This is a genomic window from Acetobacterium wieringae (genome assembly GCF_001766835.1).
Classification (GTDB): Bacteria; Bacillota; Clostridia; order Eubacteriales; family Eubacteriaceae; genus Acetobacterium; species Acetobacterium wieringae.
The window spans coordinates 115,343-173,013 of record NZ_LKEU01000027.1 but is presented as its reverse complement, the minus strand read 5'-3'; the positions used below and the strand labels follow the sequence as shown (position 1 = coordinate 173,013).

The following is a 57,671-nucleotide window of genomic DNA, read 5'->3' as shown; positions in this document are numbered from 1 at the left end:
CGGGAAATTTCCATGTCGGCTGGCTATCATCATCTCGCCCAATGCATTCACCCGATTCATTTTATCATAATCAATTTTAAGCACCCCATCGCAGGTAGCGATGAGTTCGATTTTGCCTTCTTTGATTTCTGATGGCCGCATGTTTTCGCCTTTACAAAGGTCATAAAGAATTTCAGCCGCTTCGTTTTCATGAAGCATCCCCTCTTCTTTTTCCCAGACATAGAGATTTTCTTTGCCGACCGATAATAATACCGGAATATCTTCTGCTCTAACCATATGGCCTTTTCGAAATACTGCATCCTTGGTGACTCCTTTAATGATCTGGGTAATATCCTGACAGAGTACATGGCCAACAGCGTTGGTTGTTTCAATTAATTGCATTGTTCTTCTCCTTTTAATAACCCATCGCTTCTTCTAATAGACTCTCTACTTTTTTTGCCTGTAGATAAGCTAAACGATGTTTAACTTTTCCTACCAAAGTAGTACATTTTTTTCTACTTTTATTAAACCGTTCATCAATACTGATCCGTTGGCACCCTGATACCTTTTTATCTGCCAAATAGACAATGGTTTTTTCTGTAATTCGCTCTTCATCATAACTTGAAAGAAGATGATGAAACTCAATCACCTCCGCAACACGGGGGTAACCTTCTCTGTTAATCCAATCTGCACCAATTTGTGCATGCTCTTTTTCAGCCCGGGCAATATCATGAAGCAGCGCTGCGGCAGCAATCAAGTTACGATTCAGATTATAATTTTTCTGTATCAAAAGATCCGTCCATTCCAATGCCAGTTTGCAGACACATCTTCCGTGATTTCTAACGTCCTCACCGACATGAAATCTTTCTAAAATAGCCTGGCACTCATCTTGATCCGGAATTGCCTCTAAATTTTTTCCTACATACTTTACTTTTTTAGAATGTTCATCCATTTCAATCAGACTAATGCTCCCATATGATTGGTGTAGCCCAAGCGCCTGCTCCAAATCCAACCCCATCCACTTGCTCAACAATCCCTGATTGACGCAGGCATGACCAACAATGGCCAAATTTCCATTGTATTTTTTCATCATTTTCTCAATACACGGCTCTGTCCGCATCAAAACTTGATGATACGATTCCCCCTTCGGAAAGGGTACTCTAGCCAAATTTTCTCCCCTCTGCTGATAATCATCTGGATACTTTTGTTTTATCAAATCAAACGGCAATCCGTCCCACAATCCCGTATCAATCTCCTCTAATTCAGCAACAGAGACAATAGGATATCTGCCATTTGAAATAATTTCGGCAGTTTGCCGGCTCCTCGCCAGCGGGCTGGTAATAATCATAGATAATGCGATCTTAGAAAAATAGTCTGCCAACTTTTTTGCCTCAAGTCGCCCTTCTTCACTCAATGACAAATCAAGTTTCCCAAGACAACATTTTACCCCGTTTGGAAACGCTGGCTGGCAATGACGAATTAGATATATGCTTCTCATGTCCTTTAATCAACATCTATGCTTTGATGAGCATGGCAGTACCATGAAAATCGCAGAGCGGAATTAAAAATAACTTCTGCTCATTTAAATACTCATCAACCGCTTTTTTCACCCCGGGAAACTGCATACTGTTATAATCATGGATTAACATTACTCCACCGGAACTGAGCCGGGGATAAAAATACGAAAGGCCTTGCCGAGTGGGTTCATACAAATCAGCATCCATACTGACAAGGGCATATTGAATTTCCTGATCTGGAATAGTTTCGGGGAATCGACCTTTTATAATCACAACTTGCCCCGGAAAGGGCATTTGATTGATGATATCTGCTGCACTGGTATTAGAAAAATCACCGACTTTAGCTTTGGACAATCCCCTTTCACCGGCAATGTCTTCCGGCTTAAAGCCTTCAAAGGTATCAAAGAGATAGAGTTTGCGATCCGGAAAATTCTGATTCAGTTCCCGGGCAAATTTCCCCTGGTAGACGCCTAATTCAGCAATGGCTCCGGCGACCCGACGCTTTTTTATTTCATCGCCAATCAGCCGCAACTCCGCCAGTCGGAGATCATATTTTGTCTTAAAATCACTGGCATGTTTAATGATTCCGCCAAACCCCAGGCCTCTAATTTGATTCTCTATATCAATTGCCGCATCAGCGTTTAAACTGCCAGTCCAAATAATCTCCGGGTTATCATCCAGAAGTTTATCCGGCGGCTTGACGCTTAATCCCGAAACAATTGACCCCCACTTGTCAGGGTTATTATCAAAACAGGCAACGATTTCATAATCACTGGATATTAAATTTATTAGGGCATTTCCACCCTGACCGGCTCCGAATATTGCAGCTTTCATATTATATACCTCCTCGTTTTGCGCTTTTTCAAAACATTGATCATCCTAAAAAAACCTTATCAAATATTTAACTTTTTCCTTACTCCTAAGATCGAGTTATTTCAAAAAACAATTCGTTTTTAAAAAAAATAACGATCAAATATTTCATTAACGCTCTTTTGAGATTCCTTTTCAAATCTCTGATACTTTTCCAAAAATTCGCTTCCCTTTTCCGTTAAGATCGTTTTTCCGCCGTTCATTCCCCCACGCTTCCGATAAACGACCGCAAAACCCAGTTGTTCTTCAACCTGATTAATCATTTTCCAACCCTTACTATAAGAAAGATTCATTTTTCCACAGGCGCTTTTAACCGATTCGCCGATCTTGATTAGAGTTAGCAATTGTTCAGTACCGGTACCGAAAAAGGATGCTTCCTTTTCCACGCTGACTCGAACTTTTGGTTTTAATTTTCGTTTATAATATAAATCCAACAAGCTTTTAAATTCATCTTTGGTATCCGCATCCAGCAAAATGCCTTCGTCTTCGACTTCAACCTCGATCTGTTCATAATTACAGCTCTCAACAGCGCCCAGTAAGCCTTTGTTTCCGGTATAAACTAATATTTCTGGCAAAACCAGGGTGTCAATCATAAAGGGATGCCCTTTTACACCACAATGCACAGGATTCACAAACACCCCTTTTGAAGCCGTCAGTTTCATCACCGTTTCTTTCGTAAACAAAGGAATATCGATGGGCGTAATGAGAATGCGTTCACACTGATGTTCCAGGTATCGCAAACCGATTTTCACCGAATCAAACATTTGAGTGGTGGCAAAATCATGATTATGAAGACAGGTAACGTTCAGTTCTTTAACCAATTCTTCCACAATTCTGGCCTTATTTCCGGTAATCACAATAATTTCTGTGATCCCGGCGTCCTGAAAGGTTAAAATGATTCGCTCTAAGATTGAAAAATTGCCTATTTTAAGGACCGGTTTAAAGTCACCCATTCGCGAGGACATGCCAGCTGCCAGAATGATAGCACCTTCCTTTATTTTTTTCACTTAATCACCTCTTTCGCATAAAACCGACTCCTCCATGAAAGGAGTCGGCTGATAAACAAACAATGCTTTGAAATTAATATTATTGTTTTATAATTGGTAGAGTTGAGCCGCCATGCGGCATCACCAAAACTTTAGCATCGGGTCCGAGTTTGTTAAAGGCGGCCTTTAAGGCCCCCTGAACGGTGATATAGGGCTGCATAAAGATGGATTCAACCACTTCCGGTTTCATTTTTGAAACAAAAAAGATCTCGCTCTTTTCCAGAACCATCGCAATGGCTGCCGCTTTATGCCCCCCCAATTGAAAATCATTTTTGATCCGTTCAATTAAAGATTGGGAATCCTCAGCTGCCAACAGCCATTTTTCAAAGACACCTTCGCCAAAGCCCTCTTCACAAGCCCCTACCAGAATGATGATGCCGCCATCTCTGACGGCATGTTTAGCATTGTCGAGGGCTTTCTGAGTTTGATAAAGATTTAAATCCTTGGGTGCGCCTCCCTGAGAAACAATCACAATATCTGCCAGGGCATCAATCGGCTTACTGTACAATTGATCCAGAAATTTACAGCCTTCCCGATGGGCTTCGATATAATGTCCGGCCACGGCATGGATAACATTTTTTTTCTCATCAAGAATGACGTTGACAATAAAGTCAATGGGACAATATTCAATTGCTTCTTCCAGATCCTGTCGCACCGGATTGTCATCAATTTTTCCAGCCACCGCCAATGGATCGACCATACAGCTGTGATTCTTCTGAATGGCGGCCCGGGTTGAAACGCCAGGCATAATTGCTTTGGCCCCGCCACTGTAGCCGGCAAAATAATGGTATTCTATATTACCCAGGCAAATGCGGCGATCTGCTTCAGCTACAATCCGGGTCACATCCACTGGCGTACCATGCTTTGTTTTTCCCATATTAACAAAATCTTTTGGATCGCCATCCACACAACGGACGGTTGAATAGATGTAATCTCCCACCAGTTTTTTCATTTCTTCGGGGCTATGTTTGCGGTGACTCCCCAGAGCGAAGACAATGGTTATGTCTTCCCACCGGATGCCCTTCTTTTTCAGTTCATGAAGAATCGGCGGTAATACGACATGTGATGGCAATGGCCGGGTAATATCGCTGGTAATAATCACAACCTTTTCACCTGGTTTAATAAGCTCTTTTAACGCGGCTGTCCCAATGGGATTTTGAAGCGCCGCACAGACGGCCTCTTCACCCTTTGTTGTCACTTCGATAGGATTTGGTGTTAAGATTGCTGCCAGATTTTTTTCTGGAATATTAACCGTTTGTTTTTCTTTTCCAATTGCTATATCTATTTTCATAACTGATCCCAACCCCTAGATGCGGCTGACACCGCTTCCCTTAGCCGCCTTTGCCACCGCTTTGGCGACTGCGTCTTTAATGCGGGGATCAAAAGCATTGGGAATAATAAAATCAGAACGGAGTTCGTTGTCGGTTACTAAACCGGCAATGGCGTAAGCGGCGGCGATTTTCATAGCGTCATTGATATCGCTGGCTCTGACATCCAGTGCTCCCCTAAAAATCCCCGGGAAGGCTAAAACGTTATTGATCTGGTTGGCAAAATCACTGCGACCGGTACCAACTACCGCTGCTCCGGCTTTCAAGGCCAGATCCGGCATGATTTCCGGGATGGGATTGGCCATCGGAAATAGTATCGGATCTTTTTTCATGGACAGCACCATTTCTGGGGTGACGGTACCCGGTGCGGATACCCCAATAAACACATCGGCATCCTTCATCGCATCGGCAAGGCGCCCTTTGGTTCCCGCTTTGTTAGTCACTTTTGCAATTTCCTGCTTGTCCGGTGTCAACCCTTCCTGTCCGTCATAAATGATACCAACCCGATCACACATGGTGATGTCAGAAACACCGACCTGCAAAAGCAGCTTGGCAATGGCTATTCCCGCTGATCCAGCACCATTCATGACCACTTTCATGGTTTTAATATCCTTGCCGGTTAGTTTTGCAGCGTTTAACACCGCTGCCAGAGTGACCACTGCAGTACCATGCTGATCGTCATGAAAAATGGGAATATCGCAGATTTCTTTGAGCCGTTTCTCAATTTCAAAGCAGCGGGGCGCGGCAATGTCTTCAAGATTCACGCCACCGAAACTGCCAGCTAAAAGACTGATCACCTGAACAATTTCATCCACATCTTTGGAACGAATGCACAGCGGAATGGCATCCACGTCGCCAAATTCTTTGAATAAAACGCATTTCCCTTCCATGACTGGCATGCTTGCTTCCGGGCCAATATCACCCAGACCCAGCACTGCGGTTCCATCACTGATGACGGCAACGGTATTCCAACGACCCGTCAACTCATAACTTTTGCTGATATCTTTTTGAATTTCAAGACAAGGTTGGGCTACCCCCGGGGTGTAAGCCAGAGACAGATCCTCCTTGTTATTTACGGAAACCTTAGAATTAACTTCCAGTTTCCCTTTCCATTGATAATGCCGTTTTAATGATTCCTGTGCATAATCCATTTTAATAACCTCTCTAAATTTCCTTCTTAGTGTCTGGTGTACGTTTTATTTTTCCTTTATCGTTGAACCATGCATCAATGCTTTAACAACCGGCAGGGTTTCGCCGGTTAAAAACCGGATCAGGGCACCACCGCCAGTGCAGATATAATCAATTTTTTCGCTTAAATCATATTTGTTGGTAGCAGTAATGCTGTCACCGCCGCCGATAACGGTGTAAGCTGCGGTTTTTCCCAGGGCGTCCCAGACACTTTTGGTGCCGTATTCGGTGATTTCTTCTTCAAAAATCCCCATTGGTCCGTTGGTGAAAACTGTTTTGGCGCCAAGGATGATCTCCTGAAATTTTTGGGTTGATTCGTGCCCAATATCCACCAGCATTTCATCAACCGGCAAATCAGACAATTTCACTTCTTTTCTGACCCCGTCATCCAGATAGGCTAAATCCGTTGGTAATTCAATCATTGCCCCATATTTTTCCAGCAGTTCTTTGGCATCTTCAATGTATTGATTAAACCCTCTTTTTTCAATAAAGGCTTTGGAACTTGCGCCGATGTCATATCCTTTTGCCAGTAACATGATGTTTCCCACTAAACCACCGGCCAGAACCGTGTCGGCGATTCCTTTTCCCAGCACCGAGTTCATCATGATAAAGGCATCCGATATTTTAGCTCCGCCTAAAACAAAGACCGATGGTCTGCCCGGATTTTCGGTAATTTCAGACAGGACACTGTACTCCTCTTCAAACAATCTTCCCATTGCTGATGGCAGAACCTGTTCAAAACCGCAGAGGGAGGGTTGATCCCGGTGGGCAGCTGCAAAAGCATCACAGACATATAGATCAGCCAGAGGTGCCAGTTTTCTCACCAAGAGGGTTTTAGCCTGGTCTTCGTGGCTTAGCTTTAAATTCGTTTCAAATAGGGTCTGTTCTTCCGAGACAAAACGGACGTTATCCAATAGCAGAATTTCGCCATCATTCAAAGCTGCAATCGCAGTTCTGGCAGTGGGTCCGCAGACATCCTCAACAAATTTCACTTCTTTATTAAGCAGTTCGGTTAAAACTTTTTCATGAGGTTCGGTGGTATAAAAGTTTTCATATTCGATATCACTGCCCTGATGGGCCAGAATCACCACCTTTGCGACCTTATCCGACAATTCCCGGATGGTCGGTACACAGGCTTTGATCCTCGTAATATCTTTTAAGATATTTTTTTGTTTGTCTACCGGCTGATTAATATCCACCCGCAGAAGCACTGTTTTTCCCGAAAACTGATAATCATCCAGAGTTTTAATTCCAAATTTCATTGGTCCATTCCCCTTAACGGCATTGGCAATTTAAATATTTGTTGGTAGCTGCTGTACCGTCTTCTCGGGTTTGCTGCATCCCGGTAGCAGCTCTAATGGCATCCATTGTTTCGGGAATGGTGACGCTTTCCTGAGGAATATTAATGGCAAACATAATATCGTTTCCGCTTTCGACGATACAATCTTCCCATAATCCGATTTCATACATGTCACCTCTGGTATTACCCAGATCTCTGGCATATCGGAAGAAGGAGGCATTTCCCTGGAAACCATCATCAATTTTTACCACCCGAATACGGGGATGTTTTTTGAATGCTTCCAAGGCCATTTTTTTTGTGATTTTTTTCTTGCCGGTGGCCAGAACGGTGATAATATGACCATGGGTTACTGGTGTATGAACCAGCACGCCAGTGGCTTCAACATGAGGCATAATGGTCATTAAATCAACAGCCTGATGTGAAGGTGCCTTGTCTACCTGTAGCGCATTGGTCAAACCACGGTGATAATCACCGGGATCGGCAACCCGACGGATAATGGTTATGGCTACTTTTTCGACCCCGCCACAGTTTCGGTCCAGACAATCAACGGCACGAATCAGGCCGGTGGTATTACAGCTGGTGAGTTTCAAGTAATCCTGGTCAACGCCCTGTTCGTAATTGGCGTAACCGTGGAAAAAGACATCGGCGACTGAATTCTTTTCGCCACCCTGAAAAATAGCTTTCACGCCTTTTGATGCGTAGAGTTCTTTGTTTTTAACGCCGACACCGCCTGGTGAAGAATCCAGCATAATATCAACTTGATCAACCAGGTCTTCAAACGATCCGGCAATAGGAATTTCCAGGCCTTCAAACTCTGGTTTCCGGTTCATATCCACTAAAAACAAGTTGTAAGGCATCCCTTTTTCTTTTAATGCCCGGATTGACAGCGTTGGTGCTAAATCAGCAACCCCTACCAATTCCATATCGCCTTGCAATGCCACTGCGTCTGCCAGTCTCTGACCAATGACGCCATATCCTGCTACGCCTACTTTAATTTTTTTCATTATATTTTCCTCCTGAATTTTATTTCTTTGGTGGTGCATTACAGCACAGCCCTTCCACATCGTGAGCCGCCTCTAGAATAATTTCGCAAACGGTGGGGTGAGGATGAATGGTGTCTGATAATTCTTCAATGGTGCCTTCGCATTCCATAATTATTGCAATTTCTCCGATCATATCAGTGGCTCTGGGGGCCATGATCTGAGCACCGTAAACTTCGCCAGTGGCATGGTCGCAGACCAATTTGATCAGTCCCTTGCTATGTCCCATGACACTGGACTTGCCATTGCCGCCGACACCATAACGTCCGATTTTTATGTTCTTTCCAGCCTTGATTGCTTCCTCTTCACTGAGGCCAATCCAGGCTATTTCCGGATTGGTGTAAAGACAGGAAGGTACCACCTCATAGTTCATTCGCTGCTGTTTGCCGATAATGTTTTCGGCAGCAACCATTCCCTGTTTTGTGGCAACATGAGCCAGCTGGATTTTTCCGGTGATGTCACCAATGGCATAAATATTCGGAATGTTGGTTCTCAGATAGGTATCAACTTCAATGAATGAGCCACTAAGCTTAATGCCGACGGCATCCAAACCGATCTGATCGATTTGCGCTTTTCGGCCGACACTGACAATGCAGTGAGATCCGGTAGCATGGTTCAGCTGTCCATCTTTTTCATAGTTCACAGTGATTTCGCCCGCTTCTTCGATCCCCGTCACTTTGGCACCAGCGATAATCTGAACCCCTTTTCGCTTAAGAATCTGGGACAGTTCCTTAACAATTTCCTTGTCAATTCCCTTTAGAATATCCGGCTGCATTTCGATAACCGTCACTTTTTTTCCCAGCGATGCGTATAAGGTAGCAAATTCGATGCCGATAATGCCGCCTCCGATAATCACCAGACTTTCCGGACACTGTTTCATTTCCAGAACTTCGTCGCTGGTCATAACCGATTTATTATCAACGCCTGGAATGGGTGGCAAAAAGGGGGCAGAACCGGTGGCCAGAATGATGTGATCGGCCACAACCATTTCTCCATTTACTGCTATTTCATTCGCATTTTTTAGTACCCCAAAACCTTTAATGACGGTGACGCCATGGGCTTTTTCAAGTCCTTCAATGCCCTTTCTTAATCTGCTGACGATCTTATCTTTATAGGCTGCCAATTTTTCATAGTCAAATGCGAGATTGTTAAAAAGCACGCCAAACTCCTGGGCACCCTTTGCTTCATCGTAAAATTCGGCGCCATGAAGCAAGGCTTTTGTCGGAATACAACCACGATTCAAACAGGTACCGCCAAGTTCTCTTGCTTCGATGAGCACTGTTTTGAGACCGTACTGGGAACAGCGAATCGCTGCTTCGTATCCCCCGGGGCCACCTCCTAAAACTGCAACATCATATTTCATAACGTCATTCTCCTTAAATCAGCAACATTGGATTTTCAAGTAATTCTTTGATCCGTTTGAGAAATTGTGCTGCCGGCGCACCGTCCACGGTACGATGATCATAGGTCAGACTGAGCTGCATCATCATTCGGATAACAATTTCATCACCTATTACTACCGGTTGTTTGGCCAGCTTTCCAACTGCCAGGATTCCGGCTTCTGGGGGGTTAATAATGGCAGTAAAGCCATCAATATCAAACATCCCCAGATTGGAAACGGTAAAGGTTCCGCCGCTATAGTCTTCCGGCTGAAGTCTGTTTTCTTTTGCTTTTGAGGCCAGTTCACTGGATTCTTTGGAAATTTGATCCAACGATTTGAGGTGAATATTTTTAATGACCGGGACAATTAAACCCTGATCAATCGCTACCGCCATACCCATATTCACATATTTCTTAAGCACAATACCCTCACTGGTCCAGGAGGAATTCATCATTGGGAATTCAGTTAAGGCTTTGGCCACGCAGCGCAGCACGATGTCGTTGTAGCTGACCTTTCTGCCTACTGCTTTGTACTGTTCTCTTAAGGCTACCGAATTGGTCATATCGACGGTGATGCGATGGTTGGCCTGGGCCATTTCACCAAGACTTTGTTTCATCCGTTCCGCGACAATTTTTCGCATCCCTTTGATGGGAATCAATTCTTCATCAAGTGGCGCTACCATCTGAATCGGTCCCTGACTGACTGATGCCGATAAACGCACATCGTCTGCTAACACTTTATTGCGGACGCCAGATCCCTGAACCCCATTGATATCAATATTTTCCAACTCGGCAATTTTTCTTGCCAATGGCGTTGCAGCTGTTTTTTGTGCCGGATTAAGCACATAATCCAGAACATCTTTTTCAATGACCAGTCCCTCCGGACCAGAACCATCAAGATCGGCAACATCAATCCCTTTTTCTTCCGCCAGCATTTTAGCCCGGGGAGAAGCAAAAACTCGTCCAGTTCGTGGTGCCTTAACGGTTGCTGTTTCGATCGCTGCTTCCTCAATCTGCACTGGCTCCGCACTTTCAGCAACCGCTGCAGCGGCTGCCGGTGCCCCGATGGAATCCAATAAGGCGGAAAAATCTTCGCCTTTGTCACCAACAATGGCAATCGGCTCGGTGATTGGAACCACGGCGCCAGCTTCATGAATTATTTTTAACAAGGTGCCACTGATACTGGCGTCAATGGAGATGGTCAGTTTATCCGTCTCCATTTCAAATAACGGCGCATCGGCAATGACTTCTTCTCCTTCTCCAACCAACCATTCCATAATGGTTCCTTCGGTCATCTGGAGACCTTGTTTGGGCATAATTATAAATTCTGCCATGCTATCCTCCTAACTATCGAATCTATCGATAACATACTTTTTTTGCTGCTTCAACGATCTGCTGCACACTGGGTACCACGGCATTTTCCAATTCAATATTAAAAGGAAGCGGACAGGCTTTGGCACCCAGATGAATCGGTGCGGCATCTAAATATTTAAATGCGCCATCAACCACCTGTGAAGCAACTTCTGCTCCCCAACCGGCAACCTTATGGGCTTCATGAACAACCACCAGTTTGCCGGTTTTTTTAACCGATTCGATAATGGTGTCCATATCAAAAGGTACCATTGTTCGGGGGTCAATCACTTCGGCATCAATCCCCATTTTTTCCAGTTCAGCTGCCGCTTCCAGTGCTCTGCTGACATAAAGCAGTGAACCTACAATGGTGACATCTTTACCGGTTCGCTTAATTTCAGCCTGACCAAAAGGGATACAGAAATCCGGATCATCCGGTACTTCGAATTTCGAAGCATACAGCGCCTTATGTTCAAAGAACATTACCGGGTTATCATCGCGAATGGCAGTTCTTAAAAGTCCTGCAGCATCGGCGGCATTGGACGGACAAGCTACCTTGATCCCGGGGAAGTGCATAAAAATAGTTTCCAGACTCTGACTGTGGGTGGCGGCATTGCCCCGTCCAATTCCCTGTTGTCCCCGGATGACCAGGGGAATCTTTGCTTTACCGCCAAAAATATAGCGGGTTTTGGCAGCCTGGTTAATAATCTGATCGGCAGCAACTAAGGTAAAGTCCATGTACATCAGTTCCACAATGGGGCGCATGCCAGCACAGGCGGCCCCAACACCGGCTCCAATCATCGCTGCTTCGGAGATCGGCGTATTTCTGATCCGATCGGTGCCAAATTCCTTGTATAAATCCCGGGTGCATCCAAAAATACCACCCAGCAGCTCAATATCTTCTCCCATTACAAAAACATTTTCATCCCGACGCATTTCTTCTGCAATAACGTCCCGAATGGCTGTTGCGTAAGTTTTTTTACTCATTTTTGCTCCTTTCTCAAGCATCGTAGAAAACATCGTCCATCACATCGGCAGGATCCGGATTCGGACTGTTAATGGCAAACTCGGCAGCAGCATCTGCTTCCACTTTTGCGGCTTCTTCAATCGCATCCAGTTCTGCGGCCGTGAAATCGCCAGCATCAACGAGAACTTTTTTAAACAATTGAATCGGGTCTTTGGTATCCCGCCACATCTCAACGTCTTTTTTATCCCGGTAGGTTTGAGGATCTCCGGTCCAATGGCCAAGGGTCCGATAGGTTTTACATTCAATCAAAGTCGGACCGTCTCCTGCTTTAGCCCGTTTAACAGCGGTTTCAAAGGCTTCATAAACAGCAAAAACATCATTGCCATCAACCGTTACCCCAGGAATCCCGTAACCAACAGCACGATCGCTGATGTTTTCAACCGATGTTGACTGTGCAACCGGTACCGAGATGCCAAAGCCGTTATTTTCACAAATAAAGATGATGGGCAGTTTCCAAACCGCTGCCAGATTCAGACTTTCATGAAAGGTGCCTTCGTTAGATGCTCCATCCCCAAAGAATGAAACTGCAACCTTATCATTTTTCTGAAGCTTGGCCGCCAATGCTGCGCCAGTGGCAATCGGAATGCCCCCGCCGACAATGGCATTAGCGCCAAGGTTTCCTTTGGTGAAATCGGCAATGTGCATCGAACCGCTGCGGCCTTTACAATAACCGGTTTCTTTACCCATGAGTTCAGCCATGGCTTTATCCAGCTGAGCCCCTTTCGCAATGCAATGACCATGGCCCCGATGGGTACTGGTGATATAATCGTCATCGGTCAATTGCGCACAAACAGCGGCAGCAACGGCTTCTTCGCCAGCATATAAATGAACCGATCCACGCAGTTTATTTTCTTCAAACAGGCGCAAAGCCTTTAATTCAAAATATCTGATTTTATTCATGATCTCGTAGATCCAAAGTTTTTGTTCTTTTGATATCACGTTGATACTCCTTTCAATCCTTACTGTTTTTATTCTTCCTCAGGCAAACTCCAGTTAAAAAATTCAAAATAAGGTTTTGCAGCTTTCATCCGGAATGCGTCCATATCCACCTGGGACCAGTCGTAGACACCTAAACCAGTTTTCTGCCCAAGGTCACCTTTTTCAAAGCGTGACCGGATGTAATCCGGGGTTTTGTCGGCATTAGAAAGATCCGGGAAAAGATAGTCATCAATGCTGACGATCATATCCAAACCGGCATAGTCAAAATGTTCAAAAATACCGATGGAGGTATAACGAGGTACAAAACTGTATTTTAAGGTTTTGTCAATGTCTTCCGGTGACGCGATGCCCTGTTCTACCATGTGGACGGCTTCCCGGTATAGGGCGTGTTGCAGACGGTTGCCAATAAATCCGGGAGCAGCTTTTTTCATGACCACCACTTTTCGTCCGACTGATTCCAGAAATTCATAAATGGCCTCAATAACCCCTGCTTCTGACCATTGACTCGGTACCAGCTCTACACAGGGAACCAGGTGGGGTGGATTCCATGGATGAGCCACTACCAGCTTTTCTTTTTGCTTCAAGCCTTCAGCCAGATCATCCGCTGAAATCGCTGATGTCGACGAGGCAATGGCTTTAAAGTTTGGACAGTTCGCTTCAATGGCCTGATAAACACTGTGTTTAACCGCCAGATTTTCAACCACACATTCAAAAATCAGCTCCGTATCAACAAGATCCTGATAATTGGTTGTTATCGTCAACAGTTTTTCGCAAGCCTTGTATTGTTTTTCGGTAACTAGCTTTTTTTGCACTAAATCTTCAAAACAGGCCTGATAACGTTGTTTACCGGCTTCTATTTCGGCATCATTATGTGCCAGGATGGTTGTTTTATAGCCATTCCCGGTAAACAACACGGCCATACTGGCACCGATCATGCCAGTTCCGATAATCGAAACGTTATTAATTGAATTCAATTTCATCTGTAAAATAGCCTCCTTTTTTCTTTTAGAAAAACGCTCGGTCGCTTATCCCTGGGTTAAGTAGTTGTAACACTTGATGATATTTGTTCGTTGAATGTATTCCATCATTTCATCCTGACCAATATCCACCGGGCATCGGTTGGCAAAGCTGATCCGTGCGATACACTCTTCCTGAGTCCAGCCATTTTTTATACCATCGGCAACCGCTGTGATCCATTCATAAATAAACGAGAGCTGGTTCATAATATATGACTTTTTAACAACCGGACCATGTCCCGGGACAACGTGATCCACATCCAGAGAGTAGATAAACTTAAGTGATGCAATCAGTTCATCGATATTAGCCGAGTGGATCCAGATTTGACAATCGGAAAAGACAGTATCTCCGACAAATACGGTTCGTTCCTCTGGTACATGTACGGCAATCTGCGAATCCGAGTGTCCTGGTGTGTGATACAGCTTAAAAGTGTGATCTCCAACTTTCAGGGACAGATCTTTTGAAAAGGTAATCTGCGGTTTGTTAATAATGTAATCTTCTCGGGAGGGCATTAATTCCAGCCCCTTGGGATCCTGGCGGGTTAGTACATCAACACTGTAGTCATAGCCGTCCATTTCCCCCGGCACCAGAAAGAAATCTTTGTTCATCGCTTCGTGTCCGATAATTGGGCATTTACCGGCAAACCAATGATTCCCAAAAATATGGTCAATATGTGGTTCGGTATTAATCATGTATTTAATGGGCCCTTTTTGCTCAGCAAAGGCGATCATCTCAAGCAAACTGCTTAACCACTGAGCGTTATCGATAAACACTGATCCTTCTTTGGTAAAAACAATACTTGGGTTACACCCCCGAATCTTTGTTTCGGTATAAACATTTGGTGTTAGTTTTTCCATTTTAATTTCCTTTCTCAACAGGTGAGGTTGATTTATTTGTAAAAAAAGGAGCAGCGATGCCTTGCGGCATCATTTCTGCTCCTTAACTGGCTTAGTTTTTTTGAGCTTCCTGTGCCGCATCCTTTAGTACATGTCGTACCCATACCTTGACCATTTCTTTTCGATACTCTTTTGTCGCACGAGCATCGGTTATCGGTGTACACGACTCTGAAGCGATCACTGCTGCTTCTTCAATTAATTGATCGGTTAGCTTCTTTCCTGATAATAGGGCTTCCGCTTTTGGCACCCGGATGACAGTTGGGGCGACACCACCCAGAGCGATTTTTACATCCACCACTTCATCTTGCGCATTCAAGGTGACTTTTCCGGCGACACCGATAATGGCGATGTCCGTATCGCCCCGAATTGAATATTTTTTGTAAACAGCGCCGGTTTTGTCGGCATATTTAGGGATCTTAAAACTGACCAGCATTTCGTCATCGGCTAACACAGTTTTGCCCGGGCCGGTAAAGAATTCTTCCAGAAGAACACTTCTGTTGCCATTTTTGCCAACGATGTTGGCAATTGCTCCGGAAACGACCAAACCCGGAACGGTATCAGCACTGGGCGATGCATTACAGCTGTTTCCACCAAGGGTGGCAATATTTCGGACCTGCATGCTGGATACATTTCCGGCACCGGTTTTAACAATTTTCCAGGCACCCGTTAACAGTTCTGATTTGGAAACATCCATCAGACGAGCCATGGCACCGATATAAAGGCCATCTTCTTTTAAAGAAACTTCGCTTAATTCAGGAATGGCATTTAAACTCACCACTGTTTTTGGTTTTAGCGCACGGCTTCTTAAGCGAATAACCAGGTCGGTTCCACCGGCCAGCATTTTAACATCTGATCCCTGCTCGCTTAAAATTTGGACACATTCTTCAACAGTTTTCGGTTCGTAATATGCATTAAATTTCATTAGTTCACACCCCCGGCATTAATCTTATCGCGTGCATCTTCAATGGCTTCAACCACTTTTACATAACCGGTGCAGCGACATAAATTCCCATGTAGTCCTTCCCGAATATCTTCTTCGGTGGCGTTGGGATTCTCATTTAAAATAGCAATCGCCGTCATAATCATACCAGGTGTGCAGAAGCCACACTGAATCGCAAAGTGATCAATAAATGCCTGCTGCATCGGATGGAGCACATCACCATTGCTCACTCCTTCAATGGTCGTTATTTTTTTATTTCTCGCCTGTCCAATCAGCATCGAACAACTTTTTGCCGCTTTCCCATCAACCAGAATGGTGCAGGCACCACAATTGCCATCATCGCACCCTTGCTTTGTTCCTGTCAAACCCAGCTCGTTTCTTAGAACGTCAACCACAGTCCGATCTGGTGAGACTAGTAAATCGACTGCCTTTCCATTTATTTCACACTCAACTTGAATATAATTTGCTCTATTTTGCATCACTGGCCTCCTTATCTTTAATCAATTTCAATACTCTTTCTGCTGTCATTGGCATTTCTGTCGGTCTTACCCCAATGGCCTGATAGATGGCTGCGGCAATAGCCGGTCCAACCGGAATCATAATCGATTCTGCCATCCCTTTCGCGTTAAATGGGCCATCTGGCAATGGATCTGGAAGAATTGCCCGCATAAAGTTTTTCTGAAGTGGTGTTTCCAGAGTTGTTGGCAAACGGTAGTCTGACATATTAGGATTCATCATTTTACCGTCCTGGAACATGTGATGATCCATGATGGAGAATCCCAAGGCCATAATCACACCACCATCAATCTGACCTTCAACCAGTTTTGGATTAATCGGATTACCGGTATCAGCGGTGCTCATCAGCTTCAAAATTTTAATTTGCCCGGTTTCTTCATTCACAGCAACTTCAGCACCAAAAGCACTGTACTGATACCAGTTCCACATTCTCGGTGTCCGTCCATCTTCATGACCAGGCCCAAACCACTCAACTGCAGGCGCTGGACAAAACACCCCGCGTCCTCTGACTGGTGTTCCTTTTAAAAGACCCCAGGTCTGTTGAGTGAAGAAACTAAACGGTTCATACAGATCAGCAATATCAATAGACTCAATATTTGATCCGACAAAATAAGCTTTACCATTTTTAATGGTCACCTGTTTCTTGGCCAGACCAACTTTCCGACCAGCTGCTTCCTTTAACTGGTCGATGGCATCCTGACAGGCAATGATCACAGCATTCCCGGTTGTGTAGGTGGTTCGACTGGAGGCTCCAAAATTATCATACGGTGTTATCGCTGTGTCTGCTCTGGTAACTTTTACTTTTTCAATATCAATCTGGAATTCCGTTGCTGCCATTTGTCTGAGGGTTGTCTGAACTCCCATCCCCTGTTCATCACAGCTGACCAGTAATTCGATGCTACCATCACTATGAACCAGACAATCCGCTTCGGCTCGCCCAAGTGGTGTATTTTGTTTTCCAGCAGCCGCAATTCCTTTTCCATATTTCCATGGACCACCATCCTGTTGGCAAGGTTCATCAATATTAATGGCATCGGCAACTGCTTCCAGGCATCTTCCCAAACCAATACTGGTCACTTTTTCGCCATAAGGATTGGTTTCGCCTTTCTTTAAAATATTTTTTAAGCGAATCTCCAACGGATCCATATCCAGTTTTTCAGCTAATACATCGATCAAATTTTCCATTGCCCATTCTGATTCAGCACAACCCAGTCCACGATATGGTGCGCATGGCATAGTGTTAGTTCGTACTGCATACGAATCGCATTGAACATTGGGAATGTTGTAGACACACATTAAACCGGAAGAAGATAGGCGGCCATCAAAATAACCCCGGATTTGAGCCCCGGCATCCTCTACTAGCTCAAGTTTTTCAGCAATGATAGTACCATCTTTTTTTGCTCCCAATTTTAATTTGGTGTAGACCGGCCAATTCGATGGTGATGACGTATACATTTCTTTTCGGGTTAAAACATATGAAACGGTTCTTTTTGTTCTTAAGGCCATCAACACTGCCAAGGGTTCTACCAGAGGAAACAAACGATTGCCGAAGCTACCACCAGTAACCGGTTGAATAACCCGAACCTTATTTGATGAAAGCTGTGGATACATGGTTAGAATATGATTCTTGACAACCCCGTGAACTCCACAACCATTGGTAATAATAGTCACCCCACCACCTTCGTGGTATTCAACAATGCTACCGTTACACTCGATTTGGGAGGTTGATTTTTTACCAGCCTGATACTCTTCTTCAACGATTACATCCGCTTCAGCAAAAGCTTTTTCGACATCACCATGGGTTAATTTGTAACTCCCCATTACATTCGGACCTTCTGGTTGAACCCCACCATAGCCAGCAGCAATTCCCAATTCTGGACTGGTAACCGATACGGCATCCGCTTTGAAGGCTTCGCGCTGATCAACTACATAAGGCAATTCTTCATATACCACCTTCACCAGTTCCAATGCCTGCTCAGCAATTTCGATACTTTCTGCAGCCACCGCCACAACAGCCTGCCCCGCCCAGATAACTTCATCTTTTGCCGGATTTCCATAATAACTTGACGCATAAGGGATATCCGCCCATGCAATATCAGGATCACTTCCTTTTACAACAGTTGCAACACCTGGTAGCGCCTCAGCTGCACTCGCATCAATACTCACAATTTTTGCATGGGCATGCGGACTCCGTAAAACCTTTACATGCAACAAATCCCGATACTGAACCTGATAGTCCTCAAAGTACTTTGCTTTACCAGTCGCCTTTTCGTATACGTCGACTCTTTGAACACTTTTTCCAATGTAATTGGTCTTTTCACAATCAGACATAATTGAACCTCCAAATTTAAAGTAAAAATTTAAAAATACTTGAAAAACTAACAATAGAATTTTTAGCATTCATCAGCAGCGCTTTAAGTACTACAAAAATTAGCGTTTTCATACCATTGCTATTCATACAATATTTTAATTTTCCTTTGTACGGCATAATTTTTTAAATATTATATATAATCGATTATATTTTATAGATGAATAGTAACACCTCCCTTTGCTAATGTCAAATGATATTTCGCAAATTTTGTATAATTAATTTTACGTAAAAAAAATCTGTTTAACAGAACTCGCACAATGACTACTCTTTAATCATTATGCGAATTTCTGTTAAACAGATTCGAATTTTTTTTATTGTTCTTCTCAACTTCCTCTTGTCAGGAAATATTATTCATTTCTTCAATCAATACTTCAAAATGCTCGGTGACCGCTTCCATGGCCATTTCTTTACTTCTTGTTTTTAATGCCTGATAAAGACTATTATGCCGTTCAGCTAATGTTTCCAAAGTAAGATCTGAAATCCAGGCACTAATACTGGTATATTCCCGTATTTTACATTGATTCCAAAGCTTGATTAGCAGCTCATTATTAGAGATTTCCATAATTTTTTCGTGGAACAAGCTGTCTTTTTCAACAAAAAGTTCAAAGTTTCCATCTTTAACCGCTTGTTTCATTTCATCCATTACATTGAGGATATCCTCCAGCTGATCATCGGTAATGACTTCAACGGCATAGCGCATGGCGGCCATCTCCAGAGCTTCCCGGACATAATAAGCATCAATCACATCTTTCTTATCCATTTTGCGCACAAAGGCTCCCTGATAAGGGCGATTTTCAATAAAGCCCATCATTTCAAGGTCGCGGATAGCTTCTCTTACCGGTGACTGAGATACCCCCAATTTTTTCGCCCAGCGGGTTTCTACCACCCGTTCTCCGGGTTTTAACTCCTCGCTGATGATCGCCTGTTTGATTACTTCTCGTATTTCATCACTATATAAAGTTCTTTTTTTTAATTTTCCGTCTGATTCCACCACAATAGATAACTCCTTGCTATAACTTTGAATAATGATTCATTATAGCATATATTCCCTACTTGTCAAAATTATCTATCATCGTTAATGCATTTTTTGCGTTATTTTTAAATATGGTTAATATAACATATCGTCTATATCACCAATAGATATGGTCAGGATCTTATTATCTGATGTTTTTTTAAATGCAACTAATTTTTCATTTTATCTGATCATTAGTGTTTTGATTCAATCGCCCCTTCAACCGCTTTCACAATATTTCCATAACCGGTGCATCTGCAAAGATTTCCAGAAAGCCCGATTTTTATTTCTGCTTCTGTGGGATTGGGGTTTTTAAGCAACAATGCTTTTGCACTCATTAACATACCCGGAGTGCAAAAACCGCATTGTACGGCATGATTTTCGATAAAAGATTGCTGGAGACGGTCCAGTTGCCCATCCTGTTCCAATGCTTCAATTGTAATAATCTCAGATTGATTGACCTGGGCTACCAATACCAGACAGGCATTCACGGCAATCCCATCCATTAAAACCGTACAGGCCCCGCATTCACCGGTACTGCAACCTTCTTTTGTACCAGTGAGCAAAAGTTTATTCCTGAGCAGTTCAAGCAGTGTCATGGTCGGGTCAACATTCATACAAATTTCTTTGTCGTTTACTTTAAGCCGTATTTCTATTTTATTCATTTACCTTCACCTCTGCTTTTAGTGTCTTTTTTATCAATTCTTCGGTAAAACTTGTAATCACCGGCAACTTATAGTTGCTGGAGGACCTTCGACCAGTTTTCTCCAATACATAGTCCGATGCCAATCGGCCAGCTTCTTTTAGAATCAGCACGGTCAATTCTTTTCCTATTAAATAATCTTCTACTCCAGAAAAACGCTCCGGTTTGGATGTTGCTGCCCCCAGAACAAAACGAATCTGCTGAACGATCTGCTGTTCCATTTTAATCATACAGGCGCCATTGAGTCTTGAAATGGCCAATGCATTGCGTCTGCCAATTTTATCAAATCCCATTGTTGCCGTTTCTGAAGGCACATTAAATAAAATATGGGTTAAGATTTCATAATTTTTTATGGCGGTCTTGCCCTTATTTAAAATAAATGCCTCAATGGGTAAAGTGCGATTATGGATCTCATTATTTTCATCCACGGATTGCAGATTTACCTGTGCTCCCAAACAGACAAGTGGCGGTATGCCATCCGCTGCGGGGCTGGCATTACAAATATTTCCACCGATCGTTCCCCGGTTTCTTATCTGAGGCGCACCCACAGACTGAGCCGCCTTGCTGAGAAATGGTACTTTATCAAATAGCATTTCTGAATCGATTAGCTCCGTAAAAGTAACCATGGAACCAATACAAATGGCATCACCATCTAACTCAATTGTTTTCAGCTCTGTGATTTTGGATAAATCAATTATTTCATGCTTTTGGTCTGCTCTGCTGCGCATCGAAATGACAAGATCCGTGCCACCGGCTAGTAAGTTTGCCACTTCGTAATCTCGTTTATATTCCAGGGCTTGTTTTAAATATTTAGGTTGGAAAAAATAATTACTCATGAATCCCGCCTCCTTTAAGATAACCCAATCTTTCACTTGTTTCTATGGCTGCCAAAACACTCTCCAAATCAGCCGGAAGATTTCTAAGCCTTATCCCTAAAGCATTTTCAATCGCATTGAATACTGCTGGAGAAACAGTTGCTGTGGACGATTCACTCACCCCTTTAACCCCTAAAGGATTGTTTGCGGGTTGTGCCTCTAATGGAATAGCAGTAATATTCGGAGAATCCATAATTGTCTGGAGCAGATATTTATCGAAATTTGTCGTCACTAAACGTCCGTTTTTTGTAGCAATCGTCTCGCTCAGAGCTAGACCCAAAGCCATGGATACGCCTCCGGCAATTTGCGCCTTGGCTTCCTCCTCATTAATAATCCGGCCCACATCGTGAATCGCCACCACTTCAGTTACCTCAACTTTTCCAGATACCAGATCAATCTCAACCTCGGCCCCGCAGGCCCCATAATTAAAGGACGCATAGGTTTCTCCGGAATTGCTGTCAAAATCCCACCACACCGGTGGCAGAGACCACCAGCCATGTCCGTAAACCCCAGGTATCACAGTGTAACACAGGTTAACCGCATCTTTAAAACTTAAACAATGGGTTTGATCCTCAATGAATACACGGTTATCCAGAAAAATAATCATTTCCGGATTCACTTTCCACATCTCAGCAAGGACTGTGGCAATTCGCATTTTGGCATCATTCGCTGCAACCAGTGCTGCGTTGCCGGAGGTGATAGTGCCCCGTGAGCCTACCGTGGCGCCGCTATCAATGACATAGGCAGTATCCAGGGGACTCATTTTTATATTCTCAATATTGACACCCATAGTCTCACTGATAATCTGCAAAACGACGTTGCTGCCTCCCTGTCCCTGCTCGGTTATCCCACTGTACACAACAATGGTTCCGTCTTTTTCGACGTTGAAATTCACTGCTGCCGCATCTTTTTCCTTAAATCCGGCACCCATGGCTTCACCTCGAAAAATACAGGATATTCCTCGACCTCTGACCTTACCCACCGGAACATCAGATGGTTTTTTATTCACTGGGAATGTTTCTTCCAACTTATCCAGACAGGCCATCAGATTCACGCACTCCAGCTTCTGGCCGGTGGCGGTAATGGAACCTTCGGTAAATCCATTGATCCGCCGGATTTTCAGGGGATCCAACCCCAATTCTTTTGCCAGTTCATTCATTAATGATTCAGAAGCAAAATCGACCTGGGGGGAACCGAAACCACGAACTGCATCAGACACGGTATTATTGGTAAATGCACCCTCAATCCGGGTGAAAATATTTTCAATGTTGTAAGGCCCGGTGGCTTCCACCGTTGCCCGCCAGACCGTGGCAGCACTTTTGGTGAGGTAAGCACCCACGTCAGCTAGGCCGTTGATCTCCATGGCAGTGATCTTTCCGTCGCGTTTTGCGCCAACCTTATAATGCAATTTGAAGGGATGACGCTTTGTTCCCTCTTCAAGCACCTCTTCCCGGCTCCATATCATTTTACAGGGTCGGTTTGTCAGCATGGCGGCCATGGTAACCCGGGCGCCAATCACATTGATATCAGAATCCTTGCCGCCGAACACCCCACCTAATGCCGGCTGAATAACCCGAACCTGGTTTTCATGAAGCCCGCAATGGGATGCTACTGCCCGCTTGATATTAAAGGGACCTTTTCCCGGACAATAGAGCAAGATCCCGTTTGCTTCGGGGATGGCAATGGCGCCATCCGGTTCAATTGCCGAATGCATCGCCCGTTGCGTGGTATATTCCCGTTCAATAATCAGATCTGCTTCTACAAATCCGGCTTCCACATTACCCTTGATAGCCTGATGACTGGCCGCAAAATTTGTTTCCCCATGGAGAATGGGTGCACCTTCTTTCAAGGCATCCTCCGGGTTCATCACATAAGGCAGTTCTTCAAAATCAATCCTGACCAGTTTAGCCCCTAAAATTGCCTGCTCTTTTGTCTCAGCCACAACAATAGCCACGCCATCTCCTGCATACTTGGTTTCGTGCGCTGCAAGAACTGGCCGGTCTTTTGGCCTTTGATTGATTCCGGGTACATCCTGTGCTGTGAATACTCCCACAACCCCATTTAGCTGTAATGCTTCGGTGCCGTCAATCTTCTTTATTCTGGCATGGGCAACCGGAATTCTAACGGTTTGCACATAGAGCATCCCGGGAAAAAATAAATCATTCACATATTTGGCTTTTCCGGTGATTTTGGCATAGGCATCCTGCCGGTCGACACTTTTTCTTTTTGCCATTTTCTTCTCTCCTCTTCTTCGCTGCGCTTTTTATTTCATTTCGTTGTGAAATCCATAATCAATGACTGATGAATAATCATAATAGGTGTTTAAGCCCCCGGTGTGCAAAAAAAGCACTCTGGTACCTTTTTTTATTTCACCGCTTCTGATTAAGTCAATAAGCCCGGCCATCGTCTTCCCCGAATAGATAGGATCCAGCATGATTCCCTCCGTTCGTGATAATAATTCAATGGCTTCTTTTAGTGCTTCAGTGGGTTGAGCGTAGGCGTCGCCATAATAGCCGTCATGGCATATGACCCTTTTCTTATCAGGACCTTCCACACCTAAAAAACTGGTGGTTTGATCCAAGGCCCCAAAGAGAGTTGTTAATTGAGCCTCTTTATTTTGAAACACATTGATACCATGTATCTCGATGGGATAGTCTGCCGCATCGAAGCCAATGAAAAGACCCATTTGTGTTCCCCCTGTACCGCTGGGACAGACCAGGGTGTCAAACATCACATCCTTTGCTTTTCCCTGGTTCATGATTTCTTCTGCGCAAAGTACATACCCGCAGTTGCCTAGCGGACTGGTTCCGCCTCTGGCCAGAATGTATGGCTTTTTCCCGGTTGCTATTAAACCTGCCTTCATTTCTTGTGTTAGTATCATGTCTCCGATGGGTCCTTTGATTGGTTCCATGGACACTTCAATTTTTTCAACCCCGCTTAATTCATACAAATGTTTATTGCGATCTTGTTCATACTGGTAGGTGTGATCCGACCAGTATTCCATAATCAAAGCTGTTTTCATCCTTTCAATATTGGCAAGATGCAAGGCCATCAGATTATGATTGCACTGAAAAGTACTACCGGTGATAATGGTATCCGCACCGGAGACCACTGCTTCGTGAAACAAAAATTCCAGCTTTCTTAACTTGTTCCCTCCAAACGGGAGTATATCATCCCGCTTGATATAGATCTCAACATCGCCACCCAGGACCTTAGTTAAATTTTCACATTTCTGAATCGGTGTTGGGCACGTCATATAGTGTCGCTTGGGTATCCCATGAATTTTTTCAAATATATTTTTTGTGCTCATTTGCTTCCCCTTTTATTCATACTGCTGATTTAATAGACTAACCTTAACAATTTTTATTAAAAAAATCACTGGCTATACTTATTCGGTAACATTGCAAAACTTATCCTTTTTGTTTACTTCCATCGATCAATTTAATCAGTTTGATAACTGAGCTATAAATAATTAGACATCAAGCGCTTTTGCGCTTACAATAAAAAAAGAACCATCGATTGGAGGGTAAACAATGTTTGATATGACACCGATTGAAGAAATTTACAAATATCTTTTTGAGCAAGGTATCAATCCTGATGTCATCAGTCAGGAAGATTTATCTGTTATTTTAAAACAATTTGGTGGCGAAGCCTTTCAAGAAGATCCGGTCGAAAACATTTCCCGAAACAATACCGTCTATCCGGAGGATCTGTTTATTTACTCTCATTCCGATATTGCAGTGGTGAGGCGCCCTCGTTACCGCCCCCATCATAAAATGCACCAGCACGATTTTATTGAAGTTACCTACGTCTATGAAGGGCTTTGCATCTTTGTTGGTCCCAACCGTGATGAAGTTCTTCTAAAAAAAGGTGATCTGCTTTTACTGGCAACCAACACGGATCATCAATTCCATACCGATGCAGATGACAGTATCGTTTTTCATATGGCCATCCGACGCAGTACCTTTGATAAATCGTTTATTAAATTATTGGATAACGAGGATATCCTCTCGCAATTTTTCAGTCGGGTGATTTATGGATCAACCCCGACTTCCTACCTCCTCTTTGAAGTCGGTGATGATAAAAAGATCAGCAAGTTGTTTCTGGAGATGATCCTGGAAATGGAACTTTCCCATAAAACTTCTCCTCGCATGTTAAATATCTATTTTGAATGGCTTTGTGTCTATATACTTCGAAACTACGATTGCAAGGTCTGGATTGGATCACAACAATCGCCCACCATGGACATGGTGAAAATTCTTATTTATATGCGGGATAACATTCAGTCCACCTCTTTAGCAGAAACGGCTCATGCCTTTAATTACAGCATCTCCTATTTCTGCAAGCTTATTAAACGCTACACCGGAAAAACCTATGGCAATTTGATCACCGAAATTCGTATGCAAAAAGCCTGTGAATTGCTTAACAACAATACCATCAGTATTGACGAAATCGCCGCTATTGTTGGGTATGAAAATGTGAGTAGTTTTTATCGAAGCTTTAAGCGCATCTATAATATGACGCCATCACAATATCAACAACAAAATTTAATTGCGGTGGAACCAAATTATTTCAAATGATGGAGTTAAAATGAACCATTCAACCGTCAATGAGATTCAACCCCTAAAATATTTTTTTGTATATTTTCATGTATGCTTTTTTGCGAGAAAAAAGACGTATTGCCGTTTAACTTTAAGCTGTCAGCAATACGTCTTTTTTATTCAACCATACACTTTATTTCTACTTATGCGTTTTTTAAGTTTAACATTGTTCTAATGAAGCTGTTACGCTTGTTGTTCAGCAGCTTCTTTTTCTGGAAATTTCTTTGCAATTAAACCTGCGATTGGGCCCGCTGCTTTTTCAGCAACCCATCCCATTGCGGCTCCACATGTGAGTGCGATCAACACACCGACAATGTCGCCAGTTGGAAATGCTTCAGTTTCTGATCCGAAAAGACATGCTGCTCCAATAAATGCTCCAGGGATAAAAGAAAGGAAATCTATTTTTGCTTCAACACACATCATAACTACAGCAATAAATACCGCTATTCCCAAAGCAAATGGTGATGACCATGCCCCAAAGACGAAAAATATAAATACCGCCCATAAAACGCCGGCAAAGTTTGATGCAAGACCCTTTACAAGACCCATATTTTTTCCGCCAGCAGCAAAGAATGTTGCTTCACCTGCAAAAGCCACCCATACAATTACAGGCAATACCCCTGCAATAAAAACCAAATGTGAGAATACCCCTGCAATAATCCCTGCAGTTAGACCAATCGCTACTAAATAACCCATTATAATTCCACCTTTCAATTTTACCATCTCGGTAATGTAATAATACTAATCTGATTGCTCCTGGTGTCCTTTTCGAATCGCATAAGTCTCGACACATGATTCATTTAGCATTAATTCTAGCCTGGATCAATTGTGCTATATTACATATAATCGATTATATGTAATATACAGTATGTTGATGTAAACGTCAATCATTTTTTTTGCATTTTTATTTGATCCGTCTTCATTGCGATTATCACTTATACTAACCGAGCTTATCTGGATCATATTTTTCAATCGTGATCAGCTCTTTTCCCAACGCACTACACTAAATTTTTAATTCAAACGTGTCTACCATTTTTTTAAGGAGTTCTGCCTGTCCCGAGAGTTCTTCACTGGCTGCCGCACTTTCTTCAGCCGTTGCAGAATTGGTTTGTACTACCATTGAAACCTGTTCAATCCCCTGAGTGATTTGAGCAATTTCAAGTGCCTGGTCATTGGATGCCAAAGCGATCTTGCTAACGATATTCGCAACTTTTTCGATTCTACTTAGAATATTATTCAAGCTTTCAGCTGTATCATCGACAATGCTGCTGCCAACTTTTACTTTTTCAATGGATCCTTCAATTAGACCGGTTGTTTCCTTAGCCGCCTCAGCACTTCTTGCCGCCAGGGTTCTGACTTCTTCCGCAACAACTGCAAAACCTTTGCCATGCTGTCCGGCCCGTGCCGCCTCTACTGCAGCATTTAGAGCCAAAATATTTGTTTGGAAGGCAATATCGTCAATGACTTTAATAATTCTTGAAATACTATTTGAAGATTCATTAATCTCAACCATGGCAGTAACCATTCTACGCATTTGTTCATTCCCTGTTTCTGCACTTTGGCGAACCGCCAACGCCAGTTCATTCGCCTCATTGGCATTTACCGCATTCTGTCTGGTTTCACCTGCAACTTCTTCTATCGACGCAGTAAGTTCCTCAATAGCACTGGCCTGTTCAGTGGCTCCCTGAGCCAATGCCTGACCACCGTCTGAAATCTGTTGGGCTCCCACATCAACCTGACTGGCCGCTAAAGTTATCTCCAAGATTGTTTCACTCAAACTTTCCGTGATTTGGTTTAATGAATTTTTGATCGGCAAAAAATCTCCCAAATACTCAGCTGTGATTTTTTGATTTAAGTTTCCTATTCCTATTTCTTCCAGTGTCATGGTAATTTCTGACACATATTGTTTCAAAAAAGTAATGGTCTGGTTTAATGCATTTTTAATTTGAGCATGATCACCCCTATAATCACCATCCATCTCTGCATTTAAATCTCCTTGTGACAACTTTTTTAAGCTATCTGATGCTTCCAGAATTGGGGCAATAACTGCATCCAATATTTGGTTAAAGCCGTTGATGACCTTTGCGTATTCGCCATTAAATTTCTCGACATCGCCCCGATTGCTAAGATCCCCTTCAACTGCAATATCAGTCATAATTTTTGTTTCATCCACCAACTGGATAATGTTTTCAATCATCCGAATCAAACAGGGTATGATCTGATCATTTTCACTTTGTCGAGGGACTTTTTTCAGCGCTTCCAAATCACACATATTTCCATTTCCAATGTTAGTTGATATTTCTACAACACGAATAAGTTTAATATTTACCAAATTAATTGATCTTGCCAGATCGGAGTAGATCCCTACGAAATCACCTTCAATATTCTGGGTAAAATCATTTTTACTCATCAGTGAAAGAATTCGATTACATTCTTCTAAGGCTGTCATCCCTTTTATACAGGAATTAATATTATTTTTCAGAACTTCAAACTCCCCATCATACGCTTCAGTTATAAAGTCTGGCTTATCGCCCTTTCCAATCTGATAGATATATTCAGAGAAAGTACTTACTGGAACGGTAAGCGAATCAAGCATTCTATTGACACCTATGATTATTTCTTTGTATTTTCCATTAAAATGCGCCACATCTCCTCTTGTATTGAGTTCACCTTCTTGGCAGGCCTTAACAATCCTATTGATTTCAGAATACAGGCCTTCTATCGAATCTGCTATAGACAGTAATTCGTCAGTAATTAGCGATTGGGTATTTAGATTTTTAGAATCGATAGTTAAGTCACCTTCGCCAATTCTCTTAATCCGCTCCACCAGATCCATCTCAAGATACTCAGCCAACTGGTTCATATTCACTATCATCTGTTCATTTTCATTCGCAGCAGTTCGTTCAATTTCTTTTTTTGAATAAATTCTATTTATTCTATTAATAGTTTTATTCAGCTCACTTAATGCCATCAACCTACTCTTTAAAAATGAATAGGTTATACACAAACCCACTAATACAAACCCGACTGACGTAATCAGAAGCACACTGATTTGGTTTAAAACTAAATTAAAACTAAATGACACCATCATTATTAACACCGATGTTGCAATAAGCAGTATCGATATAAAAACTAGTAATTGCTTAAACAAACTCATCAAACAATTCCTCCTGCTGCTTTGCTACTAACCACTTTGTTATACCTCTGTTGCTTTTCTCCATCTTCTTACTCCTTTTCAATTAATCGATTATCGTTTATGTTTTATGCACTATATTATAACTCTATGTCACGATAATATGCAAATAGATACTTAAAATTACAGCAGAAATATTTGTAAATAATTATTGCTTCCTTGATCTTTCCTACATACCTTGTTATTTCGACAAAAAACAGACTTCTGCGTCATCGCTTATTTGCGATGATGCAGAAGTCTGTGTTCTTAGACCAGCTGACGCTTGGCATACTTATAAAAATAGGCTTCTTTTTTCATCAGTTCGTCATAGGTGCCGGATTCAACAATGCTGCCCTTTTCCAGTACCAGAATGCGGTCGCAATCCATAATCGTGCTAAGCCGATGGGCAATCACAATCCGGGTGGCGTCGAGGTTTTTCAAACTTTCAGAAACAATCTTCTGGGATCGGTTATCCAGGGCGCTGGTCGCTTCATCGAAAAAGAGTATGGCCGGATTGGCGGCAATGGCTCTGGCAATCAGCAACTTCTGGCGCTGGCCTCCAGACAGGGTACCGGCTCCCTCCGCCACCATGGTTTTCAGACCCATGGGCATTTCCCGGATTTCCTCATCCATACCGACTTTTTTAAGCAGTTCCCAGACTTCATCTTCCGACAGTTCTTTTTTTGAACCGGCAATGTTTGATAAGATATCCCCGGGGATCAATTGGCTGTCCTGGAGTACCACCCCCATTTGCTTTCTGATTTCCCGGATATCCACACTTTCCAGATCAAAGCCGCCACAGTAAATGCTGCCACTGGTGGGTTTTTCAAAGCCCAAAAGCAGCCGCAACAGGGTTGACTTGCCACTGCCGGAAGCCCCAACAATAGCCACATACTCGCCATGTTTGATATGGAGAAAAATATTATCCAGAATCGTGGCCCCGCCCTGATAGTAGGAAAAATAGAGATGCTTAATTTCAATGTCTCCCTGAATTTTTCCGGGGGTGGTTTTAAAGCTATCCACTTCGGGCACACCGTCGATGATCGGTTTGGTATTTTCATACTGGGGCACCACACTATTGATCGAAATCAATGTTTGCACCAGTCCCAGCAGCGACGAGATAAAAATGACAAAGGCCGAATTGATAGCCACAAAACCCCCAGAGGAAATGCTATTGACACTGACATAATAGTAGATTACACACATTGACAGGGTTGGCAGAGCAATGGTCATCAACCGCAGCAAGGCCATCAGCTGACCACGCTTATATTCCACCTTCCGCTGTTTGGCATATTCCCGAACCCATTTCAGATAAGAGCGACTTTCAGCGCCAGCCACCCGTAGCCGGGAAACCGAGGTGATCAGCTCAAACACCATCCCCGAAATATCATTAGACATTTCCAGTGAGATCCGCTGACATTTCATTTGCGCTTTTCCGATGACCAGGGTGATGGCCACACTGACCGCCGTTAAAGCCATGGCGATCCAACCAATGGTGGGATTGATGGTGAAGATATACAATCCGTTAACCAATGAAAATGAGCTGGTGATGATCATCGTGATGACATTCACCGATAAAATTTTCTGGATCATTGCAAAGCCAGTGGCTCGCATCGCCAGCGCGCCCGAAGAGTACTGTTTAAAAAAAGAGGCCGGTAGCGATAACAGTTTATCCAGCAGGGAATTCTGCAAAATTGACAATTTCCCCTGAATGCGGAGCACACAGATGTTTTGCACCATTGCAAACAACCCCCGACTGACGGCTACCGCCACCAGAATAAAGCCTACTACCAGAATCGTCACCGACTGATTCTGAGGAATCCAGACGTTGAAAGTCTCCTGCATCGCCATCGCCGGCAACAGCGAAAGCAGCGCTGCCGCCAGCGCCAGCACCAGCGTTAAGACCAGGTCGCGACGACGGAACAGTTTTAAACCCAGCTTTACCATTTCCCAAAAGGTCACTGGTTCCTTGGGCAGGGGCGGGTAAAAAACATAGGCCCGGTCGAATTCCGACTGGGCATCCACTTCCTGAAAGCCCCCATCACCCCGCCAGCACCGATAGCGGCTGGGGGATTTGGGAATCAGAGCCACCGGCTCCCCGTCTTTGGTAAAAGCCAGCATCGGGCCGTTATCGCGCTGATACCAATCCGCTTTTAATTCCACCTGCCGAAAGCGAAAACCCGATTCATCGGCAATCAGTTTAAAGGGATCGCCGCCACTAAGCTTTCTAAGCGGGGGAATTTTCACAACAATACCCATCGCTTCAGCGACTCTGGCCACAGCGGCAATCAGGGGATTGTCGTCCAGCGTGGCGGCCGATTTTTGGGGCGATAACACGCTGTCGAAGGCTTTTTTGGCACTGTTATCATATTTTTTATTGAGCTGTCGGATTTCTTCTAATTTTTTGGCCATCTTATCCCTCAGTTCTGATCAGACTTGCATATTCGCCGCCTAAAGCCATTAAATCTTTGTGGGTACCCCGTTCAACCACGGCACCACCGCTTAACACGATAATCTCGTCACAATCCCGAATTGTCGACAACCGATGGGCAACCAGAATGGTGCTGATGCCCCGACGCCGAATGTTTTCACTAACCGCAGCTTCGGTGGCGGTATCCAAGGCACTGGTGGCCTCATCCATGATCAGAATTTTCGGGTTTTTGCACAGTGCCCGGGCGATTTCCAGGCGTTGCCGCTGGCCGCCGCTCAGGTTTTTTCCACCCTCACTTAAGATGTGGTCAAAGGCATTGGGCAGGGCCAGAATATCTTCATAAATACAAGCATCTTTGGTGGCCTGGATGACATCCTCGACGGCAATGGTCTCATCCCACATGGTAATGTTATCCAGCACCGAAGCTGAATACATGACAATTTCCTGGTCAACCGAGCTCATTGTATTGACCCGCAGCTCAGCTGGAATCGCTTTAATATCCATGCCATCGATGCGAATTTCGCCGCTCCAGGGCTGATAAAGGGTGGTTATCATTTTGGCAATGGTCGATTTACCGCTGCCCGACGAACCCACCAAGGCAATCGAGCCGCCCGCCCGGAGTGTCAGGTTCAGGCCCTGAATAATCGGAGCCGATAAGCGGTTATAACCAAAGGTCAGATCCCGGATCTCAATCTCACCTTCCAATTGATCGCAGTCAAACCCCTCCAATGAAAGCTTTTCGGCTTCCAGGGCGACATCTTCCGGATATTTTTCAACATCATCGAGGCGTGAAATATCGGCGATCATCCCCTGCAGGGCAGCGCTGGTGCTGACCAGCTCGCTCATTGGCTGGGTAAAACCGGTCATCAGGGTGTTAAAGGCCACAAAGGTACCGATGGTCATGGCCCCCATTAAGACATATTCACTGCCGATGGTAAAAATCAAGGCCGTTAAAACACTGGTCATCAGGGTCGGCAGCACCGAAATAATTGCTTCCATCCGGCCCATTTTCTGTTCCACCGCCAGGGTTTCGGCACTGAGTCCGGCGATTCGGGTAAAAAAATTGTCTTCTTCGCCAATCGATTTAATGGTTTCGATGGATTTTAGATTGACCATGATCCAGCCAATTGATTTTCCCTGATACTGCAGCAGCACCCGGTTGTTATCAGCATTTTTCTTGGCGGTGTACTGTAGCAGAAAAATATTGATTGCAGTGATGACAATCCCGATCAGAGTCAAGATGACATTATATTGAAACAGCAGAATCAGGTATAAAAAGGCCGTGACCAGATTGACCAGAATCCGGGCCAGATTGGAAGATAAGGCGGTGGCAACCGTATTGATGCTTTGCATCCGGCTGTTGATGTCCCCGGATTGGCGCTGATTAAAAAACTCCACCGGCAACCGCAGCACGTGCCGCAGATAAGCCCCGGCACTGTCGATGGCAATATAGTTCTCCATCCGCACCAGCGCATTTTCCTTCAGCCAGTTGAGGATCGCCTGGAGCACCACCGTGTTTAAGAGGATAAAAATAAAGATCAGAATATCAAATTTTTCGGTGTTGTTCAGGAAATAATCGACAAAAATTTTAGCATAATTGGCGATGATCAGACCGGGAATCACCAGCAGCACCCCCAGCACCAGGGCATAGAAAAGCGGCGACACGCCGGTTTGGGAAAGCCGTTTATAGAGGGCCTTCCAAACATTGGGTTTTTCTCCAGCTGGCGTGAACTCCGGTCCCGGGCGGGATTCAATGACGACTCCGGTAAACATCTGCCCCAGTTCCTCGTTGGTGATCACCCGTTGTCCCGAAGCCGGGTCGCACAGATAAACCTTGTCGTTCTTAAACCCTTCCAGCACTACAAAGTGACTAAAATCCCAGTGAATGATCACAGGCATTTCCATTTCTTTTAACTTATCAACGGTGCAGACAAAGCCCTGGGACTCCAGACCATAAAGCCGGGCCGTTCTGGCAATGTTCCCGGCCTTGACACCATCCCGGGATACGCCACAATCGATCCGCAGCGTTTCCAGGGTTTCGTAGCGTCCATAATAAGCCAAAATCATCGATAGTGAAGCGACCCCACATTCCACCGCTTCCATTTGCAATACCACCGGAACCTTGGCTATTTTAGGTAGTTTTCCATGCTCATCCCGACTTTTTTCAGTTTCTGATTTCGTCATCCGTAAGCCGCCTTTCTAGGAAATAATCAGATCAATGAGATAAAGCTGATCGGTGAAAATCGTCGCTGTACCGGAGGTTCCGGCGGTAATTTCACCGTTAAAGCCATTGTTTTCTTTGGTCCAGATATAATTCCCCTGATCATCAACCTTGGGATCAATAATAATCAGCATTTCGATGGGGCTCTCTTCATCCTGGGACAAACCACTGAGCGTAACGCTGCGGACAATCCCTCTTAAATACCCATACTGATCACTGTTGACCGATTCCAGATCAACAAAAACCTTATCCCCCTGCTTGACGTTAACCGCTCCTTCATAACTGGAATAGGCCTGAACCACCACTGTGGTGTCTTCATTTTCCCGCTTGACAATTTTGCCCAGGGTCGAATTTTTGGGAATATATGCCCCATCCTGAAAATTCAGGTTGGAGATCACACCGCTTTCCATGGCTACAATCATTGTTTGCCGTTTCACCAGACTTTTTTGCTGATCGGTCAAGACAGCGCCATTATTGACCCAAGTTGCCGTTGCTTCGGTGGTCAATACCCCCAGCAAATCCCCCCGGGTGACATAATCGCCATTGGAGACGGCCAGTTGCGAGAGGATTCCTTCGTTTTCAACTACCACATCCACGGTTCCCTCACCATAGGCCACCACCGCATCGGTGGTGGTGGTAATATTAATGGGAACGGTCACAGCATAGATCATCACACCCACCAGAAAAATAATAATACCCAATAAAATCAGCAGATTTCCCGGACCGATGACCGTCATCAGAGCTGCATGTTCACTTTTGGGAGTGCCTTTATCCGCTTTATTCCGAAAGATTGATTTATTCACCACCGTTACCTCCCCCTGTGTTATTATTACGGGGCACCAATTGATCGTTTAAATAGATCTTCTGAAATACCGGTATCCCACTGATTAACCGTTTATCAAAGCTTAAGCTACCATAGACGGTCTCAAAACTGTTTTCGGCCAACACTTTTTTTATCGCCTCCGTTTCCAGACTTTGGGCCTGGTTGGCCGCATCTGCTGCCAGATGCATGGTCATGTAGGCCTGGGCAGCCGGCAAATCCGGTGTCAAACCATAAGCCTGCTGATAGTCCTGAATAAATGCGGCCTCAGCACCAGCGGTGGCGGTATTGTTAAAGTAACTGGTTACCTGGATCAGGTTTTTCATACTTTGGGGAATGGTATACGCTTGAACCTCAATGTCATAACTGGCAAAGACTGGCCGGGTATTGCCGGTTTTCTCCAGGTACTCATAAAGCGCTGTGATGTCATTGCCGACACAGGCACTAACAATCGCCTGAGCCCCCATACTGTCCCATTTTTTAACATAATAGCGGAAATAATCGAGATTTGGCAGATACGAAACCGCATCGACAATTTCGATTCCCATCGCATTGGCATGTTCTTCTACCTTTTGAATAAAGTCTTTGCCATAGGTATTGCCAGCGCTATGAACGACCGCAATCCGGCTGATTCCCTGGGCAGCCATACTGCCAACCAGCTCACTGGCCATGGCATCGTCGGACGGCGCACAAAGATAAGCCCCCGGATTTTGAGCCAGATTCAGTTTCGAGCTGGCAATAATCGGGGCAAAAAGCAGCTTGTTGTTCTGGTGATAAATGCTGCCCACCTTTAGCACATCGTCGGTACTGCGATGGCCGATGACAATTGGAAAACCCGGATTTTCGGCGATTCGGGTGGCTACCTCTACTGCTGTATTGGTGTTGTTCCCATCATCATTGTAGTTTACTTCGATGGCCTGATTAAGAATTCCGCCCTGATCGTTGATCTCCCGGGCGGCCAGTTCAATGCCATTTTTGAAGGATTGGCTATAATCTTCCGAGAATGGATAAACCACATCCACTGACAGTGTACTGGTTTTGGTGGTTTCTGTTGCACAGCCAAAGCAAAGCAATCCACCGCTGACTATTATAGCTAGTATCGATAATACCATCAGGTGTTTTTTCATAACCTTCTCCTTACGTTGGGATAATTCTTAGTCTAAATAAACGCTGAAAATAAAATCAGATAGCGGTCACTAAGGCTTTTTAGCGGTATGTTCAGATCCGCCGGGGTACAGTTTAGCCTGGCTGCCGTTTCTGCGATGGTAAAGCGGCCAGCGCCAGCCAGAATGTCAAGTTCGACCGGACTGAAACCATTGATATCCAGCAGCGAAAAATCCGGAATCATCTGGATCACTGCGTTATTTTTCTCCCACTCACTCAGTTCATGCCATTCTTTTAACAACCCCTGATACTCGATCAGTTTTTGATAATAGGCCACCATAATCGGGTCTTTGGCATAGATAAATTTAAGGTAGCCCGCGGCAATGCCATAGTTAAAGGCCAGCTTAAAGTCCGTGTAAATCCGTGTTTTAGGAATCAAACCCTCTTTAAACTGCTGTTTCATTTTATTAGAAACCGCCGTAATCAATCGGGAACGCGCCATGCAGATTTCCGGTAATGACAGGGCCTCGGTATGGTTGACCGGAAAATCCTCGAGGTTGGTCAGACATTCGCGATCTTCCAGCGTGATTCCAAATTTTTCGGGGTGCTGATAAATCTCGGTACCGGGCAGGGGCATAATAAAGGTAGTTGAGATGTCGAGCATCCCCGGTGCCAGCTCCAGCAGCGCCAGCACTGTCTTTGTGGTCTCAGCCAGAGTAGCAGGGCTTTCAAAGGCCCCACCAATAATATAGTTGCCGGTTAGCTGGGGTAAGCCCTCGGCGTAGCAAAGCTCGACCACTTTTTTGATATCAGCGGGGCTGGCCTGTTTACCATAGGCTCTCAGCACATCAGCCACTCCAGATTCCATCCCGATCTGCATCCGCACCATGCCGCTGTCAATCATTTCCCGGATCAGCTCGGGGTGTTTGACCAGGAATCCGGGATGGCCTTCACAAAACCAGACAAAATCATATTTTTCCCTAAGCGCTTTCAAGCCAGCTAAGATCTGCTTCAGTCTGACCGGATGGGTAGTAAAGGTATCGTCACAAAAAAACAGGTAGCGGGGGCGGGTGCTTCTTTTTAGTCGTTCTTCAATTTCAGCCAGGACATCTTCGGCCCGACGCAGCCGCAGGTTTTTGGAATTTCCGCCCTCAAAACAGAAGGCACAGCGATAGGGACAACCTCTTGCCGTAATTACTGACAACAGCGGCCGCTCCTGAAACTCAAGGACATCTTCGTTGCGGGGCCATTCATATTTGGCGAAATCCTCCAGATAGACGTAATCGGCATTCTCATCTGACCGAAGTTCGCCCGAGATAAGCACATCTTCACCCCGAACCCTGGCACTTAGCCAGGCTAAGAGGGTTTCTTCACCATCGCCCTTAATAATCGCATCGGCCTGATATGTTTTTAGATCTTTTTTCGTCATATGCAGGGTTTGGGGACCACCCACCACCACATAAAAGTGCTCATGCTTTTTTAAATCACTACAAATCGCCGCCACTGCCGAACGATTATCAAAATCACAGTAGAAACAGACCGCAAAGAGGCGGTCTTTCAGATTTTTGATGGTTTTTACCACATCGGTTGTAATGCCGGTGTAGGCTTTGGCCTTAAAACCATTGGCATTGAGCTGGGCCGCCAGGGTTAAAATCCCCAGATTTTCAATCATTTCAAAGGTTCGTCCCCGGATCATCCGTTGGGTATAAATGAGTAAAACTTCGGGTTTACTGCTTATGGTTTCCGGTATAAAATCCACTTATAACCCTCCATTTTATTCAGGGCTTGCTGGGCCTGATTGTAAAAATCAGGATTTTTGCCCAGGGGATCGAGCTTCATTCTGCCCTGCCGCAGCACTTCCTTTTTTGACAGTTTGCCATTGCAAAGTTTTAGCAGGGTATAGTCGATTTCATCCAGCACCTGATTAAATATCTGCGGCTTTTCGCCGCTGACATCGGTATAAAGCCATAATTCAAAGGTACGGTGAACGATGGCCTCTTCATCGTTTTTTCCCAATTGAGCATGAAGAAGGTACTCCTCCGAGGCCCGCATTTTCCAGTAGGCATCGTCAATCGGAATATTTTTATAGACATAATCATTCCAGCGGGTAAAAACGCCATATTGTCGACCGAGACGATACGAATCGAGAATTACCGCTTCGGGAATTTTTCCGTCAAAGTAAATTTTACGCATTTCATTCTGTAACCGCTTATTCGCCTGCAGGCGAATCGTTGTCAGATCGGTAAAATCCAGTGTTTCGGTGCGGGACAGGGGAATATCCTCATTACAGCAGTCAATCAAATTCTCATAAATGGCCATCCCGAATTTCTCCGGATGAAGGGTAATTGGGGTTTTGGGGTAGGGCAGAAACGAAAAATAAGCGGTTTCAAACTGACCCGGGGCATTATAGAGCAGTTCCATAATCAATGACTCCGATTCGGCGATGGTTTCCCGGGTTTCATGGGGGCCGCCCAGAATAATATTGCCGGAGATCCCGTGAATCCCCGATTCAACACAGTGATTGATAACATCCACCGCCATCTTCCGGGTGATTTTTTTATTATAGCTTTTTAACACCTGGTCACTGCCGGATTCCAGCCCAAAAAAGATTTTGACAAGACCGGCATCAGCCAGATGCTTAGCCATCTCGCGATGCTTATCAATGGTCGAAATGTGAGCGCTGGCAAACCAGACAAAATCGTAGTCTGTGCGGATTTCACTTATTTCGTCACAAATCTGATCGACCCGCTTATGATCAAGAGTAAAGGTATCATCGAGAAAGTTAATATAATTAATGGCCGGGTTGCGTTTGAAGTTGGCTCTGATTTCATCCATCAAGGATGGCACAGAGTGACGGCGAACCCGTTTGGCATTGGCCCCTTCATAGCAGAAGGTACAACCAAACGGACAGCCCCGACCGGTTAAAATCGGCAGTAGGCCGAAATGCTTGTAATCATTGGTCAGGGTGATGTCGGGCCAGGGAATTGCATCAAGTTCTTCCGGCGGCTTTCGCGGCTCATTTTCCACCAGGGCGCCCGTTTCATCAAGGAACACAATTCCCTGAATCGCTTCGAGCGAACCCTTCCTGCCTATAAAATAATCCATCAGCTCCAGGATCGTCTCTTCCCCTTCACCGATACAGGCTGCTGCGATGGCGGTATCCCTTAAAAATTCAGCGTCCATCCCGGCTGTCTGCGGACCCCCAGCCAACAGAATCACCTCGGGATAGCGCTTTTTAACTTCCTGGGCAAAGGTTTTGATCCAGTGAATATTGTTAAAATCACAGTAGAAGCCGATAATTTTGGGTTTTTCCGCTGTTTCCATCAATGCGACCACATAATCCAGGGCTTCTTTGGCATACCCCTGAAACATCTCGGCCTGATAGCCCTTTTGTCTTAATAATTGGGTCAATATATTCATTCCCAAATTACTACCAGGAATATAACCGCTGACATAGCGGTGTGATTTAATTAATAATAGTTCCATCTGCACCGTTCCCCCTTTAAACTACTGACTGTTATTCCAATCAGTACTTTGAAGGGGAAATATCCCCTTCAGTTTTTCTAACTCATAGCCGTTTCCGTTGCGACAAATGCATAATCCACACCAACAATACTTAGGCCACCGGCAGCCTGATCCAATTGATCATCACTGATTGGCTGTTTGTCTTTTGCTTCTTTAAAAGCCGCTTTAAATTCAGCAGCCGAGCATGTATAACCCAATTTTGCAACAATCACATCAAACTCTGCGCCTGTTTTGGCTTCATTGATTTGTTTTGCCAGGGCCTCATCCGTCAATACTTTTGCAGCCAATGCTCTTGCACCATCGATACTCATGTTCTTCCTCCTTTCTTCACGATTTCAACTGAATCATGAAATGAGTCAGTTAATTTTCAAAAATAGGTGAACAGTCACAATGAATAAAAAATTTTACTCGTAATCGGCGTGAGATTGAGTCACTTCTTATTTATCGGTTCTTGTCTTTCTCCCCTTTAAATTACTGACTTTATCCGAATGATCGTTTTGAGTCAGTAATTTGAAGGGGAAAATCCCCTTCGTTGTTTAATAACTAAGCTCGAGCGGTTTGTGTTGCTGTGAATGCGTAGTCTACACCAACAATACTTAAGCCACCAGCAGCCTGATCCAGTTGATCATCGCTGATTGGTTGTTTTGTCTGTGCTTCTTTAAAAGCAGCATCAAATTCAGCTGCGGTACAGCTGTAACCCAATTTTGCAACCACTGCATCAAATTCTGCTTCAGTTTTAGCACCATCAAGTTGTTTTGCCAAAGCCTCATCGGTTAATACTTTTGCGGCCAATGCTTTTGCACCATCAATACTCATTTTCTTCCTCCTTTTAAAAGATTTTGGCTAAATCACAAAATGTGTCAGCCAATATTTAAAATTAAATTGATCCAGTAGATCAACTAATTTTCCATGGAATTCAGCCGGATCGTGATACGGTCCACCGAAATGTTCATATAATTCGACTTCGATCTCGGCCAGACTTCTTTTCCCGGCACAACGCAGCAGCAGCTCATACTCCAGCGGTGATAGCGCCATCCCATCCAGTTTGGGGAAGCCTTCGGTAAAGGTCATCGTGCGCCATAATTCAAAGGTGCGTTGGGGATAATCGCTGGAAAAATCCATCGATCTTTCAAAGGCCTGCCCTTCCTTTAAATACAGCACATAATAGTATTCATAGGCTCTGGGATTAGCGGCAATTTCCTCAAACCAGCGGCTGCGGATGCCATATTTCAGGGCGGCGTTAAATTGCTTTTGCACCACCTCATTTTTTAACTCATGATTTTTGATTTTATTCTGCATACTTTGGCGGATCACCTTGTTGAGTTCCTGACGATTTTTCATCACCTGATCCTGACTGCATCCCACTGGAGTGACAAAGGGATAATCATCGCCGGACAAGCGGCCCGACTGATCATGCAGTACTAAATTAAACTTCTCCGGATTATCCATGATTTCGGTACCAGGATACGCTCTTAAAAAGCCGGTGATGATATCAATAATACCCGGAGCCCGATCGATCAGCGTTTTTATCAGGGTTGCGGTTGCTCCCGGGCTTTCCGCTGGTCCGCCAACAATAAAGTTGGTGGCAATCTGGGTCAGCCCACAATCTGCAGCGTAGGTTACAAATTCAACGATGTCATCGATCTTGACGTGCTTGTTATAGGCATCAATCACCTGCTGATCACCCGACTCAATGCCAATCTGCAGCCGGATCAGTCCAGCATCGATCATCGTTGGCAGAACGTCCATCCAGTTTTTGATTCGGCCAACATGGCATTCGCAATACCAGACCAGGTCGCGGTCTTTGCGGATTTCCTTCATCCCCCGGCAGAATTCTTCAATCCGTTCCCGACTGAGAGTAAAGGCGTCATCCATAATAATAATGTATTTAAGTTCCGGATTGTTTTCTAAGTTGAGTTTGATTTCTTCCAGAACTAGGGGGATGCTGCGCAACCGCACCTGCTGTTTGCCGGGGCTGGGAGCACAGTAGGCGCAGTGGTAGGGACAGCCCCGACCGGTAAAAATCAGTTTGCCATAGGCGTGATCAATATGCAGGGAAGCGTGGTAGGCTGGCAATGGGAGGGCATCCAGATCTTTGATAATTTCCGGCGGGGTGACCGTAAAAACCCCGTCCCTGATCATCCCCAGTCCGTTAATCGCATTTAAATTGCCCTCATCGTTTAACGCCGTCTTTAAGAGCAGCGGCAGTGACACTTCACACTCACCGCTTAGAATATAATCGGCCTGGCTTTCTTTAAGAAATTGCCCATCCAGTGCGATACTCTGAGGGCCGCCGACGATAACGGGGATCTCCCAGCCGTTTTTAATCTTTCGCGACAAATCAGCAATCAGCGAAACATTATCAAAATCACAGGAAAAGCCCACGGCGTCCGGCTGGTTCTGTTTGACTTGCTCGAGCAGCTCTTCCGGTTTTCCATGAAAAACCAGGGGTTCAAAACCCGCCGCTTCCAGGGCTCCGGCCAGATAAAAGAGCCCCAGATAATCATGAACCCGGGTTTCATATTTCTTTGACACATTACAAAGGAGTATCTTCATTTTATTACCCTTTTTCTAGAACGGAACAACAAGAAGCCAATATTTTTTATCAAAAACTTTCAGGGTTTCAATGATCCGTTCCATTAATTCATCCTGCCCTTCACCAAATGGTTTACCAAAACGCTCATAAAGCAGCTCGGTCATGGTGGCAATGGTGCTTTTGCCGGTTGCGTATTTCATGATTTCATATTCAAAGGGTGATAGTGCCTCCCCCCACAACAGCGGATAGCCCTGGGAAAAATCAACATCCCGCCACATCTCAATTAACCGCTGGGGCCGCCAGTGCGGCAGTTCCTGGCGATCCACATCGACGATCCGACTGGCAGCCTCCCGGGCCAGCATGGTGTAGTAGGCCGTTAAGGTCGGTTTATGATGCGATATAATATTAATCCAATATTTAGGGCCATTTACCGCCAGCGCTGTTTGGTAGCATCTTAAAATATCTTCATGTGTGAGCTCCCCATCATTCAGCATGATTTTGACTTCATCGACAAAACTCTGCAGATATTCCTGATAGGCCCCCATGATCTCCCGGCGATCCATGGTTTCACTGTCCATCATCGGGTAATCAGAAATGCTGCTCAGCCCCTGCCGGTCATAAATTGTCAGGCCGTATTTTTCAGGGTGTAGGCCGATATCCGTCATCGGATAAGGCATTACGATACTGGGGGCAATTTCCATCATCCCCGGGCCCAATCGCAACAGCTTGGCTCCAAAAGCCTTATTTTTTTCAATATGTTCCCGGTTTTCAAAAGGCCCCCCCACCAGCAGCGCCCCAAAGACCTGTTGCACCCCGGCATCATAGGCGGCTTTTACGACCGTTTCGACCATTTCCGGGGAAATATTTTTGCGGTAAACTTTGAGCATCTCTTTATCCACGGTTTCAATGCCAATTTGAAGGCGGTTCAGGCCCGCATCCACCATCGCTTTTAAAACTTCCGGTCTTCGACTTAAGGACACGACATCAGCCTCACAATAGAACTGGAAGGGCCGGATTGCCTGCAAGGCTTTGGCTTCCCGGCAAAACGCATCCAGCCATTGGGGATTAGTGACCAGGGTATCATCACAGAATTTAAAATAACTCAGCTCCGGGTATTTTTGCAGAAAATATTTCATTTCGGCTATGACATTGGCCACACTGCGCTGTCGCATCGGCCGTTTTAAGGCCCCTTCATGGCAGAAAACACAGTGGTAGGGGCAGCCCCGGCTACTCATCAGATAGAGACTGGAAAAGTCAATCGGGGTAATGCTTTTGTCGTAGGCCGGGAAAGGCAGTTCATCAAGATTTTCCACCACCGGGCCTTCACCCATATCAATTGCCTGGCCACTCTCGTTTAGATAAAAGATACCGGGAATCTTATCAAGACTTTGCTGGGCTTTTATCGCCTCCAACACCGCCACCATCGCCAACTCACCTTCACCCCTGACAATGGCGGTGGCTTGTGACTGGCGCAGATAGTCTTCATCCAGAGAAATTGCTTCCGGTCCGCCTATCAGCACCGGAATCCGATAGGTTTCGGTAATGGCCGCACTGACTTTTCTAACCACGTGCTTGTTTTCAAAATCCACCGAAAAGCCGATCCCACAAATTTCATGAAACGGATACCGCTTCAGGTAATCGATGGTCTGATCGGGTCGGCATTCACAGACAATGGCATCATAGCCATTGGCATCAAGATAGCTGGCCAGGCCATAAATGCCCAGAAAGGCACCATTTCGGCTGAAGCCAGCGATTTCCATCCCAATTGTTGATAATTTAAAAAGTATGAACTTATTTTTCACAATGTTCTCCCCGGTTGTTTCCCGAACCTGCCACTGCTGATCGGTTGTCTGGGCGGTCAGTGCCCCCGATAAAACGCACATACCGACCTGCTCCAGTTTTTTAATCGTCTGCAACAAATGCTCTTTAAAAGCTTCAAAGTTTTCAAAACTGTGCTGATAGGCTGGGAAAAGTATTTCGGCCATCTCCAGCATGGACACTTTGCCAGAACTGTATTTTAATACTTCAAATTCAAAGGGGGAATAGACAAAGCCATTTAATACCGGAATCTCGGCCGCCAGCTCGGGGGTTAGCGACAGTAGCGCAATCCGCTGGGGATGAGTCGCAAACACCGTCTCCTCGTCATAGTCTTTGGTCAGCTTGTCACCCCGGATCCGGGCCTTGTACTGGGCATCAAAATAGGGGTAGCGGGAGTAAGCCAGTCCCTGCCACATGCCGCTGAGGCCATATTTTTCACTGAGGGCATAGCTTTTTAGAATCACTTCATCGGGAATTTCACCGTCACTGAGCATCTTGCGCATCAGCCGGGTGTTCATTTCGAAAAATTCATTCCGGGCGGCACAGATTTCTTCAATGCTCAGGGTGGCGGTTTCAATCACCGGAAAATCCCCCACTGAGGTCAGAGCCCCTTCATCCTTGACATAAATACCAAAAGCTTGGGGATTTTTGGACATCGCCGTTTCCGGGAATGGCATATAGAAAGTGCTGACCACCTCCACCATCCCGCGACCGGCTTTAATCATTTGATTGACGGTATCAAAGGTATAGTCCAGACTTTCCCGGGTTTCCAGAGCGCCGCCAATGATAATGTTGCCGACCAGCTGGGGCAGTCCGGCAGCTTGACAGATTTCAATGACCTCAAAGAGGCCTTCCCGTTTGATCTTTTTATTATAGATATCAATAATATGCTGATTACAGCTTTCAATGCCGATCTGCATCCGTACCAGCCCGGCATCGACCATCATTTTGACAATTTCCGGGTATTTAATGACGATGTTGACATGGGCATCAGCAAACCAGACAAAATCATGTTCCTTCCGCAGTTCTTTTAATTGTTCGCAAAAACTTCGCACCCGTTCCTTATCCAGAGTGAAGGTATCATCGCCGAAAAAGATGTACTTCACGTTGGGGTTTTGTTTCAGCCGACAGCGGATTTCCTGCATCACATTTGCGACACTGCGGCGTCTTACATTTTTGCTGTTTCCGCCCTCATAACAAAAAGAGCAGTGGAAAGGACACCCTCGTCCTGACATGACTGCCATATGATTAATGCCCTGATGCTGGGCGGATTTAATTGTCCCGGTAATAATCGGCAGCGCATCGAGATTTTCAATGGCCGGATAAATGCCATTATCATAATAACTGCCGTCACTTCTAAGTGAACAGAGTCCCGGAATGCTCTCCCACTTTTCGATCGCTTCATTTTGCAGGGCGTGGATGGCCTCAAAAAGCGAATATTCCCCTTCTCCCCGCATGATTGCGTCAGCCTGACTGGCCCGCAAAAAATCCTCCCCTAAACCAACGGTCTGGGGGCCGCCCACCAGTACAGTAGCGCCATAACGCCTTTTAATTTCCCGGGAAAAACTTTCAACCGCCGACTGATTCTCATAGTCACAGTATAAACCGACCACAGTATTGCCATCTGAGCCGGTCGCTGCCAGAAACTCCAGCCCTTTTAACAGCTCCCCTGAAAAAACCGCTACCTCAATCCCTTTACTGGCCATCATTTCCGCCAGCGACATATGGCCAATCGGCTCAATTTGGGTGATCGAATGCGTTCGGGTTCCGCGATGAATCAGCATCAGTTTCAAGTTGATCGTTTTCACTATGTGCCTCCAGTTCAATTTATTCACTTTATTTGTATTATATCAGTATTTTAAAATTTTTTATTCACAGTGTATTCTTTTTTTACGGTTTTGTCTATTGCTTTTTTGTTAAAACCACTGCACTTTTTAGCTTTTGCTGTTTTTTATAATTTCTGGCTTCCACTTCTCATTTTTTGTTAAATCACCGATCCTGATAAACGGTTCTGGCTTAATGCCATGGGCCGCAATCATTTTTTCCATCCAGATCATGTCATACCAGGTTTCCAGCTTGTAGCCACATTTAGAAAAATGACCAATGGTTTGATAGCCCAGGTGTTCATGAAAACCGATACTGCCGGGATTGGGATAGGCAATGCAAGCATAGAGATTCGTGATGTTCTGCTTTTTTAAAACTGCCTCAAGCGCCTGATAGAGCTTTTTACCCACCCCACTTTGACGGCTGTGCTGTTTAACATAGATGGTGGTTTCCACCGCCCAGTCGTAGGCCGCCCGGTTTTTAAACTCGGAAGCATAGGCATAGCCGAGGATTTCAGCTCCCCGAACGGCCACCAGATAGGGATATTTCATCATGGTTTTTTGCATGCGCTGCTTAAATTCTAAAAGCGTCGGCACGGTATATTCAAAAGTGATGGCCGTTTCCCGGACATAGGGCGCATAAATATTTAATAATGCTTGCGCATCGTCTAGCTCTGCCCAACGGATAGTGATGTCTGTGTTCATATTTATAACCTTCTTTTCTCAATATTAACTGATTTATTATATCATTATTAAAACTAACGTAAAAGAAGCCCTTCAAATTTTGTGTATGAAGGGCTTCTCTACTTTTAAAATCTACATTTTTATTCAACCGAATTTTGTTTTCAACTTTATTTTATAAAACTCTTAACCACTTCCTCCGGCATCATGGTTCGCTCGACAATTTCCGCCTCGGTCATCCCCTGGTCATAAAAACGCCGACACACCATGGCCATGCTTTCACCCACTTCAATAATATGATAATCCGGATCATAGAAGCGAATGGACCGCTGACCCCAAGCCGCTTCCTCCACATCGTGCAAATATTCAATCTCCGGAAAATTTTTTAGATGTGCTAAAAACTCATCCAGATTCTCTTCCTCAAAATAAAGTTCCATATCGTTACCCCGATAGACAATCTCTTTTTCGTCCCGATGGATAAATTTTGCCCAAAGGGCCTTATCCTGAAGCGAAAACCCGGCATTAAAAGTAATATTCTCACCAAAATCCATCACCACTTCCAAACCAAAAACATCACAATAAAAAGCCCGGGAATGATTAATATCATTCACTACCAGCATCGGTGCTTCAAGTTTCATAACTACTTCCTCCTCGTTTTTTAATCATTATAGCTCCACAATCACGACACCTGTCTGTCATGTTTAACTCAATCATTGGTATTTTTTACTGATTTTTTTTGTGATCATCAAAAATTCATTTCTCAGCGCTTCCGGTTCAATTAACTCGACCCCATCACCAAAACTCAGCAGCCAACTAAAAAGATTCTCCCGGCTGGAAAAACAGAATTCGAAACGAAGTTTGCCCGTTGTGGTTATCTGATAGCAATTTATCCCATATTCGTCTATGAGCCGCCATTTCATTGCGGGGTCAAAGTCTGCCACCAATTGAATCTGACTGGGCATGGCCAATTGCTCCTGGCTGTTATATTCCGGCAGATCCCGGGGTTCATAGGTTTCGTCCAGCACCTGCAAATCCCAGAGCCGGTTAAGCTTAAAGTGACGATAATCGAACCGCTCCCGACAATAGCCCCAGATGTACCAGGACGACCATTGATAAACAATCAAGTATGGTTCTATCTGTCGGCCACTTTCGCCTTTGGGTGAGTAGTAATAAAAAGCAATCATCCGCCGCTGGTCAATGGCTTGTTTGATCATTTCAAATTTTGGTGCCAACGAATTTTTGTAGTGCGAGGACAGATCAATGACAATGTGGTTAGACGGCCGGGCCGCTCCCCGATCCACTGCCAGTTTATCAATTAATTGCCGATACTGATTGGTTCCGGCCACACTGTCCAGACTTTTCAGTCCGGTCAGAATCGACTGTAGTTCTGCTGATGACAGCAGCGTTTTATCGATCTTATAACCTTCCATAATGGCAATACCGCCATTCGCTCCCTGAGTCGTTGTCAGCGGAATTCCGGCCTTGCAGATGTCTTCAATATCCCGGTTAATGGTTCGACGGGAGACCTCAAATATTTCAGCCAGGTAGGGGGCAGTTACCTGTTGCTGTTGTAGCAGGATGGATAATATTCCAATGAGTCGGTCTATTTTCATTTGCAAATCCTCTGCGATTCTTTTAAAATCTCCTCTTTCTTCTGCATTAACCTGAAAAAAGGCCCCGCAGCTCTTCTTGAGATGCACAGACCTTTACTAAAACTCATGGCTCAAAATATTCAAAAATGATTGCATCAAATTTTTTCTTGCAATACTCAATGTCATCGGTATCCTGGACTGTCCATCCAACCAATCTGCCAGTCAGCAGATGAAATAGACTAAGCCCCAGTTTACGCCGGGCATCGCCATGGTGGAAGGCCATAAAATGTGGTCGGGTGATAAAATTGGTTGCAAATGAAATGATTAGCAACCATTGCCACAATTTGACATCCAATCCCTTGAGACTTTTGCGCCCCACCGATAGCTGACCTCTGACCACATCGGGCCGGTTTTTATAAAACCACCGGACAATCAATGGCTGAAAGGACTCAACACAATATAAGCCCTCATAACGATCCAGATAGGCGGCTGTTTTTGAGCACAGCTCGTTGAGATTCTTGGTATTTTTCAATTCGACAATTAATGGAACCTGACCATCAACCATGCTTAGCACCTCTTCAAACAAGGGAATTTTTTCCTCCGTGTTTTCGAGATTATAAACAAGCAGTTCCTCATAAGTACAGTCCGTTATTAGTTTATCGACCCCACACAAACGCAACAGGTTATCGTCGTGGAAGACGATAATTTTGCCATCGGCGGTAAGATTTAAATCCATCTCGATGCCATAGCCAGCCGTCACAGCTTTTTTAAAGGCCGCCATGGAATTTTCCGGAATTGATTTATCCTTTTCGTGCAATCCCCGATGAGCATAATAACTGGTCCAAAGGCGATCATCAACCTCCTTCGGCATTCTGCCCGGAAGCAACAGTAAAATATAAATAATAAAGATGGCTATAATTGCCATGATATACAGTGTCATGTTTCCTCACCCACTTCTGTAAAGCTAATTCCAATCAGTTCCTTTCTCTCAAATTTAAATCGCAACGCCAAACCATTAACTCACTAATTTGGTAATCGCCAAAGTAGTTTTATGTTATATTAGTGTTTCTATATCTACCCCTTTATTCTCTCAATCAATCATTAAAACTAGATTAGTATTAAGACTATTTTCTGTTAAATCGAATGATGCGCCGCTAAGGCCTAAAAAACTCAAAGATGATTACATCAAAAAAATCCATACACCTCACCCGATCATCACCATCCCGCACCGTCCAGCCAGCCAGTTTGCCCCCTAATTGCCGGAACAGCCTCAAACTGAGCCGATGGTGAGCATCTTCGTGCTTATAGGCGATAAAATGGGGCCGGGCGACCACATTTGTCACCACTGAGGCAATCAGTAGACGCTGCCATAACGGTGTACCGCCAAGATTGCGATAGCCAGCGGATAGCTGGCCTCTAATTACCTCGGGCCTGTTTTTATAAAACCAGCCAACGATCCCGGGATGAAAGGACTCAATGCAATACACACCGGCATAGTCATCCAGTAGCGCTGCGGTTTTAACACAGAGTTGCTGCCATTCTTTGGTATTCTTCAGTTCAATAATAAGCGGAACCTGTCCCGCTACAAGCTTCAGCACATCGTTTAATAGTGGAATGCTTTGTTCCGTGTTTTCAATCCGACAATCCGAAAGCTCCGTTGATAAACATTCCGTGATCGGTTTATCGACACCGCAAACCCGAAGCAAGTTGTCATCGTGAAAAACCACCACTTTTCCATCGGCGGTGAGATTAACATCCAATTCCATGCCATATCCCGCTTCAACGGCTTTAGTAAAAGCCAGCATCGAATTTTCCGGAACCTCCTTGTTTTTTTCATGCAGACCGCGATGGGCATAATGACTCTCCCAAAGAAGCGAATCGGAATGGTTCGGTATTGCCCCTGGAGCGATAAAAAAAAGATAGAGCAAAAAAAATCCAATCAGCACCACGATTAAATAAAACATCTCTGGCCTTCTTTTATAAGCTCTTTTCGCATATCAATCCGCCACATCAAAAACCTCCAGTTTAGACCGGGGAGCAATGGGTTTGGAATCCCCATGTTTAACCTGCATCATTGTTAAAAAGGCCAGCCCCACAAACAAAGCGCCATAGGGCATCAGGGTTTGATAACCAAGATGTTCTAAGAGGGCCCCGGAGGCGATCGGGGTCACAACCTGGGCAGCCATCGATGCCGTATAATAATAACCCGTGTAACGGCCAACATTAGCTCCCTTGGACATTTCCAGCACCATCGGCAGAGAATTGACATTGATGGCCGCCCAGGCGATTCCGGCTAAGGCAAAGGAAACAAATAGCATCGGGTTAAAGGCGGTATAAAAAGCTGCCGTGGCAAAAACGGTTACCAGCACCGCCACCCCCATCAGGATGATTTTTTTACGCCCCACCTTTGAGGAAATAATCCCCACGGGAATAAAGGAAATAATCGCCGCAATGCTGGCTACCATCAAAATTAAAGCGGTTTGGGATTCCTTCATTCCCAAAGAAACCATGGCATACTTTGAAAAAGCCGAAGTGACCGCATTGTAACCCATAAACCATAAAGCCACCGATAAGAGGATAAAAATCAGACTCTTTTTATAGGCTTTAGGCAGCTTTTCATGGGTTACCAGGGTTTCATCATGTTCGGCCTCTTCAACATCAATCCCCATGGCCGCACTGTCATGCCGCATTTTTATCACTGCGGCCGGCTCGTTAACGGTCAGTTTGAGAATAATAACACCCACCACCATCACCGCAGCCGTACCGAGAAAAAGGGGCCAGTAGTTGATGTTGTCCTTGTCCGGGGCCAGTAGCGCCACCATTCCCAACACCAGAATCCCCCCAACTGCCCCCATCAGATTAATCACTGCATTCCCCTTGGATCGCAGTGGTTTCGGGGTCACATCCGGCATCAGGGCCACCGCTGGTGAGCGGTAAAAGGACATCGAGAGCAATGCCAAGGCCAGCGCCACAATAAACAAGATCAGCTTATTGGCCATTACGGCATAGGGGATCAGGAGCATGGATACCACCGCCATGGCCGTACCGCCTAAAATATAGGGCATCCGTCGCCCCATGCTGGTGTTGGTATTATCTGACAGCATCCCAAACAACGGCAGCATGAATAAGGCCAGTACATTGTCAAAGGACATAATCACCCCTGCCATTGTGTCCTTAAATTCGAAGGCTTTTAACATAATCATCGGAATCACAAAATCATACAGGCTCCAAAAAGCACTGATGGTCATAAACCCCAGACCAACTAATACAGTGAGGCGGTAATCCAGCTTCATCAACACGCTCCTTTTTCTATCATGAAAAAAGTATAGCATCAGCCGCATCTTTTATCAACGCACTTAACCAATCTTTAATAAATCTTCATAATTTGCCAGCATCATTTTTCGCCAATCTTACCATCTCCCCAAATCGATGCTTGCCATTTTTTTGCATGCTCCATACCAGAAACAGCTGCACCCATTTTCTTAAGTAAAGCCCTAAATTACACCGATCTGCTTGTCAAAAGAATCCATGATTGATATAATGAAGGTTCTTAATATGACTTATGCTTTTGGATGCATCACTTCTGATGCATCCATTAAATTTTTTATAAGATCCTGGGAGGAAACAGCAATGAAAAGAATATGTGTCTATTCCGGTTCCAATCTGGGGGTTCGTCCCGAATACCAAGAAATGACAAAAGCCCTGGGCCTGGTGCTCGTCAAAAATAATATTGAATTAGTCTACGGCGGCTCAAAATTTGGTCTGATGGGCGAAATCGCCAACCATATGCTGGACAACAATGGTCGGGTTACTGGCGTTATGCCCGGGGGACTTTTTCCCAATGAAGTGATTAATGAGCGGCTGACTCAATTTATCGAAGTTAAAAACATGCATGAACGAAAGCAAACCATGGCTGACTTGTCCGATGGTTTTATTGCCATTCCCGGCGGCATCGGTACCTTCGAAGAGTTGTTCGAAACCTATAGTTGGGCCCAACTGGGAATTCATAAAAAACCGATTGGTATCCTTAATATTTCCAACTTTTTCGACCCCTTCATCAATATGATGACAACCATCGTCAACGAAGGCTTTATGAACCCCTCCAACACCAAACTGGTCCTGGTTTCTTCTGATCCCGGGGACCTGGTCAATCAGATGATTCACTATACCCCACCGGTTTTGGGAAATAAATGGCAGCAACTGGATGCCGCAGCCGTGAAGTAACTTATCAGAATCAAGCAAAAAAAATCTGACGAAAATGTCAGATTTTTTTTGCTTGATTTCAATTATTCAAAGTGAACCCGATCTGCCTCAAAACGATCCTGCTGCTTTGCTTCGGCTGCCGGGTAACCAATTGGAACGATAGCGTAAGGCTCAAGATGATCCGGAATCGTTAAAACTTTACGGACATTTTCCATCCGGTCAGCCAACGGCGCAATCCCAATCCAAACCGCCCCCAAACCAAGTTCAGTGACTTCCAGCAGAATATTTTCAGTACAGGCAGCCATATCGATGTCGGCAAATTCTGGCATCATCATCTCTTTTCGATATACCGGCACAATCGCCACAGCAGCATCCTTAATGCATCCGCCGTAGGGGCTACAGTCTGCCAGAGCGGCCAGGGTTTCTTTATTCTTAACGACAAAGAATTCCCAGGGGCGTTGGTTGGCGGCCGATGGAGCGGCCATCGCAGCCCTTAGAATCTGGTCAATTTTTTCTGCTTCCACTGCCTTGTCTTCATACTTTCTCACACTGGTTCTGTTAAAGATTACGTTCATTTTCTTCCTCCAATTATTTCTTAGCCGGGTGTTTACCCATGCTATTTTGGCTATTTCTTGCTTCTATTCTTGATTCATGCTATCATTTTACCAATCATTTTCATAAAAACAAGAATGCACTTTTTTGTCACTTACTACCCAAAAAGATAGTAAGTATTCAAGAAACTACAAAAGGAGAACCCATGACCGAAAAAAAACATTTCTGCTGCCCCATAGATGCCACCATTAGTCTGATCGGTGGAAAATATAAAACAAAAATTCTCTGGAATCTGGTTGATCAGACCTTGCGCTTTAATGAACTGCAAAAAATCGTTCGCCAGGCCACCCCAAAAATGCTCACCCAACAGCTGCGTGAGCTGGAGCGGGACGGTCTGATCACCCGAACCGTCTATCCGGTGGTGCCGCCCAAAACTGAATATGCCCTGACCAGTTTCGGCCAGAGCCTTTATCCGATTCTCGATGCCATGTGCGAATGGGGCAAGGATTATATGGCCGAAGAGGCCCCTGATGAAACAGCTGTCAGTCAATAGTCAAACGAATCCATTTTAGTGGACTGCATTGCCAATACTTTGTGTTTTATATCGACGTCTACGCAAAAAAGGCCATGACTCTTGTCATAGCCCAATCCACTGTTCGGGGTGATTCATCGCATCCTGAAATTTTTCCAAAAATAAACCCACATGATAACCATCAGCAACTGCGTGGTGAACAGTGATCGAAAAGGGCATCATTTTCCGGCCCTCTTTTTGAAAAAAACGGCCCGCCTGCAAGATCGGAAAATAATAATCGGCCTTCGCATAGGGGACTGGTGAATAACTAGTAAATTGAGTCCACGGCACCATCCCCACCATAAAGCTATTCGGCGGCGGCAGCTCTGGTTTGGCCAAAATCCCGTGATTCCCAGAATATCGTTTTTGATCTTCCATATAGTTGTGATAAAAGACTTCAAAATCCGGATCATATTCTGTCCACATATTTGACATGGTTTTGTCATCCTCATGAAAACAGGCATAGGAAGGATGTAAGACCTCATAATACCCCAGCTGATCGGCCGTTTTAGCAACCCGAAATTCCGGCTGCTCGGTAATCAGTTTTGCTGTCAGATAGAGATAGGCCGGAAAAAACTTCTTTCCAGCTTTTTTAATTAGATGATACGCCTCTGTCATATCGATCTCCACACTCATACTAAATCCAGTCGGCAGCATTTCAGTAAAATAATAAAAGTATGGTCGTCGATCCCAGCTTTCAAAATCAATGAGATGTAATTGCGTGTTCATTCATTCGTTCTTCCTTTTGTTTATCAACCCAGATTTCAAGCAGCGTTGCAACGTCATCACTAAACTCTCCCTCGCTCTGCGTTTCACCTTTTTTTATTTCTTCCAGTACGACAAATGAAAAGGACTTGGCACCATAGACTTTCCAATCTTCCAGCATTGCGGGCTCCGGGCACGAATTCGTGGCAACAGCAAAGCCAAAGCGGTTTTTTTGACCAGTCATATCCTTAGTTGATTTTATCCAAATCCGGTCATTGCCGTGACATTTAATACCAAAGATGCCCCCGACAACCCTTCTGTTTTTATAGTTCTCTTTTAATTCTTTTTTTGATTGTGTTTCCATAAACTTAATTCTCCTTAACCTGTATCTATTTTGCTTACAACACCCAAAGACCATCTTTGCTGCAATAATAGTACAGTTTGCTGCCAAACTTTTTGCCCAGCCTGCCGCCACTCATTTTCGGCAGTCGTAGAGCCGCCGTCTGCTCGGGATAAAGCCTGACAAACAAGCTGCGATCACTTGATACATAGGCCACAAAAGAAATAAAATGGGCCTTGGTCATTTCGTGATCAAAGGTAATATAATATTCTCCATCGTCATCCTGGATGGTTACTCTGTGTTTTTCATCGGCTGGTTTTGCCACCAGTGGTGCCAGTTTGCGACCGCAGCAGGAAAGCTCGGCATCGCCAGTGGTGCTGATTACGTTGCCACAGTTGGGACAAACATAAAATTTTATTCGTTTCAAGTTTCCAGTTTCCATATCATTCAGTTCCAGATCTCCCAATAGTATTTTTTCAATATTTACCTCAAACAGTTGTGAAAGTTCTCCCAGCAGGGATACATCCGGACAACCCAGGCCCCGCTCCCATTTGGAGATGGTCTTATCACTGAGGTGCATCCGCTCAGCAACCTGTTTCTGGGTCATCGCCTTTTCGCTTCGTAAGGCCTTTAGTAGGTAGCCTACCTTATTACAATCCAATTGTCGTACCTCCATATGAACTATAGTAATTGATCGATGGAATTTATTCAATCGACGCTCCGTAGAGTTTCGGCTGTTTCTGCTGTCACGATCAAACACGCTTCCCTAAAAAGAACTCGCAATTATTTCTACTGATCGTTTTCGATATAACGAAAACCATCTCACTTATTCGTATTCGTTTTCGTTATATCGTAATCTATTATCAAGTTAACTCCCATCCTTAAATCTCACCGATCTCATAATTCCCCTTGTAAATATTCCCCAGCCCACCGTCGATGGAGATAGGATCTCCCGATTTAAAGCGATGCCCATTGATGGTACATTCTTTGGTTGAATCATTGACTTCCAACCCCTTACATTTAACAATACAAACCTTACCAACGCTGGCAGCCGCCACGGCAGCATGGGAGGTGACCCCGCCCTTGGCGGTGATCAGCCCGTCGCAGACAAAAATTAAGGGAATATCATCCGGAACCGTATCCGGTCGCACCAGAATAATTTTGGCCTCGGGACAGTGTCGTTTTAAACCCTCCATATCCGCCATATCAAAGGCCAAAAGCCCGGACAACACCGCACTGCTCATGCCGATGCCGTGACCAACCAGTTCCATTTGATTGGGTGCTGGCAGAAAGCTGGAAAAAGCTGTCTGTTTTTTGAGGTTCTGATTCCTCGTCTGGAGAATATATAGATCTTCCGGGTTATCAGACTCAAAGGTAAACTCTATTTCCTGGTGGACAAAACCATATTCTTCGATCAGTCGAACCGCATAACGCGTCAGTGCCTGGTAGATATTGGGAAAGCCCGATTCCAAGGACAGACTGCTGTCCCGATAATCCCGTTTTCTTTGTGCCTCGCTAATCGGCAGGGTATTGACCAGGCCGGAAACCACATCTTCACCCTGACTGCAGAGGGCAAAATCACCGTAAAGATTGATCCCGGCGCAGCCGTTAAAAGGACTACTGGTAAATACCACCCCAGTACCAGAGCGGGCCGAACGGTTGCCCAGCACCATTTTCTGAACCACCACAGCGGTGCCCCAGTCCTTTGCAATCTGCAGATGATCCCGATAGTAGACGGCACTTTCCGAAAACCATGAATCCAAAACCGAGCCAATGGCCTGTTTCAGCTGCTTGAAGGGGTCGTTTTCAATTTCGATTTGATAGTCCGTTAAAACCATTTTATAGCTAAAAGCAATGGTTCTCATCTGCTCGGGACTGAAGTTGATTTTTAGCGTCACGCCCCACTGCTGTTTATATTCCAGCATCACCCGGTCAAACACATCCCGGTCAATGCCATAGGCCATCCCCCAGCTCTGCAAAAAGCGCCGATAACAATCCCAAGCCGTCCAACCATAGCCCTGCTGTTGGCTGAAGGCGGCCGCGATTTCATCATTCATGCCGACGTTTAAAAATGTTTTCATGGCCCCGGGCAAAGAAATGGATGAACCCGAGCGGATCGAAAAGAACAGCGGATTTTCGGCACTGCCAAAGGTTTGGCCGGTGATCGTCTCAATCATTGCAATATGTTTTTGGATCTGCCAATCCATATCCCGCCGCATATCCGGATGGCCCTCAATGGTTTCCTTGTGCCGGAATACTTCGGTGGTGATCACAAATCCCGGCGGAACATGAAAGCCATAGTTGATCAGCTTCTTCAAAAAATAAGCCTTGGCTCCCAGAAAAACCGGGTTATCAATAGCAAGCGTGGCTTCGGTCAGGAGGCTGAACGAAATATCCGGGTCGTATGTCAGCATGCTTTCAATAAAGGAACTGGAATAGTTTTTCATCAGGCTTCTCAGCCCGCTGATGGTGTCGGTGATAAAGTTATCCAGATCCTGAACCAGAAAAGCGGTGGACAGGTTGTCCCGGAGGAATTTCTCAGATTCAATATGATAGAGTCGGCGCTCATCGCCAACCACTTTTTCCTGTTTTGCCACCAGAATCTGAGGAATAATAACCCGCATCGGAATCTCAAAAAGATCGAAAAAGTATTCGCTGATAATCTGTTTGATATCATTGGCCATAAACTGAAAAATATTGATATATTGATGGATCGAAAAGCTGGGCGAGGCCAGCCCGAATTTCAGCATATCGAGATGAGAATTAAGCCCCTGATTAACAATTCCGTCCAGCTCCAGGCCATCCTTAAACAGCAGCAGAATATGATAAATCTGACGAAAGGTTTTGGCCGTAATGTACTCAGCGTTAAAGGGCTGGGTAATCTGGGTCATCAGTTTGGCTACGGTTCGTTCGAGCCGATACATCAGCCCCAGGGCATCAAATTTGGGCTCCACATATTCGCCATACATCGAGGGAATATCGGCGGCGATATGGCGCTTGTAATATATGTTTTCAGAGGCTTCGCTAGGACGGGGATCCAGAATAATCGTTTTAAGGCGGTTCATATGCTGATAAATCTGGCGGATCGCCGCTTCCTGATCATTTTGTTTCAGGCAGTTTTTTAATTCACTCAGATCACCAGTCAGATTGGGGCTGTAACCGCTGAGCATGGCCAGCACATCATCAAATTCAAAGGAGTACTTTTCCAGCAGCAGGAAATAAACCCGAAAAAGATCGAGTACCCGCTTGTTGTCCAGCCCCTGTTCCGAACCAAACCGGTGCAATCCCGCCCGGATCGCCTCAATATCCAGACGTAACAGCCCAACCGGGGTGGTTTCCAGCTCCTGACACAGCCCGATCATCGTGTCATGGGGTCGGCTAAACCACTTGCTTTGAGGATCAAGACTTTCATAAATTTCCTGGGGAATCAGCTCCTTTAGCGGTTCCTTATTGCCGTCATACCAATAGGTAATGATTTTCCGGGCCAGATCAATATGCGTATTGTTACTTTCGATATGGATCTGTTTGCGCATAAAATGAATCAGTCGATCCTTGCGCCGGGAGGCCTCATCAATGGCAGTGGTCACATCCCGGAGCTCGCCCTCGGCGCCGATTTCTTTGAAATAGACCGGAAATATCCGGGCCAGCTGCTTGATTTCGCGGTAAACCGGGGTGATCTGAC

The 57,671-nt window shown here is 44.8% G+C and carries 48 protein-coding genes (2 of these 48 running past the window's edge); 3 read left to right on the top strand and 45 right to left on the bottom strand.

From position 1 onward, the window contains the following. The 22 genes from ACWI_RS07655 to ACWI_RS07550 form a co-directional block, all read right to left on the bottom strand. Positions 1-381: the beginning of a molybdopterin-binding protein gene (locus ACWI_RS07655; RefSeq protein ID WP_070370842.1), read on the bottom strand. The gene continues 645 nt to the left of window position 1, outside the view; the window shows 381 of its 1,026 coding nt (coding positions 1-381); the start codon lies at positions 379-381; the stop codon falls past the left edge of the window. 13 nt (positions 382-394) lie between these two features. Then, positions 395-1,477, bottom strand: a complete 1,083-nt coding sequence (locus ACWI_RS07650; RefSeq protein ID WP_084633565.1) for a histidine phosphatase family protein — start codon at positions 1,475-1,477, stop codon at positions 395-397. 16 nt (positions 1,478-1,493) lie between these two features. Continuing rightward, positions 1,494-2,330: a TylF/MycF/NovP-related O-methyltransferase gene (locus ACWI_RS07645; RefSeq protein ID WP_070370840.1), complete on the bottom strand. Its 837-nt coding sequence runs from the start codon at positions 2,328-2,330 to the stop codon at positions 1,494-1,496. A 119-nt stretch (positions 2,331-2,449) separates the two neighbouring features. Next, positions 2,450-3,373, bottom strand: a complete 924-nt coding sequence (locus ACWI_RS07640) for an NTP transferase domain-containing protein (RefSeq protein ID WP_084633564.1) — start codon at positions 3,371-3,373, stop codon at positions 2,450-2,452. Between the two features lie 79 nt (positions 3,374-3,452). Beyond that, on the bottom strand, positions 3,453-4,703 hold the full coding sequence (gene larAH6 / locus ACWI_RS07635) for a nickel-dependent malate racemase, LarAH6 family (protein ID WP_070370839.1): 1,251 nt from the start codon (positions 4,701-4,703) through the stop codon (positions 3,453-3,455). Positions 4,704-4,718: 15 nt separating this feature from the next. Next, a complete protein-coding gene (locus ACWI_RS07630; RefSeq protein ID WP_070370838.1) occupies positions 4,719-5,891 on the bottom strand; it encodes an NAD(P)-dependent malic enzyme in 1,173 nt (390 codons plus the stop codon). Between the two features lie 45 nt (positions 5,892-5,936). After that, the gene (locus tag ACWI_RS07625) at positions 5,937-7,190 is read right to left on the bottom strand and encodes a phosphoglycerate kinase (protein ID WP_070370837.1); all 1,254 of its coding nucleotides are present in this window, start codon (positions 7,188-7,190) and stop codon (positions 5,937-5,939) included. Positions 7,191-7,203: 13 nt separating this feature from the next. Next, on the bottom strand, positions 7,204-8,232 hold the full coding sequence (locus ACWI_RS07620) for a type II glyceraldehyde-3-phosphate dehydrogenase (protein WP_070370836.1): 1,029 nt from the start codon (positions 8,230-8,232) through the stop codon (positions 7,204-7,206). A gap of 19 nt (positions 8,233-8,251) precedes the next feature. Further along, complete coding sequence (gene lpdA / locus ACWI_RS07615) at positions 8,252-9,631, bottom strand: dihydrolipoyl dehydrogenase (protein ID WP_070370835.1); 1,380 nt, start codon at positions 9,629-9,631, stop codon at positions 8,252-8,254. 13 nt (positions 9,632-9,644) lie between these two features. Continuing rightward, the gene (locus ACWI_RS07610; RefSeq protein ID WP_070370834.1) at positions 9,645-10,982 is read right to left on the bottom strand and encodes a 2-oxo acid dehydrogenase subunit E2; all 1,338 of its coding nucleotides are present in this window, start codon (positions 10,980-10,982) and stop codon (positions 9,645-9,647) included. A 22-nt stretch (positions 10,983-11,004) separates the two neighbouring features. Beyond that, positions 11,005-11,985 carry an alpha-ketoacid dehydrogenase subunit beta gene (locus ACWI_RS07605; protein WP_070370833.1) on the bottom strand — a complete coding sequence of 327 codons (981 nt, stop codon included), beginning with the start codon at positions 11,983-11,985 and terminating at the stop codon, positions 11,005-11,007. 13 nt (positions 11,986-11,998) lie between these two features. Then, positions 11,999-12,970, bottom strand: a complete 972-nt coding sequence (locus ACWI_RS07600) for a thiamine pyrophosphate-dependent dehydrogenase E1 component subunit alpha (protein WP_278278286.1) — start codon at positions 12,968-12,970, stop codon at positions 11,999-12,001. 23 nt (positions 12,971-12,993) lie between these two features. After that, a complete protein-coding gene (locus ACWI_RS07595) occupies positions 12,994-13,944 on the bottom strand; it encodes a 3-hydroxyacyl-CoA dehydrogenase family protein (protein ID WP_070370832.1) in 951 nt (316 codons plus the stop codon). 45 nt (positions 13,945-13,989) lie between these two features. Beyond that, the gene (locus ACWI_RS07590; RefSeq protein WP_070370831.1) at positions 13,990-14,838 is read right to left on the bottom strand and encodes an MBL fold metallo-hydrolase; all 849 of its coding nucleotides are present in this window, start codon (positions 14,836-14,838) and stop codon (positions 13,990-13,992) included. A 91-nt stretch (positions 14,839-14,929) separates the two neighbouring features. Continuing rightward, positions 14,930-15,799 (bottom strand): FAD binding domain-containing protein, encoded by an 870-nt coding sequence (locus tag ACWI_RS07585; protein WP_070370830.1) that lies wholly within the window; start codon positions 15,797-15,799, stop codon positions 14,930-14,932. Next, positions 15,799-16,296 (bottom strand): (2Fe-2S)-binding protein, encoded by a 498-nt coding sequence (locus ACWI_RS07580; protein WP_070370829.1) that lies wholly within the window; start codon positions 16,294-16,296, stop codon positions 15,799-15,801. The genes ACWI_RS07585 and ACWI_RS07580 overlap by 1 nt, the downstream gene beginning before the upstream one ends. After that, positions 16,286-18,664 (bottom strand): xanthine dehydrogenase family protein molybdopterin-binding subunit, encoded by a 2,379-nt coding sequence (locus tag ACWI_RS07575; protein ID WP_070370828.1) that lies wholly within the window; start codon positions 18,662-18,664, stop codon positions 16,286-16,288. The genes ACWI_RS07580 and ACWI_RS07575 overlap by 11 nt, the downstream gene beginning before the upstream one ends. Before the next feature lie 377 nt (positions 18,665-19,041). After that, complete coding sequence (locus ACWI_RS07570) at positions 19,042-19,698, bottom strand: GntR family transcriptional regulator (RefSeq protein ID WP_070370827.1); 657 nt, start codon at positions 19,696-19,698, stop codon at positions 19,042-19,044. A 212-nt stretch (positions 19,699-19,910) separates the two neighbouring features. Next, positions 19,911-20,381 (bottom strand): (2Fe-2S)-binding protein, encoded by a 471-nt coding sequence (locus tag ACWI_RS07565; protein WP_070370826.1) that lies wholly within the window; start codon positions 20,379-20,381, stop codon positions 19,911-19,913. Then, entirely contained in the window at positions 20,374-21,255 is an 882-nt protein-coding gene (locus ACWI_RS07560) for an FAD binding domain-containing protein (protein WP_070370825.1), read from the bottom strand. Before ACWI_RS07560 ends, ACWI_RS07565 begins: the two co-directional genes overlap by 8 nt. Further along, positions 21,248-23,527 carry a xanthine dehydrogenase family protein molybdopterin-binding subunit gene (locus ACWI_RS07555; protein ID WP_070370824.1) on the bottom strand — a complete coding sequence of 760 codons (2,280 nt, stop codon included), beginning with the start codon at positions 23,525-23,527 and terminating at the stop codon, positions 21,248-21,250. Before ACWI_RS07555 ends, ACWI_RS07560 begins: the two co-directional genes overlap by 8 nt. Positions 23,528-23,557: 30 nt before the next feature. Further along, positions 23,558-24,604 (bottom strand): pyridoxal-phosphate dependent enzyme, encoded by a 1,047-nt coding sequence (locus ACWI_RS07550; RefSeq protein WP_070370823.1) that lies wholly within the window; start codon positions 24,602-24,604, stop codon positions 23,558-23,560. Between the two features lie 223 nt (positions 24,605-24,827). On the opposite strand from ACWI_RS07550, the gene ACWI_RS07545 reads away from it, so the two are divergent. Then, positions 24,828-25,874 (top strand): helix-turn-helix domain-containing protein, encoded by a 1,047-nt coding sequence (locus tag ACWI_RS07545; protein WP_070370822.1) that lies wholly within the window; start codon positions 24,828-24,830, stop codon positions 25,872-25,874. A gap of 204 nt (positions 25,875-26,078) precedes the next feature. Here ACWI_RS07545 and ACWI_RS07540 read toward each other — a convergent pair whose 3' ends face one another. From ACWI_RS07540 to ACWI_RS07455, 18 genes are all read right to left on the bottom strand, one after another. Further along, on the bottom strand, positions 26,079-26,591 hold the full coding sequence (locus ACWI_RS07540; protein ID WP_070370821.1) for a DUF1097 domain-containing protein: 513 nt from the start codon (positions 26,589-26,591) through the stop codon (positions 26,079-26,081). Between the two features lie 307 nt (positions 26,592-26,898). Further along, positions 26,899-29,052, bottom strand: coding sequence for a methyl-accepting chemotaxis protein (locus ACWI_RS07535; RefSeq protein ID WP_084633561.1), 2,154 nt, complete (start codon positions 29,050-29,052; stop codon positions 26,899-26,901). A gap of 282 nt (positions 29,053-29,334) precedes the next feature. After that, on the bottom strand, positions 29,335-31,479 hold the full coding sequence (locus tag ACWI_RS07530) for an NHLP bacteriocin export ABC transporter permease/ATPase subunit (RefSeq protein ID WP_070370819.1): 2,145 nt from the start codon (positions 31,477-31,479) through the stop codon (positions 29,335-29,337). Position 31,480: 1 nt separating this feature from the next. Next, positions 31,481-33,682, bottom strand: coding sequence for an NHLP family bacteriocin export ABC transporter peptidase/permease/ATPase subunit (locus ACWI_RS07525; RefSeq protein ID WP_070370818.1), 2,202 nt, complete (start codon positions 33,680-33,682; stop codon positions 31,481-31,483). Positions 33,683-33,697: 15 nt separating this feature from the next. Then, a complete protein-coding gene (locus ACWI_RS07520) occupies positions 33,698-34,522 on the bottom strand; it encodes an HlyD family secretion protein (RefSeq protein ID WP_070370817.1) in 825 nt (274 codons plus the stop codon). Next, on the bottom strand, positions 34,515-35,666 hold the full coding sequence (locus ACWI_RS07515) for an ABC transporter substrate-binding protein (protein WP_070370816.1): 1,152 nt from the start codon (positions 35,664-35,666) through the stop codon (positions 34,515-34,517). Before ACWI_RS07515 ends, ACWI_RS07520 begins: the two co-directional genes overlap by 8 nt. A gap of 32 nt (positions 35,667-35,698) precedes the next feature. Next, positions 35,699-37,402 carry a B12-binding domain-containing radical SAM protein gene (locus ACWI_RS07510; protein ID WP_070370815.1) on the bottom strand — a complete coding sequence of 568 codons (1,704 nt, stop codon included), beginning with the start codon at positions 37,400-37,402 and terminating at the stop codon, positions 35,699-35,701. Further along, on the bottom strand, positions 37,378-39,129 hold the full coding sequence (locus tag ACWI_RS07505) for a B12-binding domain-containing radical SAM protein (protein WP_070370814.1): 1,752 nt from the start codon (positions 39,127-39,129) through the stop codon (positions 37,378-37,380). Before ACWI_RS07505 ends, ACWI_RS07510 begins: the two co-directional genes overlap by 25 nt. Positions 39,130-39,206: 77 nt before the next feature. Next, positions 39,207-39,479, bottom strand: coding sequence for a Nif11-like leader peptide family RiPP precursor (locus tag ACWI_RS07500; protein WP_070370813.1), 273 nt, complete (start codon positions 39,477-39,479; stop codon positions 39,207-39,209). Positions 39,480-39,711: 232 nt separating this feature from the next. After that, the gene (locus ACWI_RS07495) at positions 39,712-39,984 is read right to left on the bottom strand and encodes a Nif11-like leader peptide family natural product precursor (RefSeq protein ID WP_070370812.1); all 273 of its coding nucleotides are present in this window, start codon (positions 39,982-39,984) and stop codon (positions 39,712-39,714) included. Positions 39,985-40,011: 27 nt separating this feature from the next. Continuing rightward, the gene (locus ACWI_RS07490) at positions 40,012-41,724 is read right to left on the bottom strand and encodes a B12-binding domain-containing radical SAM protein (protein ID WP_070370811.1); all 1,713 of its coding nucleotides are present in this window, start codon (positions 41,722-41,724) and stop codon (positions 40,012-40,014) included. A gap of 15 nt (positions 41,725-41,739) precedes the next feature. Next, entirely contained in the window at positions 41,740-45,330 is a 3,591-nt protein-coding gene (locus ACWI_RS07485; protein WP_070370810.1) for a B12-binding domain-containing radical SAM protein, read from the bottom strand. Between the two features lie 126 nt (positions 45,331-45,456). Next, positions 45,457-46,050: a GNAT family N-acetyltransferase gene (locus ACWI_RS07480; protein WP_070370809.1), complete on the bottom strand. Its 594-nt coding sequence runs from the start codon at positions 46,048-46,050 to the stop codon at positions 45,457-45,459. A gap of 146 nt (positions 46,051-46,196) precedes the next feature. Beyond that, a complete protein-coding gene (locus ACWI_RS07475; protein ID WP_070370808.1) occupies positions 46,197-46,664 on the bottom strand; it encodes a VOC family protein in 468 nt (155 codons plus the stop codon). A 72-nt stretch (positions 46,665-46,736) separates the two neighbouring features. Beyond that, positions 46,737-47,639: a helix-turn-helix transcriptional regulator gene (locus tag ACWI_RS07470; protein ID WP_070370807.1), complete on the bottom strand. Its 903-nt coding sequence runs from the start codon at positions 47,637-47,639 to the stop codon at positions 46,737-46,739. Positions 47,640-47,742: 103 nt separating this feature from the next. Further along, positions 47,743-48,558: a glycerophosphodiester phosphodiesterase family protein gene (locus ACWI_RS07465; RefSeq protein ID WP_070370806.1), complete on the bottom strand. Its 816-nt coding sequence runs from the start codon at positions 48,556-48,558 to the stop codon at positions 47,743-47,745. A gap of 214 nt (positions 48,559-48,772) precedes the next feature. Then, positions 48,773-49,582 (bottom strand): glycerophosphodiester phosphodiesterase family protein, encoded by an 810-nt coding sequence (locus ACWI_RS07460; protein ID WP_070370805.1) that lies wholly within the window; start codon positions 49,580-49,582, stop codon positions 48,773-48,775. Between the two features lie 33 nt (positions 49,583-49,615). After that, positions 49,616-50,911, bottom strand: a complete 1,296-nt coding sequence (locus tag ACWI_RS07455; RefSeq protein WP_070370804.1) for an MFS transporter — start codon at positions 50,909-50,911, stop codon at positions 49,616-49,618. Between the two features lie 337 nt (positions 50,912-51,248). Here ACWI_RS07455 and ACWI_RS07450 point away from each other — a divergent pair, with 337 nt between their 5' ends. Further along, positions 51,249-51,842 carry an LOG family protein gene (locus ACWI_RS07450; RefSeq protein WP_070370803.1) on the top strand — a complete coding sequence of 198 codons (594 nt, stop codon included), beginning with the start codon at positions 51,249-51,251 and terminating at the stop codon, positions 51,840-51,842. 62 nt (positions 51,843-51,904) lie between these two features. On the opposite strand, the gene ACWI_RS07445 is transcribed toward ACWI_RS07450, so the two are convergent. After that, positions 51,905-52,396, bottom strand: a complete 492-nt coding sequence (locus tag ACWI_RS07445; RefSeq protein WP_070370802.1) for a nitroreductase family protein — start codon at positions 52,394-52,396, stop codon at positions 51,905-51,907. A 182-nt stretch (positions 52,397-52,578) separates the two neighbouring features. Here ACWI_RS07445 and ACWI_RS07440 point away from each other — a divergent pair, with 182 nt between their 5' ends. Next, a complete protein-coding gene (locus tag ACWI_RS07440) occupies positions 52,579-52,926 on the top strand; it encodes a winged helix-turn-helix transcriptional regulator (RefSeq protein ID WP_070370801.1) in 348 nt (115 codons plus the stop codon). Positions 52,927-53,010: 84 nt separating this feature from the next. Here the strand turns inward: ACWI_RS07440 and ACWI_RS07435 are convergent, their stop codons facing one another. The 4 genes from ACWI_RS07435 to ACWI_RS07420 all read right to left on the bottom strand — a co-directional run. Further along, a complete protein-coding gene (locus ACWI_RS07435) occupies positions 53,011-53,673 on the bottom strand; it encodes a chloramphenicol acetyltransferase (protein ID WP_070370800.1) in 663 nt (220 codons plus the stop codon). Continuing rightward, complete coding sequence (locus tag ACWI_RS07430; protein ID WP_070370799.1) at positions 53,648-54,013, bottom strand: GIY-YIG nuclease family protein; 366 nt, start codon at positions 54,011-54,013, stop codon at positions 53,648-53,650. The genes ACWI_RS07435 and ACWI_RS07430 overlap by 26 nt, the downstream gene beginning before the upstream one ends. A gap of 34 nt (positions 54,014-54,047) precedes the next feature. Further along, complete coding sequence (locus ACWI_RS07425) at positions 54,048-54,650, bottom strand: helix-turn-helix domain-containing protein (RefSeq protein ID WP_070370798.1); 603 nt, start codon at positions 54,648-54,650, stop codon at positions 54,048-54,050. 220 nt (positions 54,651-54,870) lie between these two features. Next, positions 54,871-57,671, bottom strand: partial view of a PEP/pyruvate-binding domain-containing protein gene (locus tag ACWI_RS07420; protein ID WP_070370797.1) — the 3' portion only. The gene runs 1,288 nt beyond the window's last position; the window shows 2,801 of its 4,089 coding nt (coding positions 1,289-4,089); its start codon lies beyond the right edge, outside the window; the stop codon is at positions 54,871-54,873.

What these genes read in the sequence shown, in the direction of transcription:
- larAH6 (WP_070370839.1), bottom strand. Translation starts at nt 4,703, where the DNA reads ATGAAAATAGATATAGCAATTGGAAAAGAAAAACAAACGGTTAATATT.
- ACWI_RS07460 (WP_070370805.1), bottom strand. Translation starts at nt 49,582, where the DNA reads ATGTTTTATTTAATCGTGGTGCTGATTGGATTTTTTTTGCTCTATCTT.
- ACWI_RS07535 (WP_084633561.1), bottom strand. Translation starts at nt 29,052, where the DNA reads ATGAGTTTGTTTAAGCAATTACTAGTTTTTATATCGATACTGCTTATT.
- ACWI_RS07580 (WP_070370829.1), bottom strand. Translation starts at nt 16,296, where the DNA reads ATGCAAAATAGAGCAAATTATATTCAAGTTGAGTGTGAAATAAATGGA.
- ACWI_RS07435 (WP_070370800.1), bottom strand. Translation starts at nt 53,673, where the DNA reads ATGAACACGCAATTACATCTCATTGATTTTGAAAGCTGGGATCGACGA.
- ACWI_RS07575 (WP_070370828.1), bottom strand. Translation starts at nt 18,664, where the DNA reads ATGTCTGATTGTGAAAAGACCAATTACATTGGAAAAAGTGTTCAAAGA.
- ACWI_RS07490 (WP_070370811.1), bottom strand. Translation starts at nt 41,724, where the DNA reads ATGAAGATACTCCTTTGTAATGTGTCAAAGAAATATGAAACCCGGGTT.
- ACWI_RS07430 (WP_070370799.1), bottom strand. Translation starts at nt 54,013, where the DNA reads ATGGAAACACAATCAAAAAAAGAATTAAAAGAGAACTATAAAAACAGA.
- ACWI_RS07525 (WP_070370818.1), bottom strand. Translation starts at nt 33,682, where the DNA reads ATGACGAAATCAGAAACTGAAAAAAGTCGGGATGAGCATGGAAAACTA.
- ACWI_RS07585 (WP_070370830.1), bottom strand. Translation starts at nt 15,799, where the DNA reads ATGAAATTTAATGCATATTACGAACCGAAAACTGTTGAAGAATGTGTC.
- ACWI_RS07590 (WP_070370831.1), bottom strand. Translation starts at nt 14,838, where the DNA reads ATGGAAAAACTAACACCAAATGTTTATACCGAAACAAAGATTCGGGGG.
- ACWI_RS07480 (WP_070370809.1), bottom strand. Translation starts at nt 46,050, where the DNA reads ATGAACACAGACATCACTATCCGTTGGGCAGAGCTAGACGATGCGCAA.
- ACWI_RS07625 (WP_070370837.1), bottom strand. Translation starts at nt 7,190, where the DNA reads ATGAAATTTGGAATTAAAACTCTGGATGATTATCAGTTTTCGGGAAAA.
- ACWI_RS07470 (WP_070370807.1), bottom strand. Translation starts at nt 47,639, where the DNA reads ATGAAAATAGACCGACTCATTGGAATATTATCCATCCTGCTACAACAG.
- ACWI_RS07595 (WP_070370832.1), bottom strand. Translation starts at nt 13,944, where the DNA reads ATGAAATTGAATTCAATTAATAACGTTTCGATTATCGGAACTGGCATG.
- ACWI_RS07495 (WP_070370812.1), bottom strand. Translation starts at nt 39,984, where the DNA reads ATGAGTATTGATGGTGCAAAAGCATTGGCCGCAAAAGTATTAACCGAT.
- ACWI_RS07565 (WP_070370826.1), bottom strand. Translation starts at nt 20,381, where the DNA reads ATGAATAAAATAGAAATACGGCTTAAAGTAAACGACAAAGAAATTTGT.
- ACWI_RS07630 (WP_070370838.1), bottom strand. Translation starts at nt 5,891, where the DNA reads ATGGATTATGCACAGGAATCATTAAAACGGCATTATCAATGGAAAGGG.
- ACWI_RS07505 (WP_070370814.1), bottom strand. Translation starts at nt 39,129, where the DNA reads ATGGAACTATTATTAATTAAATCACACCGCTATGTCAGCGGTTATATT.
- ACWI_RS07465 (WP_070370806.1), bottom strand. Translation starts at nt 48,558, where the DNA reads ATGACACTGTATATCATGGCAATTATAGCCATCTTTATTATTTATATT.
- ACWI_RS07555 (WP_070370824.1), bottom strand. Translation starts at nt 23,527, where the DNA reads ATGGCAAAAAGAAAAAGTGTCGACCGGCAGGATGCCTATGCCAAAATC.
- ACWI_RS07445 (WP_070370802.1), bottom strand. Translation starts at nt 52,396, where the DNA reads ATGAACGTAATCTTTAACAGAACCAGTGTGAGAAAGTATGAAGACAAG.
- ACWI_RS07545 (WP_070370822.1), top strand. Translation starts at nt 24,828, where the DNA reads ATGTTTGATATGACACCGATTGAAGAAATTTACAAATATCTTTTTGAG.
- ACWI_RS07620 (WP_070370836.1), bottom strand. Translation starts at nt 8,232, where the DNA reads ATGAAAAAAATTAAAGTAGGCGTAGCAGGATATGGCGTCATTGGTCAG.
- ACWI_RS07515 (WP_070370816.1), bottom strand. Translation starts at nt 35,666, where the DNA reads ATGAAAAAACACCTGATGGTATTATCGATACTAGCTATAATAGTCAGC.
- ACWI_RS07560 (WP_070370825.1), bottom strand. Translation starts at nt 21,255, where the DNA reads ATGAGTAATTATTTTTTCCAACCTAAATATTTAAAACAAGCCCTGGAA.
- ACWI_RS07530 (WP_070370819.1), bottom strand. Translation starts at nt 31,479, where the DNA reads ATGGCCAAAAAATTAGAAGAAATCCGACAGCTCAATAAAAAATATGAT.
- lpdA (WP_070370835.1), bottom strand. Translation starts at nt 9,631, where the DNA reads ATGAAATATGATGTTGCAGTTTTAGGAGGTGGCCCCGGGGGATACGAA.
- ACWI_RS07605 (WP_070370833.1), bottom strand. Translation starts at nt 11,985, where the DNA reads ATGAGTAAAAAAACTTACGCAACAGCCATTCGGGACGTTATTGCAGAA.
- ACWI_RS07610 (WP_070370834.1), bottom strand. Translation starts at nt 10,982, where the DNA reads ATGGCAGAATTTATAATTATGCCCAAACAAGGTCTCCAGATGACCGAA.
- ACWI_RS07440 (WP_070370801.1), top strand. Translation starts at nt 52,579, where the DNA reads ATGACCGAAAAAAAACATTTCTGCTGCCCCATAGATGCCACCATTAGT.
- ACWI_RS07540 (WP_070370821.1), bottom strand. Translation starts at nt 26,591, where the DNA reads ATGGGTTATTTAGTAGCGATTGGTCTAACTGCAGGGATTATTGCAGGG.
- ACWI_RS07475 (WP_070370808.1), bottom strand. Translation starts at nt 46,664, where the DNA reads ATGAAACTTGAAGCACCGATGCTGGTAGTGAATGATATTAATCATTCC.
- ACWI_RS07650 (WP_084633565.1), bottom strand. Translation starts at nt 1,477, where the DNA reads ATGAGAAGCATATATCTAATTCGTCATTGCCAGCCAGCGTTTCCAAAC.
- ACWI_RS07550 (WP_070370823.1), bottom strand. Translation starts at nt 24,604, where the DNA reads ATGAGCACAAAAAATATATTTGAAAAAATTCATGGGATACCCAAGCGA.
- ACWI_RS07500 (WP_070370813.1), bottom strand. Translation starts at nt 39,479, where the DNA reads ATGAGTATCGATGGTGCAAGAGCATTGGCTGCAAAAGTATTGACGGAT.
- ACWI_RS07645 (WP_070370840.1), bottom strand. Translation starts at nt 2,330, where the DNA reads ATGAAAGCTGCAATATTCGGAGCCGGTCAGGGTGGAAATGCCCTAATA.
- ACWI_RS07455 (WP_070370804.1), bottom strand. Translation starts at nt 50,911, where the DNA reads ATGAAGCTGGATTACCGCCTCACTGTATTAGTTGGTCTGGGGTTTATG.
- ACWI_RS07450 (WP_070370803.1), top strand. Translation starts at nt 51,249, where the DNA reads ATGAAAAGAATATGTGTCTATTCCGGTTCCAATCTGGGGGTTCGTCCC.